This is a genomic window from Sneathiella sp. (assembly GCF_041689005.1).
GTDB lineage: Bacteria > Pseudomonadota > Alphaproteobacteria > Sneathiellales > Sneathiellaceae > Sneathiella.
In genome coordinates, this window is sequence record NZ_JBDNHC010000124.1 from 1 (window position 1) to 57671 (window position 57671).

At 56.6% G+C, this 57671-nt stretch carries 53 protein-coding genes, 1 pseudogene and 1 riboswitch (1 of these 55 running past the window's edge); of the genes and pseudogenes, 15 read left to right on the forward strand and 39 right to left on the reverse strand.

From position 1 onward, the window contains the following. Nucleotides 1-193 (forward strand): annotated as a pseudogene (locus ACESNI_RS13790) (hypothetical protein); the annotation flags it as partial. Nucleotides 194-307: 114 nt separating this feature from the next. Here the strand turns inward: ACESNI_RS13790 and ACESNI_RS13795 are convergent. After that, nucleotides 308-634, reverse strand: a complete 327-nt coding sequence (locus ACESNI_RS13795) for a hypothetical protein (protein WP_373087825.1) — start codon at nucleotides 632-634, stop codon at nucleotides 308-310. 75 nt (nucleotides 635-709) lie between these two features. Between ACESNI_RS13795 and ACESNI_RS13800 the strand changes: the two genes are divergently transcribed. Continuing rightward, nucleotides 710-2131 carry a right-handed parallel beta-helix repeat-containing protein gene (locus ACESNI_RS13800; protein WP_373087827.1) on the forward strand — a complete coding sequence of 474 codons (1422 nt, stop codon included), beginning with the start codon at nucleotides 710-712 and terminating at the stop codon, nucleotides 2129-2131. Between the two features lie 195 nt (nucleotides 2132-2326). On the opposite strand, the gene ACESNI_RS13805 is transcribed toward ACESNI_RS13800, so the two are convergent. From ACESNI_RS13805 to ACESNI_RS13850, 10 genes are all read right to left on the reverse strand, one after another. Then, complete coding sequence (locus tag ACESNI_RS13805) at nucleotides 2327-3001, reverse strand: class I SAM-dependent methyltransferase (RefSeq protein WP_373087830.1); 675 nt, start codon at nucleotides 2999-3001, stop codon at nucleotides 2327-2329. After that, the gene (locus tag ACESNI_RS13810) at nucleotides 2994-4364 is read right to left on the reverse strand and encodes a hypothetical protein (RefSeq protein WP_373087832.1); all 1371 of its coding nucleotides are present in this window, start codon (nucleotides 4362-4364) and stop codon (nucleotides 2994-2996) included. The genes ACESNI_RS13805 and ACESNI_RS13810 overlap by 8 nt, the downstream gene beginning before the upstream one ends. Continuing rightward, nucleotides 4364-5422 carry a Coenzyme F420 hydrogenase/dehydrogenase, beta subunit C-terminal domain gene (locus ACESNI_RS13815; protein WP_373087835.1) on the reverse strand — a complete coding sequence of 353 codons (1059 nt, stop codon included), beginning with the start codon at nucleotides 5420-5422 and terminating at the stop codon, nucleotides 4364-4366. Before ACESNI_RS13815 ends, ACESNI_RS13810 begins: the two co-directional genes overlap by 1 nt. 262 nt (nucleotides 5423-5684) lie before the next feature. Further along, nucleotides 5685-6431 carry a CatB-related O-acetyltransferase gene (locus ACESNI_RS13820; RefSeq protein ID WP_373087837.1) on the reverse strand — a complete coding sequence of 249 codons (747 nt, stop codon included), beginning with the start codon at nucleotides 6429-6431 and terminating at the stop codon, nucleotides 5685-5687. A 30-nt stretch (nucleotides 6432-6461) separates the two neighbouring features. Continuing rightward, nucleotides 6462-7901: an oligosaccharide flippase family protein gene (locus ACESNI_RS13825; RefSeq protein WP_373087839.1), complete on the reverse strand. Its 1440-nt coding sequence runs from the start codon at nucleotides 7899-7901 to the stop codon at nucleotides 6462-6464. Nucleotides 7902-7927: 26 nt separating this feature from the next. Next, a complete protein-coding gene (locus tag ACESNI_RS13830; RefSeq protein WP_373087842.1) occupies nucleotides 7928-9241 on the reverse strand; it encodes a polysaccharide pyruvyl transferase family protein in 1314 nt (437 codons plus the stop codon). A 37-nt stretch (nucleotides 9242-9278) separates the two neighbouring features. After that, nucleotides 9279-10820: a VPLPA-CTERM-specific exosortase XrtD gene (gene xrtD / locus ACESNI_RS13835; RefSeq protein WP_373087844.1), complete on the reverse strand. Its 1542-nt coding sequence runs from the start codon at nucleotides 10818-10820 to the stop codon at nucleotides 9279-9281. A gap of 84 nt (nucleotides 10821-10904) precedes the next feature. Beyond that, nucleotides 10905-11726 (reverse strand): CpsD/CapB family tyrosine-protein kinase, encoded by an 822-nt coding sequence (locus tag ACESNI_RS13840; protein WP_373087846.1) that lies wholly within the window; start codon nucleotides 11724-11726, stop codon nucleotides 10905-10907. Nucleotides 11727-11735: 9 nt separating this feature from the next. After that, a complete protein-coding gene (locus ACESNI_RS13845; RefSeq protein ID WP_373087849.1) occupies nucleotides 11736-13385 on the reverse strand; it encodes a lipopolysaccharide biosynthesis protein in 1650 nt (549 codons plus the stop codon). Nucleotides 13386-13717: 332 nt separating this feature from the next. Next, a complete protein-coding gene (locus ACESNI_RS13850; protein WP_373087851.1) occupies nucleotides 13718-15172 on the reverse strand; it encodes an undecaprenyl-phosphate glucose phosphotransferase in 1455 nt (484 codons plus the stop codon). Between the two features lie 186 nt (nucleotides 15173-15358). Between ACESNI_RS13850 and ACESNI_RS13855 the strand changes: the two genes are divergently transcribed. Continuing rightward, complete coding sequence (locus ACESNI_RS13855) at nucleotides 15359-15727, forward strand: VanZ family protein (protein WP_373087853.1); 369 nt, start codon at nucleotides 15359-15361, stop codon at nucleotides 15725-15727. Between the two features lie 3 nt (nucleotides 15728-15730). Here the strand turns inward: ACESNI_RS13855 and ACESNI_RS13860 are convergent, their stop codons facing one another. Then, the gene (locus ACESNI_RS13860; RefSeq protein ID WP_373087856.1) at nucleotides 15731-16273 is read right to left on the reverse strand and encodes a hypothetical protein; all 543 of its coding nucleotides are present in this window, start codon (nucleotides 16271-16273) and stop codon (nucleotides 15731-15733) included. Between the two features lie 23 nt (nucleotides 16274-16296). Further along, nucleotides 16297-17256, reverse strand: coding sequence for a tRNA dihydrouridine synthase (locus tag ACESNI_RS13865; protein ID WP_373087948.1), 960 nt, complete (start codon nucleotides 17254-17256; stop codon nucleotides 16297-16299). A gap of 124 nt (nucleotides 17257-17380) precedes the next feature. Here ACESNI_RS13865 and ACESNI_RS13870 point away from each other — a divergent pair, with 124 nt between their 5' ends. Continuing rightward, on the forward strand, nucleotides 17381-18874 hold the full coding sequence (locus ACESNI_RS13870; protein WP_373087858.1) for an AMP nucleosidase: 1494 nt from the start codon (nucleotides 17381-17383) through the stop codon (nucleotides 18872-18874). A gap of 3 nt (nucleotides 18875-18877) precedes the next feature. Here the strand turns inward: ACESNI_RS13870 and ACESNI_RS13875 are convergent, their stop codons facing one another. The 15 genes from ACESNI_RS13875 to ACESNI_RS13945 form a co-directional block, all read right to left on the reverse strand. Further along, nucleotides 18878-19759, reverse strand: coding sequence for an alpha/beta fold hydrolase (locus tag ACESNI_RS13875; RefSeq protein WP_373087860.1), 882 nt, complete (start codon nucleotides 19757-19759; stop codon nucleotides 18878-18880). A gap of 77 nt (nucleotides 19760-19836) precedes the next feature. Then, nucleotides 19837-20157 (reverse strand): thioredoxin TrxA, encoded by a 321-nt coding sequence (trxA, locus tag ACESNI_RS13880; RefSeq protein WP_373087862.1) that lies wholly within the window; start codon nucleotides 20155-20157, stop codon nucleotides 19837-19839. Between the two features lie 105 nt (nucleotides 20158-20262). After that, a complete protein-coding gene (gene addA, locus ACESNI_RS13885; protein ID WP_373087864.1) occupies nucleotides 20263-23652 on the reverse strand; it encodes a double-strand break repair helicase AddA in 3390 nt (1129 codons plus the stop codon). Beyond that, on the reverse strand, nucleotides 23649-26687 hold the full coding sequence (gene addB, locus ACESNI_RS13890) for a double-strand break repair protein AddB (RefSeq protein ID WP_373087866.1): 3039 nt from the start codon (nucleotides 26685-26687) through the stop codon (nucleotides 23649-23651). Before addB ends, addA begins: the two co-directional genes overlap by 4 nt. After that, nucleotides 26624-27352 (reverse strand): nucleotidyltransferase family protein, encoded by a 729-nt coding sequence (locus ACESNI_RS13895; RefSeq protein WP_373087868.1) that lies wholly within the window; start codon nucleotides 27350-27352, stop codon nucleotides 26624-26626. The genes addB and ACESNI_RS13895 overlap by 64 nt, the downstream gene beginning before the upstream one ends. Continuing rightward, the gene (locus ACESNI_RS13900) at nucleotides 27349-28308 is read right to left on the reverse strand and encodes an aminoglycoside phosphotransferase family protein (RefSeq protein WP_373087870.1); all 960 of its coding nucleotides are present in this window, start codon (nucleotides 28306-28308) and stop codon (nucleotides 27349-27351) included. Before ACESNI_RS13900 ends, ACESNI_RS13895 begins: the two co-directional genes overlap by 4 nt. Further along, complete coding sequence (gene tsaE, locus ACESNI_RS13905; RefSeq protein ID WP_373087872.1) at nucleotides 28301-28792, reverse strand: tRNA (adenosine(37)-N6)-threonylcarbamoyltransferase complex ATPase subunit type 1 TsaE; 492 nt, start codon at nucleotides 28790-28792, stop codon at nucleotides 28301-28303. Before tsaE ends, ACESNI_RS13900 begins: the two co-directional genes overlap by 8 nt. An 8-nt stretch (nucleotides 28793-28800) precedes the next feature. Further along, on the reverse strand, nucleotides 28801-30912 hold the full coding sequence (locus ACESNI_RS13910; protein WP_373087874.1) for an ATP-binding protein: 2112 nt from the start codon (nucleotides 30910-30912) through the stop codon (nucleotides 28801-28803). A gap of 158 nt (nucleotides 30913-31070) precedes the next feature. Further along, on the reverse strand, nucleotides 31071-32366 hold the full coding sequence (gene ahcY, locus ACESNI_RS13915; protein ID WP_373087876.1) for an adenosylhomocysteinase: 1296 nt from the start codon (nucleotides 32364-32366) through the stop codon (nucleotides 31071-31073). 158 nt (nucleotides 32367-32524) lie between these two features. Then, a complete protein-coding gene (locus tag ACESNI_RS13920) occupies nucleotides 32525-32797 on the reverse strand; it encodes an HPr family phosphocarrier protein (RefSeq protein ID WP_373087878.1) in 273 nt (90 codons plus the stop codon). Nucleotides 32798-32829: 32 nt separating this feature from the next. Then, nucleotides 32830-33234 carry a PTS sugar transporter subunit IIA gene (locus tag ACESNI_RS13925; RefSeq protein ID WP_373087880.1) on the reverse strand — a complete coding sequence of 135 codons (405 nt, stop codon included), beginning with the start codon at nucleotides 33232-33234 and terminating at the stop codon, nucleotides 32830-32832. A 37-nt stretch (nucleotides 33235-33271) separates the two neighbouring features. Beyond that, nucleotides 33272-34159: an RNase adapter RapZ gene (rapZ, locus tag ACESNI_RS13930; RefSeq protein ID WP_373087882.1), complete on the reverse strand. Its 888-nt coding sequence runs from the start codon at nucleotides 34157-34159 to the stop codon at nucleotides 33272-33274. Between the two features lies 1 nt (nucleotide 34160). Continuing rightward, entirely contained in the window at nucleotides 34161-34592 is a 432-nt protein-coding gene (locus ACESNI_RS13935; RefSeq protein WP_373087884.1) for an HPr kinase/phosphorylase, read from the reverse strand. Nucleotides 34593-34630: 38 nt separating this feature from the next. Then, nucleotides 34631-36298, reverse strand: coding sequence for a sensor histidine kinase (locus ACESNI_RS13940; RefSeq protein ID WP_373087886.1), 1668 nt, complete (start codon nucleotides 36296-36298; stop codon nucleotides 34631-34633). Nucleotides 36299-36318: 20 nt separating this feature from the next. Further along, nucleotides 36319-37017, reverse strand: a complete 699-nt coding sequence (locus ACESNI_RS13945; RefSeq protein ID WP_373087888.1) for a response regulator transcription factor — start codon at nucleotides 37015-37017, stop codon at nucleotides 36319-36321. 206 nt (nucleotides 37018-37223) lie between these two features. On the opposite strand from ACESNI_RS13945, the gene ACESNI_RS13950 reads away from it, so the two are divergent. After that, nucleotides 37224-37943 carry a HugZ family protein gene (locus tag ACESNI_RS13950; protein WP_373087890.1) on the forward strand — a complete coding sequence of 240 codons (720 nt, stop codon included), beginning with the start codon at nucleotides 37224-37226 and terminating at the stop codon, nucleotides 37941-37943. 181 nt (nucleotides 37944-38124) lie between these two features. Beyond that, a complete protein-coding gene (locus ACESNI_RS13955; RefSeq protein WP_373087892.1) occupies nucleotides 38125-39738 on the forward strand; it encodes a phosphoenolpyruvate carboxykinase in 1614 nt (537 codons plus the stop codon). Between the two features lie 75 nt (nucleotides 39739-39813). Here the strand turns inward: ACESNI_RS13955 and ACESNI_RS13960 are convergent, their stop codons facing one another. Then, entirely contained in the window at nucleotides 39814-40740 is a 927-nt protein-coding gene (locus ACESNI_RS13960; RefSeq protein ID WP_373087894.1) for a branched-chain amino acid ABC transporter permease, read from the reverse strand. Between the two features lie 73 nt (nucleotides 40741-40813). Here ACESNI_RS13960 and ACESNI_RS13965 point away from each other — a divergent pair, with 73 nt between their 5' ends. Next, nucleotides 40814-41320, forward strand: coding sequence for a hypothetical protein (locus tag ACESNI_RS13965; RefSeq protein ID WP_373087897.1), 507 nt, complete (start codon nucleotides 40814-40816; stop codon nucleotides 41318-41320). 104 nt (nucleotides 41321-41424) lie between these two features. After that, nucleotides 41425-42363 (forward strand): AEC family transporter, encoded by a 939-nt coding sequence (locus ACESNI_RS13970; protein ID WP_373087899.1) that lies wholly within the window; start codon nucleotides 41425-41427, stop codon nucleotides 42361-42363. Here the strand turns inward: ACESNI_RS13970 and ACESNI_RS13975 are convergent. From ACESNI_RS13975 to ubiE, 7 genes are all read right to left on the reverse strand, one after another. After that, nucleotides 42345-43148, reverse strand: a complete 804-nt coding sequence (locus ACESNI_RS13975) for a ThiF family adenylyltransferase (RefSeq protein WP_373087901.1) — start codon at nucleotides 43146-43148, stop codon at nucleotides 42345-42347. The two genes, ACESNI_RS13970 and ACESNI_RS13975, sit on opposite strands and share 19 nt — an antisense overlap. A gap of 6 nt (nucleotides 43149-43154) precedes the next feature. Continuing rightward, nucleotides 43155-44108, reverse strand: a complete 954-nt coding sequence (gene cysK / locus ACESNI_RS13980; protein WP_373087903.1) for a cysteine synthase A — start codon at nucleotides 44106-44108, stop codon at nucleotides 43155-43157. Between the two features lie 28 nt (nucleotides 44109-44136). Beyond that, nucleotides 44137-44586, reverse strand: a complete 450-nt coding sequence (locus tag ACESNI_RS13985) for an Rrf2 family transcriptional regulator (RefSeq protein ID WP_373087905.1) — start codon at nucleotides 44584-44586, stop codon at nucleotides 44137-44139. Nucleotides 44587-44588: 2 nt separating this feature from the next. Next, nucleotides 44589-45053, reverse strand: a complete 465-nt coding sequence (gene dut / locus ACESNI_RS13990) for a dUTP diphosphatase (RefSeq protein WP_373087907.1) — start codon at nucleotides 45051-45053, stop codon at nucleotides 44589-44591. After that, nucleotides 45050-46279, reverse strand: coding sequence for a bifunctional phosphopantothenoylcysteine decarboxylase/phosphopantothenate--cysteine ligase CoaBC (gene coaBC, locus ACESNI_RS13995; RefSeq protein ID WP_373087909.1), 1230 nt, complete (start codon nucleotides 46277-46279; stop codon nucleotides 45050-45052). Before coaBC ends, dut begins: the two co-directional genes overlap by 4 nt. 118 nt (nucleotides 46280-46397) lie before the next feature. Beyond that, nucleotides 46398-48011 carry a 2-polyprenylphenol 6-hydroxylase gene (gene ubiB, locus ACESNI_RS14000; RefSeq protein ID WP_373087912.1) on the reverse strand — a complete coding sequence of 538 codons (1614 nt, stop codon included), beginning with the start codon at nucleotides 48009-48011 and terminating at the stop codon, nucleotides 46398-46400. A 25-nt stretch (nucleotides 48012-48036) separates the two neighbouring features. Beyond that, entirely contained in the window at nucleotides 48037-48798 is a 762-nt protein-coding gene (gene ubiE, locus ACESNI_RS14005; RefSeq protein WP_373087915.1) for a bifunctional demethylmenaquinone methyltransferase/2-methoxy-6-polyprenyl-1,4-benzoquinol methylase UbiE, read from the reverse strand. A gap of 92 nt (nucleotides 48799-48890) precedes the next feature. On the opposite strand from ubiE, the gene mutM reads away from it, so the two are divergent. The 5 genes from mutM to dnaA all read left to right on the forward strand — a co-directional run bounded on the left by mutM (nucleotide 48891) and on the right by dnaA (nucleotide 53426). Beyond that, nucleotides 48891-49727, forward strand: coding sequence for a bifunctional DNA-formamidopyrimidine glycosylase/DNA-(apurinic or apyrimidinic site) lyase (gene mutM, locus ACESNI_RS14010; RefSeq protein WP_373087916.1), 837 nt, complete (start codon nucleotides 48891-48893; stop codon nucleotides 49725-49727). A gap of 136 nt (nucleotides 49728-49863) precedes the next feature. Beyond that, complete coding sequence (locus ACESNI_RS14015; protein WP_373087918.1) at nucleotides 49864-50640, forward strand: enoyl-CoA hydratase; 777 nt, start codon at nucleotides 49864-49866, stop codon at nucleotides 50638-50640. A gap of 154 nt (nucleotides 50641-50794) precedes the next feature. Next, nucleotides 50795-51061, forward strand: a complete 267-nt coding sequence (rpsT, locus tag ACESNI_RS14020; protein WP_373087921.1) for a 30S ribosomal protein S20 — start codon at nucleotides 50795-50797, stop codon at nucleotides 51059-51061. 493 nt (nucleotides 51062-51554) lie between these two features. Continuing rightward, nucleotides 51555-52001 carry a rhodanese-like domain-containing protein gene (locus tag ACESNI_RS14025; RefSeq protein WP_373087923.1) on the forward strand — a complete coding sequence of 149 codons (447 nt, stop codon included), beginning with the start codon at nucleotides 51555-51557 and terminating at the stop codon, nucleotides 51999-52001. A 3-nt stretch (nucleotides 52002-52004) separates the two neighbouring features. Further along, nucleotides 52005-53426, forward strand: coding sequence for a chromosomal replication initiator protein DnaA (gene dnaA / locus ACESNI_RS14030; protein WP_373087925.1), 1422 nt, complete (start codon nucleotides 52005-52007; stop codon nucleotides 53424-53426). Nucleotides 53427-53438: 12 nt separating this feature from the next. Here dnaA and ACESNI_RS14035 read toward each other — a convergent pair whose 3' ends face one another. The 3 genes from ACESNI_RS14035 to ACESNI_RS14045 are packed head-to-tail and all read right to left on the reverse strand — an operon-like array spanning nucleotide 53439 to nucleotide 54763. Next, entirely contained in the window at nucleotides 53439-53927 is a 489-nt protein-coding gene (locus tag ACESNI_RS14035; RefSeq protein WP_373087927.1) for a DUF1636 family protein, read from the reverse strand. Continuing rightward, the gene (locus ACESNI_RS14040) at nucleotides 53827-54579 is read right to left on the reverse strand and encodes a CbtA family protein (protein ID WP_373087930.1); all 753 of its coding nucleotides are present in this window, start codon (nucleotides 54577-54579) and stop codon (nucleotides 53827-53829) included. Before ACESNI_RS14040 ends, ACESNI_RS14035 begins: the two co-directional genes overlap by 101 nt. 10 nt (nucleotides 54580-54589) lie before the next feature. After that, a complete protein-coding gene (locus tag ACESNI_RS14045) occupies nucleotides 54590-54763 on the reverse strand; it encodes a CbtB domain-containing protein (RefSeq protein WP_373087933.1) in 174 nt (57 codons plus the stop codon). Between the two features lie 33 nt (nucleotides 54764-54796). Beyond that, nucleotides 54797-55009, reverse strand: a riboswitch (cobalamin riboswitch). Between the two features lie 228 nt (nucleotides 55010-55237). On the opposite strand from ACESNI_RS14045, the gene ACESNI_RS14050 reads away from it, so the two are divergent. Further along, nucleotides 55238-56662, forward strand: a complete 1425-nt coding sequence (locus ACESNI_RS14050; RefSeq protein ID WP_373087936.1) for an MFS transporter — start codon at nucleotides 55238-55240, stop codon at nucleotides 56660-56662. Between the two features lie 356 nt (nucleotides 56663-57018). Beyond that, nucleotides 57019-57671, forward strand: partial view of a DNA polymerase III subunit beta gene (gene dnaN / locus ACESNI_RS14055; RefSeq protein ID WP_373087939.1) — the 5' portion only. The gene runs 466 nt beyond the window's last position; the window shows 653 of its 1119 coding nt (coding positions 1-653); its start codon is at nucleotides 57019-57021; its stop codon lies beyond the right edge, outside the window.

Below are 57671 nucleotides of genomic sequence, written 5' to 3' on the forward strand. Positions count from 1 at the left end.
ACTCTGCGCAATCGAAAACACTGTCAAAAAGGGTGGATGGTCGATTTTCTATACACATGACGTCCAAAAAACGCCTTCCGAATGGGGAACAACGCCTGAATTACTGGAATATGCCGTTTCTAAGGCGCTTGAACTCGGATGTCATGTGCTTACCGTACGCAATGCGATTGGGGCGGTGGGGTTTCGACAATAGAATTATGAAACTCGAACAAATGACATATATACGGTAATACCGGCACGCCAAAAAGATTGAGGTTCTGATTTGCGAGTTAAAAACCACATATTTGTATCTCTCTTTTTTCTCTCGCTATTTCCCGGCATAGCCTTTGGGTCGGATATTTACATCGATTTTCAAACCGGTCAGGATTCGAATAACGGTATATCGAAAGAGGCGCCCTGGCAGCATGCCCCCGGGGACCCAAACGCGACAGATCGCGCTGGCGACTACAGTTTGCAACCAGGGGACACGGTTTATTTCAAGGGCGGCGTTGAATATCTTGGCAATATCGTTATTGCCGATGACGGCGCGCCCGGCAAACCCATAACCTATAACGGCAACGCCTGGGGTGAAAAACGGGCGACCATCAGCGGCGCCAAAGAATTGGACGTAGCCCTCGCGCCCTGCGCCTCCCAAAGGGCCTGCTACGATAATCCGAATTGGCAAAAGCTCTATATATCGAAACTGAAGGATCCAATCGATCCGCTCTCTGTGGTCTTTCTGGGGGAGGAACGCCTGTGGCTGGCGCGCGAACCGAACCAGCCCGATCCGTTCTGGTTTGACGATATCGCGCATTATTCAGTCATCGACGGCTTTGGTAAGGAACTAACATCAAGTTCACTTACAATTGGCAGTGATCTCAAGGATCTCCGCCCGGAAAACTGGTCAAGCGCATTGGTCGGCATTTGGATGAAACCCAATGTCGTATTAATGCGACCGGTCCAAAAAATCGACGGGGGCTCCGGGAAAATTTATTTCGAACCGGTTTCCAACAAACCCTACACTGACCGAGACTCCTATTTCGCTTTCTTCAACCGACCTTCAGATATTGATCAGCCGGGGGAATATGTAATTGATAACAATGCCCGGAACATTCTCTACTGGCCTAAAGATTCGGCCTTGATCAAACGAGAAAAACTCCATGTCAACCAACTGGCTGCTGGTTTTAATATCAATGGCAAAAGTAACATTACGATTACAGGCTTTAAGATAACCAACTATTTTGGCGGCTTAAAGGGATGGGCGGCCGGCGCCGGCGTCATCAATGTCAAGAAGAACACCCAGAACCTGGTTGTTCGGGATAATGTGATCAGCCACCTTAAATCCGCTGAAGGGGTGGGCGCGATCCAGCTTCATCATGTAGAAAATGCTGTCATTGAAAATAACACGATCGTGGAAAACGAGAAAAACTCGGGCATCCGGTTTGGGTATTCAAAGAATATTATAATCCGGAAAAATGTTATCAAGCGTATCGGGCGAACCGGTATCCGGCTGATAGAAACGGAAAATGTCGAAGTTTCCGGTAATTATCTAACTTCTATTCATGGTGGGCATGGCAACGGCATGTCCGTCTATTTGAAAAACAAGAATATACTCGTCGCGGATAACATTATTGAGGATGCGCCCAGCGCCTTTACCTATCATGGTTCCGGCAAACCGGGGGAAGCTGAAAACCTATGGATATTGAACAATATTTTTCTTGGCAGGGTGAATAGTTGGGGCAAGAATTTTTCCTCTGTGGTGATACTCCACAACCTTTTCCTAGCTCCCGAGGAGCGTAAAAAAGCGCTTCAAATTCCGGGCCGAGAATCCAATACGGTGGTTAAAAACAATATAATTGATGGGTTTTCTTCAAAGCCCATGTATCGTGATTGGGAAGTGTCCAACAATCTTTACACATCCCTTAGCTGGACTCAGTCCTCTAAATATCACTGGAGCATGGAAGAGGGCGGCGAAGTTGACGACGATATTGCCGACGAAATTTTCCAGTTTGTAAAAAGTAAACATGCCGTTGATAGACCGAATGGGGAGAATATTTCCGCGTACCTGCCGACTAATTTGTTCAAAACTTATGATTTCAGTTATTGGTCACAGAACAGGCCTGTCGGTCCCAGCCTCATTCCCGCAAAATAATTAAATATACAGTGCTTGTGCCCTGCTTAGTTTTTCCTCACAGCGGGACCGGCCAAGGCAGCGTTAATATCGCTGCTTTTCTAACTCGGTTGGTTCGGAATAGGTCGAGTTTTCCAGCACGAGCGAATAAATATTTACCAACAGCCTTGGTCAGGATTATTCAGCTGACGGCAGCCTGAAGTACAGATTAATGGCTCAAGACGGATCAGAAAAACCGTCATAGGCAACGATGGATTTCACCAACCCGAAAAATGGCTCATCCCAAATTTGCGATTTCGGAAATAATTCCTTCATTTCAGATCGCGTCATAAGCCGGACCTCTTCCACCGCCAGCTTTGCGTCTTCCCGGTTAGTATAGGGACCGCGCCAGCCGCAACGGCGTTTTTGAATAAGACTGATGCACATTGCCAGCGGCATCCATTGCCATCCCGGAACATGAAAATGCGGCTCCATCGGGAACCAGAAATTGGGCGTCTGCACCCAATAGGCCTTGGCGACGCGCTGCACCTCCTCCGCCATCCGCCGCTGATTTTCGAACGTAAATAAATGCTCGATCACCGAATTGCTGAAGGCAATATCAAATTCCTGATCGCCAAATTCAGACAGATTGCAAGCATCTCCCTTAACAATTTTTATATTGTCAAAACCCGACTCGCCAGCCGCTAGGTTGATGGCAACGACATCGACATCGCTTCGGCCGGCAAACCCCACCTGCTCCCAGAATTGCGCGGTTCCACCAATATCAATGATCTTTACCGGCTTGGGTATCTGGTCATACAGCTTCTTGAATATGTCGAAACGGCGGCGTCGCATTTTGTTGGAAAACGAATTTGCCTTCGAAACGTCTGTCGCGGATCTTAAGTTAAACATTTTTACCAATTCCCACATTAGATGAATTATTTATCCGGACCGCCGTTTGGCTTGCTATAGGCGAATTTTCCAACTTCCTGGGGCGCCGGTTTGTAGCTTCGCGCCAGGAAACGGCAGCGCTAGTTAAAACACCTAACAAGATATTTCCGAGCAAGAGGGGTGGGCCAAATAGTCCGACGGACATACTCGAAATGTCCAGTGCAATCAGCGATGAGACAAGGAAGAAAATCAACTTCCGCTGGATTGGATCTTGAGATTTTTTTCTCGCGTTTATTCCGAACCGAACTGCGTTCACATGAGAAAATATATACATCAGTGAGGCCGGTATGCCACCATTGACCGCAACGACTAGAAATTGGTTGACCAGATCGACATGGTTCCTGCCGTCAAGCAAGCTTCCCCAATATTGTATTGATTTGCTACCCACTCCCACTAGCCAATAGTCGCGCCATTGAGAAAAAGCAACTTCCAGCAGCTTTGTTCGGTACCAGGCCGTACTTGAATTCAGGGCTAGATAATCAATAAGATTATAAAAATGTCTATTCGATGCAATTTCAATGAAGATAGCGGCCACGGCCATGGAATACAGTGTCGGCTTGATAAGAGAGGGCCGCAAAATATACGCGTTACACACAATGAGGAATGCTACCGCGAGCCAAGGTCCGCTCGACATTGAGGAGAAGGCCCCAAGTGCCGCAAAAAAGGCTCCTAATGTGGCTGTCTTCTTTAGTCGCGGATCGGCCCGTAAGGACCAGGCTATCCCAGCAATGACCGCCATGGCCATGCCAAAGAAGATATGAACCGACGTACTCGCTTTTGCCCGCATTAACCCCAGACGAAACTCTAAATCCTTGGGAATCCAGACCCACCCTTTATATTTATCGAGCGCTTGGTAGGGGGAGTAAGCTGTTATGGCTTCCGACCAACCCATGACACACATGAAGACAGCAATGGCAAACAACGGGAAGGCGAGTGCCTTCAAATCCGCCCTTGAAAGGATAGCAAGCCGGGCGACAAAATACATGAGAACCGTATCGAACCCCTGTCCAATCATGCGTGTGATTTGCGCCGATTCTGACCCCGCAACTATCGACGCGAACATTGTCCATATCCAGAGTAAAAGGACAAGCCAGTCAACAGAGCAAAAATTCATCCGCCGGTTTCGTCCCAGCATTATAAAGCGGGCCAGCATTAAAAGGGCGACAAGACGCGGGGCCGACATTTCGGCCGGCCCCATCGGAATGCGGAGGTACTCCGGCCATATCATCATTGAGACGATTAATATACCTAGGGCTCTCCCTGGGCTTGAAATAAAGGCAAGTATTCCACAGATAGCCGCGACAAATAGAGTGACGGCAACCATCAGTCCTGACGATCCTCTAAGTGGGCCGTTCTTTTTATATCGATCCGTTTATTCAGCCGCTTTTTAAATACTCTCACGATAGTTCCAATTATTGATTGTCGTTTTTCCGTCCAAGTAAGCTCATCCCGCCAAAAACGGAAAAAGGTAAACCCGACATATTTTGGCACAGCGGCACCGAACAATCTGAGGATAATCAACCGTGGCCAGATATTTCCCCTGGACCCTAACAGGTTCGGCTGGGATTTCGGAAGCAGCGTCGTATCTCTTTTTTCAAGAATGAGAAAACCGGATTTTTCAGCTTCGAGTATAAAATCCCGGCCCTTTTCTGTTCTGGCGACAATTAGCGATTTCCCGGGCTCCCCTTCTTCCACGTCACGGTACCATGGGTCGCCGACAGAAATATCCGCAAATTCGCCCGTATGATCAGGACATATATAACACCGCCATTGACGATATTTTTGCAAGAATCCCCACGACTCCGCATAAGTCATCTCAGTGGATTCATCCTCACCAGCCGCCGTTGAATACTGAACCGTCCACATGCCCGGCCAACCATTGCCACGGTATCGAACGCTATGAACTGTCGACGGATCCTGCACCCCCGCCTTTTTAAGTAATTCAAGCGTTCCTTTTGTCGATGGCGTACCGGCACAGAAAAAGGCGATCGTCAGGCCAATTTTCCGGGCAAGCTCCGAATTACTTTTCATGGCTTTTCTCACAGCCGCAACATCACAGGGCTTACCAATAAAAGTAATCGGCTGCTTTTCGTCCATTACAAGCTCTAGACCATCGCAGGGACTGGCAGGGGCATAACGCGAACCAGTAGCAGAAATTAGCTCGTCTCTCGTCTTGCTTAAAACGGTTTCATTCAGATAGGGGACATCTTTACGCGCATTCGTGTGCAGAACTCCGCTGAACCCTTTTTTCGCAAGCGTAAAATCAGCAAGTGCCGTTGCAGCTCCGCCACTTGAGCCGCTTTTTCGAATAGATGGATCGCACGCATACCCCTCCCAAACCTCAATGACGGGGCCCCATCCGGCCATAAGTTCTTTTTTCAAATAGGATGCATTCCTATCAAAATCGTGAGTGAGGTTAGCCCCGGGACAGGACTTGAGGGCCACCCCCGTTTCACTAGCCGGATCCTCACGCAGAAACGGGCGGCTCCCAAGCGCGGGCGCATCGTCGATTTCGAACCTGTCCGGCTCCAAAAATCCGCAAATGCCGCAGCCCGTACATAATTGGCGTTCGGCAACGTCCATGATGGATTTCAACTCACTACTCATAAATATTCCTGTTTAACAATCGTTACCCGGGTTATTTTCACGAACCGACGGTATCTCTGGTGCAAGTCTCGAGTTTTCTCGTAAAAGGTAACAATTCATCCAGCGTGAGAGGACTGACAAGGAGGTCGCCTGCCTCCATTAATTCTGGCAAGCTTAACTCCCACCAATTCGATTTACGAACCAGATCCTCTATTTCCGGCGTAAACCGCTTTCTTATCATCTTCGCAGGATTCCCAGCATTAATGGAAAAATCTTCGATATCTCTGGAAACGACAGAGTTTGCCCCGATGATGGCCCCATCGCCAATACGTTTACAGCCTGGTAAAATCGTCGTCCGGCTTCCAATCCAAACATCATTTCCGATGGTAAGCGGATTATCCTCATCGGCGGGTATAGTATCCTCATCAACGATACCCAGATATCTGTTATAAAAAAACGGGTGCTGCGTTAGTGTCGATCCGGGGTGGTTTCTTCGAAAAATATTAAGCTCGCTGCCAAAGGAGCAATAGGAGCCCACGGTTGTTCCCCGCGGCATTTCGCCAACGTCAAGACAGGGACCATAACTATAACGACCAACCTTCACATCATGATAAGTAGCTAGTATCTCACGCAAGGTTTGGGAGAAAAAACGTCCTCCTTCACAGCGGCTGCATAAGGCAATACATACCCGTCGAAGTCTCTCAACTCTATAGGCTGAATGAATTTGACGCGAAAAGCGGCATTTTGAACTGCGAGTTTTAGCCTGCGCCAGTTCAAGTTTTTCGAGCGTGAAGACATTGTCCATATTATTCTATTCAAAGACCCGCTTCTTACATTACACAGGTATTTTTGATTGCCCTTTGTTTGTTTTCTTTAGCCACGTCAACAGGTCCGTTGCAAATGCCATAGATATTGCCAGGGCGCAAATACCTGCGATTATCGACCCGGCAATTTCAAAAGCCGGATTTTTCCCAGTCACAAAATTCAGCGCAAGAACCATTGTTGAAGCGGCAATCAAAAGAGAGATTACAATGGATTTGTAAATGAACAATAAATTTATCCCAAGTTTAACACGCAGAAGAATAAAAATAGAAATAACGGATAACGTTTCTCCAATGATGCCACTCAGGATAATTCCGAAGATCCCCCAACCCTGCCAGACCGCGATCAATGCTAATACCAGCGCCGTACTCCTGACCATATTCGCGTATAATGGCAACTTCGTCTGGCCACAGGAAATCGCGACAATCACGGGACCTGATTTTACCGTCCTAATACCTTGCACTAACGCCAGCCACCCGACGATTAACGTCGCTTCAGCATACTGATGTCCAAAAAGCAGCAACAGAAGAGCCGGTCCCGCAAGCGCAAGCCCCACATACAAAAGAACCCCTAACAGGAGACAGGCCTTCATGGTCGCTATGGCGCCAAATTGAAACTTGTCCGGAATGAGTTGATCCGCGGAAAGCATCGGCATGAAAAATGACTGACACATACTCGCAAGAACCATTGATGGAAAAAGCGTGAGCGTAAAGGCAGCACTGAACCAGCCAAGTTCTTCCATACTGAAAGCTGCGCCCACAATTGCCCGGTCCGCCTGAAAGACGCCAAACAAAAGAAACCCGTTAATCATTAACGGCCAGCCAAAAGAAAATATATGGCGCAACACGGCCATATCCCATGCCCAACGATATTTCCGGCTCGCCGTCAGGAACGAAATTATGACATTTGCAATTACCTGAATGGTTATCAGCCAGAGCATTACCCTGTAATCTTTGAAATAGATTGCAAGCGGGGCTGCCAGTAGCATCGTCAGCAGTTGGGCTCCGTTCTCGGTCAGGACGGACGGAGCAAACCGCATTTCTCGCTGGGCTCTTGCGGTGTCCATATGAACAAATCCGCGAATAAATGGTAAAATGGCCAGCCATTGGAAGGCGCCAACCACTTCCGGTAATTCAAAAAGATTTGCCACGGGCCCGGCAATAGCGAACAGGATGAGAGAAAGAAGTGCGCCCCGAAGCACATTAAACGCCTGCACTGTCGCTTGCAACCGGGGCTCATTCCCTTCGGGAGATTGCACTATCAGGCGGTCAACACCAAGAACGCTTGTCATTTCTATGAAGGCCATCGTGATCCCGAAAGTCGCGGCAATACCGAAATCTTCCACACTGATGAGCCGGGCTATTATGATATTGCGGGCGAACGTGCTAAGTGCCCCGGTTGCGCCGCCAATCGAAAGAAGAAGGCCGCTTTTTAAGTGATGTCTATAAGACACGGTACTTCGCCTTCTAGTTCTCTGGTTTAAATGTTTGCAGTAACACTCAAAATGCGACCTGCGATTGCTGTCATCTGATGATCAACCTGGTCTTCCAAATGGGGAAGCGCCTTTTTGAGTGAGTTTTTTATATCTTCTCGTCTCATAAATGACGCTTTCAGCCGTTCAACGGTTTCCGCCGTATCAAGAATTCTGGGGTCGACAACCTCCTCGACCTGACCACAGGTATCGAACACCCCTTTGGTCTTGTCGCTGTAGGCAATTGCCGAGGCCGCAACGCCGGTTGACAGCGCAGCAATGGCTGAATGCATTCTCGTGCCGCAAAACCAGTCCATTTGTGAAATCAGCCATTTGGTCTGGTTTTGATCCAGTGTATTCGGGGAAATATGGAACCGGTCCCTGAATTCCGGCGCAATCTTTTCCGCCACCATCTCGGAGGCACCTGAATCGGATTCAAAGCTTTCCGAAGTGCTCATCACATGGGGGATGATCACCAGGGTCGAGTTGGTGGAGGCCAGCAACCAGTTGCAGAATTCCTGAACCACTTCCCGGTAATCCGCCTTAAATCGATATTGAGATTTGGCTGCTGCCGGATCATTATAAATAAGTCCGCTGACGTTGAACCCGACTATCGGGGATCCATTTTTTTCCTGCGCCAGCAGGGCATTCAGTTCCGGTCCAAGCAAGTCTTTGGCACTTCTCATGCCAAGCGCAAAAGCAAAATCAACGCCACTTCGGTGTTTGTGCTCGTCAAAATCGTCGCCGAGCATGCCTCTAAGAATTTCGTAGCTGTGCGGATCCCGCGCCCAAGCCATGTCCGCGCCTTTGGCCGCCTTTACGGCCAGCCGCCGCAATTTCGGGCTGTTATAGGGGCCATATGTCTGCGGCAGCAAAATTAACGGAATTTGACGCCGCAATGTGATTAGCTTGGGACGAACGACACTCAAGAACCGTTTTACGCCATAAATATCGCTGAAGCTATCCCCTCCCGAGATATCGAGCACAACATCGCATTTGTCGAGTTCCCGGACCACGGAATTCAGGTAGCGCCCATAGGAGTTAAAACGCGAGGCCAGTGCAATAGTCGTAATATTTTCTGGCAGATAATAGCGATGGCCGGCACGCATGCCGACCTGATCAACTTCGATACAGGCGGTTTCCGTGAATTCATAGGAAACCTGGCGTTTGCCGATACCGTTGTCGAAAACGCAGAACCGCGCATCAGGCAACAGCTTACTCATGCCTTCAATCGTCGATGAGAACAGGGCCGAAACGCCCATATTGGTCGTGTCCGGAGCGGCACCAAACAACCCGATGGTGAGAGCATTTTTTTTTGTCATGCGGCTTTTGCTTATCAATCAATCTTAAGTTAAAAACTTAATTAGGGACATATTCAGGCAATATTTTAAAGAGGTCCGCCGAGAATTTTGCCAGCTTTTTGTCTGCCAGAACCTCAGACATGGTCGACCGGATCGGCATCGACAGACGCACCAGAGCCCCGTCTGTCCGCGCCGACGTCAGACCACCCCACAGCAGGTTGAACTTGGCCTTATATTCATTGGCAATATATTTACCGCGTTGCTGGAACCAGTAATACACGAGGAGCTTATCTTCGCCATGAGTGACCAGAACACGGTTGACTGGAACCTGTTGGGTCCCATTTTTCAGCGTAATTTCCGTCAAGCTTTCAATTTCCCAGCCCCCTGACGGGATGCATACGCGCGGCGAATGCGGCGTATTTCCCGCCGACTGCTGCTCGTAATATCCGATAAACAATGTCACCGGCGGCAATCCGTCGGCGCGATAATGGCCGAGAAAATAATCGCTCATATTAAGAATAGTTTGCTCCACGCCCGGCAACACATCTTCCTCGGCAATCATGTTGTCGATTTTAAGCGGAAATGTCGTAAACGGCCGCCGATCGGGAATTTCCGGCTCGATCGAGCGTAAGGTGATAACGAGGGGAACCAGGATAATGCAGATAGCCGCCGCGCCCATAATCGGACCGAACGGTGTGCCCCTGGATGATTTTACGTTCTCATTTACCGAAACCTTGAGAACGCCGCCGCCGGCGGTGGCCTTTTCTTTCTTTGTCATGGTCAGGTAACAGATAATGAGCATCACCACGAAAGAAAACAGGAAGAACACCCAGCCCTCGAAAAGGTGAAAGAAGCCGTCGGAAACCTGGGTGTCACTCCATTCGGCGAAAGCGCCAGTGAGGAAAATCCGCACGCTGTTCATGATGACGGAAACGACCGCCGCCAGAACGACGAACAAGCCGCGCTTCCACAGCGGGATATCAAACAGCATCGCCGCCAGCACGCCGAGGCCGATCATCGGGTAAAGATAACGAAGGCCCGCGCAAGCCTCGACAACTGCCAGCTTGATGGTTCCCATGTCGATGATGTTACCGTCCTGGAAAACCGACAGGCCTACCGCGCGCAGCATGCTCACACTCATATCCGTCGATAAAAGTTGCAGTCCGTAAGTCAGGTTGGCGTTCAGAAATGCGGGTGGCGGAACAACGAATGGCAGCAACACAAGAGAGGGCAAGATATAGCGGCCATAAGTGAGACCCCCGAAAATCAGGAACAAACCCAGTATCATAAGGAATAGGCTTAGATGGCGAACATTCTCGATCCCCGCCTTAACGGCCAGCGCATAAACAAATCCGGCCAGCAGGCAACAGAACACCCCGAGCCAGTTTCCGCGGCTGTCGTTTGAGTCAAGAAGTGCCCGGCGCGCCCAGAGCAGGTACAGCGATACGGCAAGCATCAAAGGACCATGACTGAACTCTTCCATGTTCATCCAGTCGGCCCACAGGATTTCGCCGTCCGGAATGTAAAGAATGAGAATCGCGCCTAGCAAAATAGCCAGTAGTATTCTCGTCCAGCCAACCCGTTGTAACACTAAATCCATTTGCTCTAATCTCTTGTTGTCGGCACCGAAATCTAGGCCGAAAATATGCTTACATTATGTTCCCGGTTTTTACCTGTTCTTACTCTAGTAATAATAGGCCTTGGAAACTTCCTCCGACTTGTTCAGAACAACACCCAGCAGGTTCGCCGATTGAAGCTGCCGGCGGCATTCCTTGACATCGGCGGGCTTGGTTTCCCCGCTTGAGACGATCATCAACACACAATCAACCTGAGGGATAAAGGCGATCGCATCGTCCGTCGCCTTCAAGGGCGGTAAATCAAAAATACAAATTCGCTTTTCATAGCGATCCCGCAAATCAGAGACCAGCTTCTTGATTTTGCGCGACGTCAGGATTTCCGTAGATTTCTTGATCGGCCGATGGTTCGGTAAAACGACAAACCGCGGGACGCTGGGATTTACCAGGGCGTCCGCAAACTCGATCTTGTCGTCGAGATAATCGGCAAAGGTATTTTCATCAGGCAGACCGAGATAGTGAGCGACACGCGGACGCCGCAAGTCAAAATCCACCAACAAGGCCGTATAATCTGTCTGCTTGGCAATACTGACCGCCAGATTGATAGCAACAACCGTTTTCCCGCATTCCGGCGTCGGCGAGGTAATGGCCAGCGTCCGCCAGTTATTGGCCTCCATTTTCGCCAGAACCTGGGTTCTCAGGATATCAAAGCTGATCGAATTGGGATCCTCATTATCGAGTGTAATGATGCGGTTCTTTTCCAAATGCGCCGGATCAAGATCGACCACCCGCGTCTCGTTATAGACGATCGGCGACTCTACAATATCGATCTCGTCGACACCGGCCGGCATTTCCGGATCCCGCAACCGTGACACCGAGGCGCCTGACTGCTTTTCCTTGGCTCTGGCAATCGCTTCTTTGATACGTTCCACGTCGATCCCCTAGAATAATGTAACTATAAGTTTATTGATGGCGACCCAGCCCCGGTAAAACAGGGTGTCCAATGGCTGATACAGGAAATGAACGGCCGCAAGCATCATGATAATCACGACAATGGGTATGGCGATATACAGGTAAACCTTGTGGCGATGCTTCCCCGCTTCCGCCAGAGTATGAATATAGGGGATCGAGACAATCGGTGGATGCTTGAGTACGGCTTCAAGTTCCGATGCACTTCGAATTCGCCGGTCCAGAAGCTCGACCAGGAAAATACAGCCGACACCGAATGCCAGACCGGCCGCACCGCCGAGACCCAATATCTTCTTTCTGTTCGGGGATATGGGCTCCGTCGGAACGACGGGCGGTTCAAGCAGCACAAATCGTTCCGCCTTTTTCCCTTCTTCGAGATTCTGCGAAAGCTGCGCCTGCGCCTGCTTCGCTTCCATATTATTGAATTTTTCGAGCGCTTCCCTGTAGTTCCGATTGAGCACACTCAGGCCACGCTCAACCTGCGGAATTTCAATAATGATGGCTTCAAGCTCTTCCTGTTTCTTTTTGGCCGCGATAATCTGCTTGCGAGCCTCCGCCATCTTCTCGTCTGTGCCCCTGATCTGCAGTTGCAGCTTTTCGATCAACGGGTTGTAGGCCGGATCGGTGGACGATTTTCCTGACGCCGCCAGCGCCGCCGCATCCTCTTGTGCCTGTTGTTCTTCGAGCGCGGCGATACGCTTTTTCAATGAAATAATGTCGGGATGCGAATCTGTCAGCCGGGTCGAGGCATTGAGCAAGGCTTTCTTCAGGCTTTCGATATTTTGCTCAAGTTCGGTTTTTTGAACAGTGGAGCCGGCGACATTTCTGCCCGATCTTGCCGAGGTCAGTTCAATCTGGAGGTAGCGTTTTTCTTCCTCAAGCGAGCGAATGTCGCGATTAAGGTCCCGCTCTTCCAATTCTGCGCGTTCCAGCATTTTCAGCCGCAGATCGAGATGTTCCGGCAGGGCATCCCCGTGTTCCTGCTTATAAGCGGCAATCTTACCTTCGATTTCAGTGAGCTGCGCCTGCATTTTCTCCGTTTCATTATTCAGGAAAGCGGTGGTTTCAGAGGCTCGCGCCGTTCTGGTTCTCACATTCTCACTCAGAAACAGGGTGACAAGCTCATTCGCGACCTGAGAAGCGATCTGGGGGTTTTCATGCTCAAACCCCAGCGAAAAGGCGATTGTTGTCGTTCCCCGCCGACTGCTGCTACCTGAAACATCCGAGGTGATGACGTTGATGGATATCTGGCGTTGCATGCGCTGAATGAGTTCGGAGACGGGCAGCAATTTCCGATCCTCGCCAAAAACGTCATATTTATCGATGATTTGCAGCAGGTTTCGCCGCGTCATCACGCGTTGCTGGATTATTGTGATCCGCTGATTGGGGTCAGTCGTAACGGATGATTGAACCAGTTCCGTCGGGATCTGCTGCGTCTCAACGAGGATGGTGCCGACGGATTGATATTTCTGCGGTAAAATCAGGATTACCGCGACGCTTCCGATCAGGATAAGGATGAATGGAATGAGAAAAAACAGAAAGCGCCGCCTGGCCGCCGACACAATACGGCCAACATCAAACGACGACGCCTCATCTTCTTCAGGTAACGTGTAATCGGTCATTCTTACGCTCTAATTCATTCATCAACGGATTTAAAAACAAAATGTTACACAATTCAAATTCCGCAAACCGTCCATATGGTACAGTTTTGCGGCGATCCAAGTCACTTCCCAATATAATAGATCTTTTTACGCACAAAGGGTTAAGGAATGGTTGGTACATATACAAAGGGACAATATTGCGGCAAATTTTCCGTGCTTGAAAAACAGAAAGAACGACAAAATACATAATTTGGTGTTTAACATAGATTATCGAAATCAGAAACCGGGGAAAATTATACTTGTCCGGCCTGTTTGCGTCCACAAGGCCATACGAAATTTGACCTCCTGAGCCGTTAATACGCATTTTTATTAATGAAGCCAACAAACGCCGTCATCGCCAAAATCTGCAAATCAAAGAACAGCGACCAGTTCTCGACATAATAAGTGTCATAGTTTACCCGCGCTTCCATTTTTTCGAGCGTATCCGTCTCCCCCCGAAATCCTTTGACCTGCGCCCAACCCGTAATTCCCGGCTTAACCTTGTGGCGGGCAAAATATCCATCGATCAATTCTGAATATTCCTCGTTATGATCCACGGCATGCGGTCGCGGCCCGACGAGCGACATGCACCCGGAAACAACGTTGAAGAGTTGTGGCAGCTCATCGAGACTGGTACGGCGGATAAATTTGCCAACGCGGGTAATGCGCGGGTCATCCTTGGAGGCCTGAACCGTCACCGGCCGCTGTTTCCCATCATGATACATGGAGCGAAATTTATAAATCTCGAAGATCTGGTTGTTATAGCCATAACGTTTCTGCCGGAACAGGATCGGTCCCTTGCTTTCCAGACGGATCGCCAGCGCCACCAACAGCAACACCGGCGAAAAGGCCACGAGCAGCAAGCTGCCGAGAATACGATCCTCCAGCGCCTTGATGGCGATTTTAAAGCCGGACAGGGGCGAATCCACCACCTCAATCATCGGCACGCCGCCAAAATGATTGGGAGAGGGTTGGTAGGGGAAACGGAACCCGACGAGGTCGGAGACCAGATGGACATGCGCCGGCAGCTCGCGGAGGCGGCTGACGATCTCTATCTGGCGCTCATCCGCATTCCACGGCAGGGCGACAATGATATCGTCAACATGATTTGTGCGGACAAATTTGATCAGCGCGTCGATATTGCCGAGCAGCAGATGTCCCCCGACAGTCGGCCCGACACGTTCGATCCGGTCATCAAAAATGCCAACGATCTTGTTAATGGCGGGCTTTTCGTTGCTCAGTTGTTTGAGCAGGCGCTCCGTCTGCTTGCCGCCACCAAGGACAACGACATTGCGTGTGCAAATTCCCCGGCTTGCAAGATAGTTGATCACCAGGAAGCCGATCAGGCGATAGGACAGAATGACGATGAATGTTGCTGCGCCAAAACTATACATCCATACCCGCGAGAACTCGTTTGAGACCTTCAGCGAAAAGGCGACGGCCAGCAGCAGCATGAAGGTGGTCAGGCAGACTACTGCCAGCTTTGGGAAATTGGTCAGCGGCGCCAGGATCGTCGAGAACGAATAAATGCCAGCATACCGGCCGAGAAAAAAGAAGGTGATCCAGATAAAGCAGATGGCGAACAGGTAATTATCATGCAAACCCAGGCTTGTCCCGATGAGAAGGTGATAGCTCACGATCCCGACAAGCAGGATCAGGCAGGCGTCCAAAAAACTGAATATCGTCGATAACACGCGCGAGGATAAGGGATAACCTCCCTTGATACTCACTTGCTGGATATTCAAATTTCTGTCCGGGATCTTGTTCAAAAAATCTCTCCAAAAATGCCGGATTAAAAAGCGTCAAATATGCCGTGCGGGTCCATCCGGAAAAGACTTTGTTGCCGACATTCGAGGAAAATATTACAAATCGCACATCGCTTATGACAATTTACAATGTATTACGTTAAAATTTTATAAATCGATTACCTAATAATGGAACCTTATGGCAGCAAAATGTCCTTACAAAACATCCGAATAGCCTATTTCATCTGGGCCGCTGGAATGATCGCAGTGATCATCCTGTCCCTTATGCCGCCGGGCCAGAACCTTCCCCTGTCCCATTTCGCCTCGGATAAAATAAGGCATTTCATCTGCTATGCCCTCCTCGCGTTCGCTGCCTGTCAGGCGGGACGGGACTGGAAGCGGCGAATTCACATGTGCATTGTAACATTTTTTATCAGCGTCCTGATCGAATTCTTGCAACCATACACGGGCCGTGATTTCGAGGTCCTTGATATGCTTGCCAATTTGTCCGGCATCCTGACGGGCATAAGTATAACATTTATCCTGCTCCGCTGGCAGCAGGCTCACGCCCGTCCGTGACAATTATCTCAAACTTCGATCCCAAAGTTGCATATGTGCACCATATCGGTCTTCCCGCAGTTCCAGATAGGCCTGCTCAAGCTGCCAGGTCAGTGTGAGCGGTGCCGTCAGTTTATGTGGCGGTCCGTATTTTCCTTCAAAATCATCCACAAAACCAAGGTCCTGCAGCCGCTTGTCCGGATAGGTCGCAGATATTTTCCAGACCCTGTGGCCTGCGGTGGGCGACGTGTAATTCACCCGGTAGGTGACCCGATCCGCCGCATTTGCAGGCTGATAGACACAGATAAGCAGTAAAACCGGCGCGTTTACAGACTTTCCGTATCTGCTCTCTGCCGCGCAATTGCCAAGGCCGCCCCCGCCTTCGCCGCCTGTGGTGTCACCAAGTTGATACCCCGTCGACTTGTAGAGCGCCTGATGAAGCGGCACACCGGACGGCGGTGGTGGCGATGGGGCGGTGCAGCTTGCCAGGGCAAATGCGACAAGAACCGCAAGGACAGAAACCCTTACCCTCTCGGACCCCGCCCGTCTTAACCCCTCAACTCGCATTCACGCATTCCCCCGCGTTGCACTCAAGCCTCAACATACCCCAGCCGCTGTTCCACTTCACGGAGAATATCCGCCGGATCCTCCATTCGCCGGATGGAGGTGAACAGATCCGTTGATTCGCAATAGGTGCGTCCCAGAAGCTTAGTCCATTGTTTCAGACGCCCCGCCTGACGGCTTCCGCTAGCCATACTCTCGATTAAACGGTGATAGTCACCAATAAGTTTCAGAATTTTTGGCCAGTCGAACGCGGCATTGGCAGACGGGCTATTTTGCAGTGCGGCAATTTCGAGCGCCAGGCTTGGTCGGGCAATTACGCCGCGGCCGATCATCACATCGGCACAGCCGCTGATCTCGCGGCAGCTCAGGTAATCCGCCACCGTCCAGATCTCGCCATTCGCCACTACGGGGATCGACAGGGTCTCCGCGATCGGCCGCAGATACTCCCAATGCGCTGGCGGGCGATAGCCTTCCATCTTGGTGCGCGCATGAACCGTCAGCTTGGCGGCCCCGGCCTCGGCAATGGCGAGGGCATTTTCAAGCGCGCGGGACTTATCCGAAAAGCCGAGCCGGATTTTGGCGCTCACCGGAATGTCCGCTGGTACAGCACCGCGCACGGCGGCGACAATGTCATGCAGCCGTTCGGGCCATTGCAGCAGGGTCGCCCCCGCATCATGGCGGTTGACGGTTTTCGCCGGACAGCCGAAGTTGATATCAATACCAGGCGCGCCGAGACTGGCAACGAGGGCCGCGTTTTCCGCCATTACCTGTGCCTCCCCGCCCATAATCTGGACATGGACCGGGACCCCCGCCGCGGTTTTTCCTCCGGTTTTAAGCTCCGGGCAATATTGATGAAAGACCGAGGCCGGGAACAGGTGGCGGCTGACACGGACGAATTCCGACACGCAGAGGTCAAACCCGCCGATCCGGGTCAGCAGGTCGCGCATATAGACGTCGACAACCCCTTCCATGGGGGCGAGTGTCATGCTCGGCACTTTTTTCTTTCCCCTATTTGTCCTGACATATTTTAGTGGTAAATAGACAGCATATAAAAAGGATTAAAATATTTGAACTGTCATAGGGGCAGTTCGCAGCAAAAGGAAGCCGCAAATGAATGAATTTCTGTCCGCCACGGACCAGAACCACGGAAACGTTACGCTGTTACAGGAATTCAACGACGCGGCAGGCGCCTTCGAGTATCTCAAATCCCTCTACGACGAAAATATCGCCAAGGTGAAAAACCGCTTTGCCGCCTTTGAAAAAGGCGACAAGTCCAGCCCTGCCGATACAGCCTATTATCCCTATGTCGGCCTGACGGTCGAGTCCAGCGATATTAACCTGAACACGCGCCGTGCCTATGGCAATCTCGATGCGGCCGGAACCTTTGGCACCACGCTGACACAGCCCGACCTTTTTGAAAGCTACTACAAGGAGCAGATCGAGCTCATTCTCAAGAATCACCGCCGCTCGGTCTCTGTCGGACTGAGCGACAAGCCGATGCCGCTGCCGTTTGTGATCGAATCCGCGTCTGCCGACGTGACCGCCGATGACATGCGGGCCCTGCAGAATATATTCTTCATGCCCGAACTTGCCAATATCAACGACAGCATCGCCAACGGCACATTTGTCCCGAGCGGGGCGGAGCCGCGGCCGCTTTCCCTGTTTACGGCGGCACGGGTCGATTATTCACTACTCCGGCTTTCGCATTATACCGGCACGACGCCGGAGCATTTCCAGCGCTTCGTGCTGTTCACCAACTATCAGCGCTATGTCGACGAGTTCATCGATTACAGCAAGGACCAGGTGCTCAATGGCGATGAATACCAGGCTTTTGTCGAGCCGGGCAATGTCATCACCACCAACGGCAAGCTGACGGGCGGCCCGGCTTCGGGGCTAGCGCCCTCGCATCTGCCGCAGATGCCCGCGTATCACCTGGTGCATGAGAAGCATATGGGCATCACTCTCGTCAATATCGGCGTCGGCCCGTCAAATGCCAAGACGATCACCGATCATATCGCCGTGCTCAGGCCGCATTGCTGGCTTATGGTCGGTCATTGCGGCGGCCTGAGACGGACCCAGCGCCTCGGTGATTTCGTCCTTGCCCATGCCTATGTCCGCGAGGATCATGTACTGGACGGGGATATCCATCCCTCGGTTCCGCTGCCCGCCATCGCTGAAATCCAGGTCGCCCTGACTGAGGCCGTGGCCCGCTCGGCGGATATTTCAACCGAGGCGGCGGCACTTAAGGAGCATTTCCGTACCGGTACCGTCTATACGACCGATGATCGCGACTGGGAATTGCGCCACAAGGAACTGGCCGTCCGCTTTAACCAGACGCGGGCCATTGCCGTCGACATGGAATCGGCGACCATCGCCGCCAACGGTTTCCGCTTCCGCGTGCCCTATGGCACCCTGCTCTGTGTCTCTGACAAGCCGATCCATGGCGAGATTAAGCTGCCCGGCATGGCCAATAAATTCTATGAGGGGCGAACTGCCAAGCATCTGCATATCGGCATTGATACCCTTCGACACCTCCGCAAAAGCGGCGTCGAGAGCCTGCATTCGCGCAAACTTCGCAGTTTTGACGAACCGGCTTTCCGCTAACCGTCAGCGGGTGGCGTCAAGATGCGTGAGGATCAGACCTGCCAGATGGTCGCACAGCGCTGGCGACAAATCGTGTCCCATGCCGTCGACCAACTCAAAGCGGGCGGACGGAATAAGCTCCGCCGTCTCCTCTCCGGCTTCCGGCGGGACCAGCAGGTCATCCTCGCCATGAATAACCAACGTCGGGGCGGTGATGCCCTCCAGACCCAACCGGCGTACATTTGATGCCTGCACGGCGGTATATTGCCGCATATAGCCAGCCGGACAGTAACAGCGCGCGACACAGGCGCGGATATGCGCCGTTAGCGCCTCCCGGTCCCAGCGGAACCCGGGACTGCCGATCACGTCATTGACCTCCAGACCGAAGGCGACCACGGCCTCCATATCCTGGCTGGCCGGCGCAGACATCAGCACCGTGTTTGCCGCGGGGGGCGGCAGGTACCGGTCACTGCTGGAGGAACTTATCGAAGTCAGCGACAGAACCCGGTCGCCATGAAAAATCGCCATCAATTGGCCGATCATGCCGCCCATGGACATGCCGACAATATGCGCGGCTTCGATTGAAAGGCCTTCCATCAATCCGGCAACGTCGTCGGCCATATCGTGTAAATCATAGGGGAGTGCGGGAACCTCCCCGGCGGCGAGCTGCTTCAAAATGGCACGAAGATCAGGAACGCCCTTATCGTCCAGCTTCTGCGACAGGCCAATATCGCGGTTGTCGAACCGGACCACATAATACCCCGCCGCGGCCAGCCGCTCACAAAACGGGACCGGCCAGTCGACAAGCTGCAAGCCGAGCCCGGTGATCAGGACAACCGCCGGATCGGTGGCATCGCCAAAGGTTTCATATTCAAGGGACAGCCCGTTACTAATCAGGTTTGCCATAAGTGATTTCTCTTGAGTGCGGGTCACAAAAAAGCGGACCAAAAAGGCCCGCTTCCCTGTAACAGATTACATTTTATCTAGCTCGCTGACTTGATCCAGTCCTCGATCGCGCTTTTTGGCGAGGCGCCAACCTTGGTCGCGGCAATTTCCCCGTCCTTGAACAGCATCAGGGTCGGAATACCACGCACACCATATTTCGTCGGTGTATTCTGATTCTCGTCAATATTGATCTTGGCGATCTTCAACGACCCGTTCATTTCCTGGGATATTTCGTCAAGTGCCGGTGCAATCTGCTTGCACGGACCGCACCATTCGGCCCAGAAATCGACCAGAACAAGGCCAGAGGCATCTAATACATCGTCCTTGAAGGAACTGTCGGTGACTTTCGTAGTGGTCATAATATCCTCATTTTCAGGCTAAACTCTTAAAGTTGTCCACGCCCATTTCGCGCCCTTACTTATCTATAATTACGTATCCGCATCGAAAACGTCAAGAGACGGTGATCACATTCCCGGGGCGGGCAGCGGCATCAAATGCGGTCCGTCAGTCCAGAGAAGGGCGCATTTTATAGGTTTTCCGGGATACATTTCGGTCAGCGCCTGCCGATATATAGCCATCTGGCGCAGATAAATTTTTGGCACTCCCGCAATATCCCGAGGCGACGGACGGTTGGTTTTATAGTCAATCACCAGAATTTCATCGGCGCCCACCAGCAGTCGATCGATCTGTCCCGAGATCACCTGATCGCCAAAAACGCCGGTAATCGGCACCTCCGCAAGGCTGTCCGGCCCAAAAATGGCAGAAAACTGCGGATCGACAAGGACAGCGAGGGTCTCAGTGAGGATGGCGTCACGACGCTCTGCATCCAATCCATGCACCGGCCGGGACAGCCAGGTACTTGCCACCCGTTCGCGATCCTCCGGCGCGACGCCGGGCAAAGTTTCCAGCAGGCGATGGATCAGCAGGCCGCGGTGGAAGCGCCGCCCGTCATCGCCGCCAAGCGGGGACTGCACCGCCGGTTCCTCTTCTTCGCGGGACGGGGCGAGCGGGCGCGGTGGGGTCGGCTCATCCGGAGCCATATGCTGGATCCAATCCGGCATCGGCGCCGGGCGTGCCGTCTCAATCTCGGGTTCGGGCCGGACAGTCGCGGGCGTGCCGGAGGACCAGCGCCGAGCCACCTCGCCCCAGGGCAACGCCACTTCCTCAACCCCGTCGCCAAAGGCCGGATCGATCAGTTCGTACCAGCTATCCGCCGCGCGTTTCTTCTTTCCCTCCCAGCCGCAGATATAGAGCCGGTCCTCGGCCCGGGTCAGCGCCACATAGAGCAGCCGTTTCTTCTCCTCCATCTGGCGCGCGCGGGCAATGCTACGGGCCTCTGCGGTGAGCAATTCATCATTCGCCGTCCGCACCGGCCAGAGTGGTAGCGGGGTCTCATCGCCAGTCCAGAACAGGCCGGTCGGCGCCCGCGAGGTCTGGCAGGTATCTGGCAGGAAGATAATCGGCGCCTGCAGTCCTTTCGACCCATGAACGGTCAGGACGCGCACCTCATCCCGCCCCTGCTCCATATCGCGCTTGACCACGGCCGCTCCGGCCTCAATCCAGTGCAGGAAGGCCTGCAGCGAGGTTGCTTCGGTCCGCTGGTAATTCAGCGCCAGTGACAAAAATTCCTCAATCGGGTCGGCGGCTTCCTGCCCGAGACGAGAGAGCAGCTTTTCGCGGCCCCGGAGACGGCCCAGAATATCGGCAAAAAACTCGTAAACCGGCACATAATCGGCGCGGCCCAGCAACTCGCGCAGGAAATCAAGCCCGGCCGTGAACACCGGCAGCCCGGTTTTAGTGTCGCGCAGCGCCCGCCACAGGCTGTCTTTGCGCCCATAGGCCAGCTCGAAAAGCTGGTTATCATCACAGCCGACAAACGGGCTTTTCAGCACCACCGCGAGATTGAGGTCGTCTTCAGGCAACAGCACGAACTTGGCGAGCGCCAGCAAATCCATCACCGCCAGCTGTTCGGTGAGCACCATACGGTCGGTCCCGGCAACCGGAATGTCCGCGAGCTTCAACGCCCGCACGATATGGCTGAAAAAGGCGTTGCGGCTCTGGACGAGGATCATGATATCGCGGGGCGCAATCCGCCGCCCCTGAGCCTTCAGACGTTCACCGCTGTCGAGCCAATGGCGGATCTGCAGGGCGATGTTCTTGGCCAATTGCGCCTCCGGTTTGGCATCGAGACTCTGTGCGAGCGGGACCTCCCACGGATCGGTGACAGCAACATCCGGCGGTTTCACGACTGGCCAGATTTCAACGAGCCCCGCTTCACCTGCGCGCCGGACCAGATGCCGAACTGTTCCCCCCGCCGCTGTCAGCCCTTTTCGCGCTGCCTCACCCTCGAAAATCCGATCAACGAGGTCGAGCACCGCGCCGGTCGAGCGGAAAGACAAATCGAGCGGGACATTCCGCCAGCCCTTCTCCGCCGCCTCTGCCCGGCCCTCAAACGTCTGGCGCATGACATCGAAAACGGTGGGATCAGCGCCCTGAAAGGAATAGATCGACTGCTTTTCATCGCCGACGACGAACAGCGTCCGTTCCAGCTCGACCGCGCCCAGTCCGGTAAAAAACTCCTCGGCGAGGGCCGCAATCACCTGCCATTGCGCGGCACTCGTATCCTGCGCCTCATCGACGAGGATATGCTCGATCCCGCCATCGAGTTTATACATCACCCAGGGCGCGGCATCCTCGGCGGTCAGTAAGTCCCGCGTCTTGAAGATCAGGTCGTCATAATCAAGTTTGCCGCGACGGGCCTTTTCCCTCTCATAGCCCATCATGAGCGCGACACCCAGCCGGAGCAGCGCCGATGTCGCCGCCAGCACCCGGACCTTTTTCACCTGTTCCTGAACGAATTGAAGCCGCGCCGCCTCCGCCGCCATGATCTCAAGAATATCAGGGCAGGCGTCCACCGTCTTCTGGGTGGCAAATGACTTGCGAAACTCTCCCTTGTCCGTGAAAAAGGCCTTAAAATAGATCGGGAAATGAATGAGGCGGCTGTCCGGACCCTCCAGCCAGGGAATCATTTTTTCCGCCATGCGGCTGTCCTGAGGGCTCCCTGCGGCAAGGAACCCCGCGGCCCGGCGGAGGGCCGCGCCCTCGAATGCGCTCTCCGCCGCCGCGCGCGTTAAGAGGCGTTCCTCGGTTTCCGTGGGGTCGATATCGATTTTCGATGCTAGCGCCGCGCTTATGCCGTCCGCACCGCCATGGTCCTGCACCAGCGCCGCAAGCTGGCTGCGCTGTTGGCCGAGCCCGCGAATGAGGGTGGCAAAATCACCTTCGTTGACCTTTTCGCTGACCAGTTGCAGCGCCTCTGCGAGGGTTCCGTTCTCGGGGCGCTGGCTCGCGAGCAGCAGGTCGTTGCGGGCCATTTCCATGATCTCGTCGGCGGTGCGTTCGTCCATAACCTCGAAATTGGGCGACAGCCCCGCCTCCAGCGGAAACCGCCCGAGCACGGATTCGCAGAAGGAATGGATGGTCTGGATTTTAAGCCCGCCCGGCGCGTCAAGAACGCTGGCGAACAGCCGCCGCGCCCGTAGTCTTTCCGCCGCCTCGGGCGTGCGCCCAATTAGTTCGGTCAGGCTCTCCTCAAGGTCCGCGTCACTCATCACCGCCCAGCCGCCGAGCATGCCGTTCAGCCGGTTGGCCATTTCCGCCGCCGCCGCCTTGGTAAAGGTGATACAGAGAATTTTTTCAGGCCGCGTGCCTGCCAGCATCAGCCGCAGGCTGCGCTCGACCAGAACCCGCGTCTTGCCGGACCCCGCCGAGGCCGACACCCAGACCGAGCGCGCCGGGTCCGCCGCTGCCTTCTGGCGGGCAATACCGTCCTCGACCAGTGTCTCCAGACTCATTCCGTATCCTCCGCCGTCGACCATTCCTTGATCCGCGCCAGATGCTCATAGTCATTGAACCGGTCCGGCAGGTCCGGGCGCGGACGACTCAAATAGGCGGTTGCCTGACGATCAAACTGGGCGATTAGCCGCTGCAACCCCTCATAGGCTTCCTCCGCCAGATCTTGCGGCAGCTTTTTGCTGCCTGCGGAGCGGAAAACGCCAGGCGGATCACCGCCGCTCAGGCGGACATAGGCGAGTTCACCGACCGGCGCGCGCTCAATGCCCGGAAAACCACCACGGGCAATCATTGCCGCCTCCAGCGCCAGTTGCGGGGTCATCCCCGTCTCGACCTCACTCACCGACGGCGGCGCCCCGGTCTTGTAATCCAGCACCGAAAGCTGGCCATCCGCCAGTTGCCGGTCGATGCGGTCAGCGGTACCGCTCAGCGTGAAATCCGCATGCGGGCCGGGAATCGCGATCTCGCCCCGGACCTCGACGGCGACGGTTTTAAAATGCTCCCGGCGCCTGCCCTCGAAGTCGATGAACCAGTCCGCGATCCGCTCGAACCGGGGCCACCAGAAGGCCCAGACGGCGGGATAGGACAGCACATCGCCGAACGCCTCGCGCCCGAACGCCAGCAGGTGATCGCGGGCGTCCGGCGGCATCGCGTCCGGAAAGCGGGTAACGAACTGTTCCAGCGCCGCATGGATAAAGGTGCCCTTGTCGGCCGCGCCGGGGTCCATGGCGATCGCATCAAGCGGACGCAGTTTCAGGATTTGCTCGGCAAAGATCGAATAGGGATCCTTCATCCATTTTTCAATCCGGGTCACAGAGAGCCGCCGGGGCCGCGCCGCCACCGGCGGGGTTGGACGCGGCGCAAGGCAGGAGCTGTATTCCGCGGGCTGATCGAGCAAGCGCTGCCAGACAAGCAGCGGCGCGGGTTTTTCCGCCGCCAGTTTCAGGTCGAATTTACCGAGCAGGGTTTCGAGGCGCAGCAGCCAGCGCGAGGGAACCGTCGGCGTGCCGTCGATTTTCTCCGGTCTTGTCAGGACGACATCAGCGGCACAAAAAGCCTGCTGAAAATCATGAGCAGAGAGGCCGATCCGCTGCTCGGGCAGCGGCAGCCGGAATTTTTCGCGCATTGGGCGGCTCATCCACGGATCACTGCCCGCATCCGGCGGCCAGCTCCCTTCGTTCAGCCCGCCCATGACGACAAGATCGGCGCGACCAAGACGGCCCTCAATCGGGCCCCAGATCTGCAATCGCGGATGCTGGCCGTAGCGCGGCCGGACCATGCGGCCCGTCATCAGGGTGTCAAGAAGTTCGGGCCAGGCGGCGGGGCTCATGTCCGTCATGACATCGGCGGCGCGCAGTAATTCCGAGATAAAGGTCGCCGCCGCCTCGCCAAAGGCCCCAGCCCAGAGTGCCGACGCATCCGCCTCGGCTGGGGTTGAGAGGAATTCGGCAAAGCGGATGAATTCTGTCAGGAAATTACGGAAATCCACGGTGTTCGTTTGCGCCAGCGTCGTCAGTGGTACCGCCCGCAGGGCCAGCGCCGTGAACCAGTTTTTCACTTCAGCCGGTACCGTAGAGGCGGCCAGCGCGCGCTCAATCCCGTTAAGCCCGGCGGCGGGCCGGGGACCCCGCAAAATTGCCAGTTCCAGTGCCCGGACATGGCGGCGAAATGTCTCCGCTGTGCCGCCGCCCGTCGCCAACGGATGCTTGAAGGCCGCCAGCAGGGAAACCGGTGCCGCCTCATCGGCGATCATCCGCGCGAGCAAGCGCAGGAACACCCCCGGCGGCGACTGGTCAAGGCTGGTGCCGGCGCTATCATCGACAGCGACGCCCCAGCGCCGAAGCTCGGCACTCACCCGGCGCGATAAATCCCGGTCGGGCGTGATCAGCACCGCCGTTTTACGCTCGGTTTCCAACGCCTCCCTCAGCAGCAGCGCGATAACCTGCGCCTCGCTTTGCTGATCGGGGCAATCGACGCGGCGAATTCCCGCAAGCGCGTCGGCCGGGGGCGGTGTCACCTGCTGCCAGTGATCGGTGGTGGCGGCGGGTCGCAGGGCTTCCGCAAGGAAGGCGGCGCGGGCGTCCGGGCAGGACCGCGCCGCCTCATCCACAAGGTCGGCCACATCCTCGCGGTCAATTTTAAGCCGTCCAAGCAACAGCGCGAGGCCATGCTGGGCATGGGCAGGATCAGTTGTCACCGCCTGCCAGCCCGCCACCTCCAGATGGCGGTCAAGACCGGGCAGGATAACGCAGCCATTCGGAAGAGCGGCGACACAGGCCAGCAGGTCCGCCGTCGCCGGGATCGAGCCTGTCGATCCGACTGCATACACCGGGCCCTTGGGCGGAGCAGCTTGCCAATGCTCGACCTGCGCGCGCAGCAGCAAATCACGGCGCAACGCGGCATCAATGCTGCCCTCCTCCGTCAGGATGGCGGGCCAGCTTTCGCTGAGGATTTTCAGGAACTCAAGCGTGATCTGCCAATGGGTTGCATATTCGGACGGCACCAGATCCTTCAGGTCGGCGAGATCGAGCCCTTCCGTCTGAACCTGATCGAGTAACCGGGCGAGCGCCGCCGCGAGGCCCGCCGCCTCGGCGAGGCCACCGGTGCCCCCTCGTGCCTGAACCAGCCGCGTGAGCAGCAATTGCCGGCGCAGGGGATCGATGGCGGGCGGCAGGCCGAGAACCGTCGCCGCCGCTCCGCCGACACCGGGCTCCCCGTCGAGGAGCAGCTCGTCCTCCTCAACATCGCCAATGGAGCGAAGGCGCGGCAGCATCAACGGCCGCCCCTCCGTCTGGCGCAGGAATGCGTTTTGCAGGCTGCGAGCGGCGCGGCGGGTCGTCGTCAGGACCGTCACCTCACTTAAGCCCTTCAGGCTGGCGCCATGGCGCCGCAGTAACTCGGCGGCCAGAACATCAACAAAGGAATATTCCGGCGGAATATTGAGGACATTGGGAATTCTGGGCGCGGCGCCGGTCACGATCCGCCTATGATCCGGTCCGCCGTGGCCAGCGCCGCCGCTGTTCCCACATGCAGCCATTGGCCGTCATGACGCAGACCGACCAGCCGCCCGTTCGCTGCCGCCTTGTCATAGAGCAGATTCAGCGAAAACGGCCCCTCCGGTGTGCCCTCGAACAACGCCGGGTTCAGCAGTTGAACCCCGGTGAACAGATAGGGCGCGACCGAACGTTCATCGCGCCGCTCCGCGATGCCGCCGCGGTTCATGGTGAAATCCCCGCGCCCTTCATAGCTGATGGCCGACACCGTCGGGTGCAGCAGCAGCAGAGCATCCATTTCGTCCGGGTTCCAGCGATCATGCATGCGCGCAAGCGAGTTCATGCCTCTGTCGCGGACGATGACATCGGAATTGAGCACAAAGAACGGCGCGTCCCCCAGCAACGAGAGGGCCTTTTTCACACCGCCGCCGGTCTCCAGCAGACAGGCGCTTTCGTCGGAAATCGTGATGGCAAGATCAGTAACGGCCTTGACATGCGTCTCGATCTGCGATCCAAGATAATGGGTATTGACGACGGCATTACGGATATCGGCCACGCGCAGTAAATCCAGGCAATAGTCAAGCAGCGCCTTACCCGCAACCTTGACCAGTGGTTTCGGGGTGGTCTCGGTCAGCGGGCGCAAACGTGTGCCGAGCCCGGCGGCAAGGACCATCGCCCGCATTTGGGAAAGCTCCGGCAGTCCGGTCATGAGTTTCCCTCGCCAACGGAGACGGCCAGCCAGTTCTTAAGCGCGGCAAGCGTCGGATGGGTCAGGTTACGTGCCAGATGTGCCCGCATGCGCGGCATCAGGTCAAGATAGGCTGTCTTGCCATCCTGCTTGGCGAGACGGGTGAAGATGCCCATGATGCGAAGTGCCCGATGCGCCCCCAGAATGGCATAGGATGTCAGAAAATCCGTCTCGTCGAGGCCGGTCTTCTCAAGATAGTAATGGATCATATCATCGGTATCCGCATGGACATCCCGTCGCGCATCCTGCAACAGCGAGACAAGATCATAGGCCGCCGGGCCACGTAATGCATCCTGAAAATCGAGAAGGCCGAGCGACCGCAGCCCCTCCCGGTCTTTAAGATACAACAGATTATCCGAGTGAAAATCGCGCAGCAGCATCACCTCCGGCCCGACGCGAATATCGGGCAGTAATTCCTCCCAAATCTCCTGGTAAAACCGCTCCGCCTCCGCGCTTAAATGGACCCCCGTCTTCGCGGGCACGTACCAGTCGAGAAACATCCTGTTCTGGTCTCTCAGGTAATCGTCGGAAAAATGTGGCAGCGAGGATGGCGGTGCCTGACGGGAAAAATCAATAAGCAAATTAACGGCGAGCCGATAAAGCGGCTCCTCCGGCTCCCCCGACGCCATCAAATCTGAAAACAGCCCATCGCCCAGATCCTCAAGCAATAGAAATCCCTTCTCGAGATCCTCCGCATAGATTTCCGGCGGGCTGTAGCCCCGGGTTGCAAGTTCCCGGGCAACGGCAACGAACCGGCCGACATCCTCCGGCGGTGGCGCGTCCATCAGAATGCGGGATCTGTCCCCGTCCGTCACCCGCTCATAGCGGCGCGCCGAGGCATCCCCGGCAAGCAGCATCCGCGAGGCTCCGGCAAGACCGTTCGCTTCCAGAAACAGGGATCGGTCGCGTTCACGCATTGGCATTCTCCGCAAGCGCGGCGAGCCGTTGCTGCCAGCGCTCATTTCCAAAAAATTTAAAGCGCCGTCCCTCGCCTTCCGGTGTCAGAGGCTCAATCTCGATCCGGAGATGATCCGGCGGCAGATAGCGGCCGAGCCGTTCCGGCCATTCAATCAGCGACACCTCGCCCGCAAAGGCATCCTCGATATCAAGTTCAAAGGCATCTTCGGGCTCCGCAAGCCGGTACAGATCATAATGATAGAGCGCAAACCCGTCCGTCTCATAGGTGAGAAGCAGGTTGTAGGTTGGACTTGGAACATCTGTATCCAATCCCAGCAGCGCCCCGATGACACCGCGGGCAAAGGCGGTTTTGCCCGCGCCGAGCGTGCCCTTGAGGGCCACCACATCCCCGGCGGCGAGGGTGCCCGCAAAAGTCGCGGCAAGGCGGCTCGTGTCCTCAAGAGTGGCGCAGGTTTGCTGAAAGATCAACGGCGGCTGGGTCATGGTGCAGCTCAGGATATTTTTGACATGAGCGGCGCGGCGTCGATCGACAGCGGCAGGTAGCAGGAGACGGACGTGCCGATATTCTCCGTCGAGGTCAACTTGACATGGCCGCCATGCAGCTCGACAAAACTCTTGACCAGCGACAGGCCGAGCCCGGCCCCGGCATTCTGCCGCGTCGTATCCCCCTTCGAGAAGCGCTCGAAGATCTGGTCGAGCTGGTCTTCCGGAATGCCCTTGCCATTGTCATTGACGGTAATTTCATAGCCGTCATCGGATTTACGGGCGGAAAGCTTGATTTTGCCCTTCGCCGGGGTGAATTTGATGGCATTGCTGAAAAGGTTGAATATCACCTGCTTGATCCGCCGCTCATCGACGAGAACGAGACCGAGGTCGTCACCGATATCGGTTTCAATATTCAAATGCCGTTTCTTCGCCCGCTCCTGTATCATCGCAACGACATTGGTGAGCGCCGCGCCGAGATCGACCGGCTCCTTGTCAAGTTCCATCTGCCCGGTCTGAATATTGGCCATGTCGAGAATATCGTTGATCAGCAACAGCAAATGGTCGGAACTGTCGAGAATGCCCTGCCCATACTCAACCTGCTTCGGGTTGAGCTTACCGAAAAATTCCTTCACCAGAATTTCGGCAAAACCGATGATGGTATTAAGCGGCGTCCGGAGTTCATGGCTGACGCTCGCCACAAACTCGGTTTTCATCTTGTCGGCGGCTTCCAGCGCCTCGTTGCGTTCGCGCAGCACCCGGCGCACCTGCAGCTCATGGGTGATATCGATATAGGTAAACAGGACATTGCCGTCGGGAAGCGGGACACGATTGAAATCGATGATCGCGCCGCCCGGCAGGTCGAGCCGCCCGCTGGCCGCGTCGCGGCGGGTGACATTGGCGATCCGTTTCTCGCGCTGTTCCGCCGTCCAGTTAAGCTCATGCCTCTCGGCGTGGAAATCAAGAATTTGCGATATATGGATATCTTCCTGCAAAACCCCCTCATCAAGACCAAATATTGCGCAATATGGCGCGTTATAGAGCTTTAATCTTGCATCTGAACCGAAAACCGCGACCCCTTCATAGAGATTGTCGAGCGTCGCGCGCTGGACGGCAATCTGGGTGTTCCGTGCCCGCTCCAGCACCACCTTGTCGGTGACATCCTCGAACAGGAACAACAGGCCACCGAATGGATGCGGTGTGATAACCATGCGCAGGACGGTTTCATCGGGAAGCTGCACCAGTTCCTCGCGTATATCGATGACATTGGTGAACAGCGCCCGGCGCTTCGCCTTATAGGCCGAGAAATCCGCCTGCTCAGGCAACCGGCGAAGCTCCCTCTGTTTGTCGAGGACCTCACTGATCGTTGGCTTGTCATAGAGGAAGTCGTCGCTGAGCCGCCATAGTTTGGCGTAGGTCTGGTTGAAAAATTCAAGCCGCTGGTCCGGGCCGTAAATGGCGATTGCCGTGGCGATATTCTCAAGAACGTCGGCATGGCCCTCGATATGCCGTTTCAGTTCGGCGGACAATTCCTCTTCCGTCGTCATATCAAGGGCAAACCCCGCCAGTTCGTTATCGAACTCCAGCGGCGTCTCGACAACGTTGAAGCTCAGGCGGTCACCGCCAACGATATAGCGCCGGGCCTCCATTTGCGTGGCGCCCGTCACTCGCGCCCGCGTCGCCAGCTTGCGCGCCTGATCCGGATCCCGGCTGGCCGCCAGTTCCGGGACTTTTCCGTCACCCTCGCCATACCCAACGATTTGCTCGTATTTTTTATTCTGCCAGATAATTTCCGAATTCTGGTCGCGGCGCCAGATGGCGAAGGGCGAGGCGTTCAGCAGCTCGACGAAACCATCCCGCTCGGCGCGGGCCGTGGCCAGCGTGGATTTCAGCGACAGAACCTCGGCCTGAAGGCGGCCCTGCTGTTCCTTCATGCTGTCGACGGCCTCTTCAAAGTCCTGAAGGCGTTCGGCATCGGCATCGCTCTGCGCAAACAGCGCCAGCGCCTTCTTGCGCATGACGATGAGGGCCATCACAAGCCCGATGACAAGCAGCGACATCAGCCAGATAAATGTCAGTTCCGTCGTCGTATACTGGGTTGTGAGAACGCTCGGATCCATGGGCCTTTTTGTGTCTGTCCTACCATGTTGGTGTTTGTGTGCGAGGTGTCATCGCCCGAAGACGACAATCCCGGCCAGAGAATAGGAAAAAAAAGCCCGGAGGGATAGTCCCCCCGGACAATTCTATGTATCTGTCGTTGTTTTTGCGATCCGGCGGTCTAGTAGCGATAGTGATCCGGCTTGTACGGACCGGCCTGCGGAACGCTGATATATTTCGCCTGGGCGTCGGTCAGTGTCGTCAGCCGGGCCCCGAGTTTTGCTAGATGCAGCGTCGCCACTTTTTCATCGAGATGCTTGGGCAACACATAGACCTGGTTTTTGTAGGTGTCGTGGCTTTCCCACAGCTCGATCTGCGCCAGCACCTGATTGGTGAAAGACGCGCTCATCACAAAGCTTGGATGGCCGGTGGCACAGCCAAGATTGACCAGCCGTCCCTCGGCCAGCAGGATCAGGCGCTTGCCATCCGGGAATTCAACCTCATCCACCTGCGGCTTGACATTATGCCAGGCGTAATTGCGGAGGGCATTAATCTGGATTTCACTGTCGAAATGACCGATGTTGCAGACGATCGCCCGGTCCTTCATCTGGCGCATATGGTCAAGGGTGATCACATCGATATTGCCGGTGGTGGTGACGAAAATATCGCCAGAGGCCGCCGCCTCGTCGAGGGTCACGACTTCATAGCCTTCCATCGCCGCCTGCAGCGCGCAGATCGGGTCGATTTCCGTGACCAGCACGCGCGCGCCCTGACTGCGGAGTGAGGCGGACGAGCCCTTGCCAACATCGCCATAACCACAGACAACCGCGACCTTGCCGGCAATCATCACGTCGGTTGCGCGTTTGATGCCGTCAACAAGACTTTCGCGGCAGCCGTAAAGATTGTCGAATTTCGATTTGGTGACCGAATCATTGACATTGATCGCCGGCACTTTCAGCGTGCCAGCCTTGGCCATTTCGTAAAGGCGGTGAACGCCGGTGGTTGTTTCCTCGGACAGGCCGAGCACATCGGTCATCAGTTCCGGATAATCATCATGCATCACCTGTGTGAGATCACCGCCGTCATCAAGGATGAGGTTGGGGCGCCAGCCGTCCGGGCCGATAATTGTCTGGACGATGCACCACATGGCCTCTTCCTCGGTTTCCCCTTTCCAGGCGAAGACGGGAACGCCGGTGGCAGCAATCGCTGCGGCGGCCTGATCCTGTGTCGAGAAAATATTGCAAGATGACCAGCGGACTTCCGCGCCAAGCGCCGTCAGGGTCTCGATCAGGACGGCGGTCTGGATGGTCATATGCAGGCAGCCGGCAATGCGGGCCCCGGTAAGCGGCTTGCTCTTCCCGAATTCCTCGCGCAGCGCCATCAACCCCGGCATTTCGGTTTCCGCGATTTTGATTTCCTTGCGGCCCCAGTCTGCGAGCGCCATATCCGCAACTTTAAAGTCGTCAGTTTTTGTCATTTTCCATACTTTCACAATCAAGGTACAGGTCAAGCGGAACACCGAAAACAGGTAACAGGCAGGCCGCAGTTGCCGATTGTATAACAATCTTGTTCAACAATATCAAGAATTATATAAAGAAATGTTTATATCATTATAGGGTTTGATTTAGGGCGTGGTTAGCTTTCTCCGAATTTGCCGTCCACCAGTTCGGTCAGCGCCACCAGCGCCGCCTCGGCCTCCGGGCCGGATACGTCGAGGGAAATCGTGCTTCCGGTTGAGGCCGCCAGCATCATCAGGCCCATGATCGAACTGCCCGAGACCACGTTCTCCCCCTTGGTGACGCGAATATCAGCCTTGAATTTCTCAGCACATTTGACGAATTTAGCCGCGGCGCGGGCATGCAGGCCGCGGGCGTTGCCGATAACGAGGTCGCGCTTCATCTCAGACATCGCCGCCGGCCGGACGTAACGACTTCCGCATGTCAGGATTTATCGGCCAGCAGATGGGAGGCGACATTGATATATTTGCGTCCCGATTCCTGTGCCGCGGCGACCGCATGTTCCATGTTATCCTCCCCGCGCAGGCTGGCGAGCTTGATCAGCATCGGCAGGTTAATGCCGGCGATGACCTCGACATTCGCCTTTTCCATGACCGAGATCGCGAGATTTGAGGGGGTGCCGCCGAACATGTCGGTGAGCAGGATAACCCCGGCCCCGGTTTCAACCTCCGCGACGGCGGCGAGGATATCCTGGCGCCGCTGCTCCATATCGTCATCCGGACCGATGGAGATGGCACGCACCTGGGTTTGCGGACCAACCACATGCTCCGTCGCGTTGACGAATTCCTCGGCCAGACGGCCGTGAGTCACCAGTACCATTCCAATCATTTTGTCTTGCCCCTTCTGTGAAATGGCTTTTCTATATCTACTGCCGCCCTTTTATTGGCAGATCCCGATGGGCCAGATTAGCAAAATAACCGGATTTTGCCACAAGGTCATGGATTTTTTCCGCAATGCACACAGAACGGTGGCGACCACCTGTACACCCAAAGGCAATTGTAAGATAGGACTTTCCTTCCTCGGCATAGCGCGGCAGCAACAATGACAGGAGGGCGGAAAGCTGTTCCATGAACGCTGCGAACGCCGGGTCGCGGGCAATGAAGTCGATCACCGCCGCGTCTTCACCGGTTTTATCGGCGAGCGACGGCTCATAGAACGGGTTGCGGAGGAAGCGGACATCGAACATCAGGTCCGCCTCGCGCGGGACCCCGTATTTATAGGAAAAGGACATCACCGAGACCGACAGCCGCGACGCCTGCTGCAGGCTGAAATGCCCGCTGAGAATGCGTTTCAGCTCTGGCAGGGACAGGTTGGTGCTGTCAATCCGGAGGTCGGCAACCTCGCGAAGGCTTGAAAGCTGCTGGATTTCCTGACGAATGCCATCGCCAACGGGTCTGTCCGCGGCCAGCGGATGGCGCCGCCGGGTCTCGGTGAAGCGCCGTTGCAGCACCGCCTCGTCACAATCCAAGAACAACAGCCGGACCTTGTCATGCTCGATCTCGCGTAAAGTCCGGATCAGCTCCAGAATGACGTCGGTGGAGAAGCCACGGGTGCGAAAATCAACGCCGAGCGCCAAATTGAGCCCCCCCGCCTCACCCGACTGGCGGACCATGGATTGCAGCAGCGCGAGCGGGACATTATCGGCAATTTCCCAGCCCATATCCTCGAACTGGCGCAGCGCCGTGCTTTTTCCCGCGCCGGACAGCCCCGACACGATGACCACCTGGTTCGCCGGTTTTTCTGTCTCCGTCATGTTATTCATATCCTGTCCGTAACGGATTTTGCAGGGCCGCGAGCCGGACGATTGCCGCCGCCGACGCCATGAACGGATCAAGCTGGCGGCGCGGCACAAACAGCCCCTCGAATTCAGCGGGTGTCGCGTCCGGCATTCGCGCGATCTCATTATAGGGCATCAGGTCAAACACCAGATTGAGCGGGATATCGCTCACATGGGGCAGTCGCATCAGGCCAAGCCCTCGCACTTCCAGCCGCCCGGCGATTTCCTGAGGGGGCGCGAGCAGGAACCGGCCGCCGATTTTGTGAAGTTCCGTATAGTCATCTGCAATTAACATGGCCCCGCCGTCAATCAGGCGCAAGGCCAGATCTGACTTTCCCGCGCCGGAGGTCCCGCAGAGCAGGATGCCCCGGCCCTCAATTGCGATGGAGCTACCATGGATTTTCATCATTGCCCGACTCTGGCGTAAACCGGCGCCGGGTCAAGGGCCTATTTTGGCAATTCGATGGAAAATTTCGCCCCGATCACCCTGCCCGCGCTGTCAATCCGGTTGCGGGCCGAAATCTTGCCGCCATGGGCCTCGACGATCAGCCGGGAAATGCTGAGCCCAAGCCCGCTATGGCGCCCGAATCCTTCAGCTTTCGGCCGTTCCGTGTAAAAGCGGTTGAAAATATCCTCAAGCTTGTTTTCAGGCACGCCCGGCCCCTCGTCCTCGACACTCATGATAACGGATTTATCGCTGAGGGCGAGGCGCAGCATCACCCGGCCGCCCTCCGGGGAAAACGAGATCGCGTTATCGACGAGATTGCGCAGGACCTGGCTTATCCGGCCCGGCAATCCATTGACCATCACCTGTTCCTTGGGAACGATGACCTCGAAGGTAACGTCAGTAAACATGCGCGTCGTCTGGTAGGCATCAACGGTGCCGTCGATGAGTTTCTTGAGATCGACCACTTCGTTCTCGGCCCGGGACAGTTCCGCATCGAGGCGACTGGCCGCCGAAATATCAGTGATCAAGCGGTCAAGCCGTTTGACATCGCTGGCGATCACTGCCCGCAGTTTCTCGCGGTTTTTCTCGTCCGTCACCCGCTCGAACGCCTGTACGGCGGTGCCGAGAGAGGTCAACGGATTCTTGAGTTCATGGGCGACATCCGCGGCAAAGGCCTCAATCGCATCCAGCCGGTCATAGAGCGCCATGGTCATCGCCCGGAAGGACCCGGCGAGATCGCCGATCTCATCCTTGCGATGGGAAAAATCAGGCACCACCACGCGGCGGCCAATGCCACGGCGAACCTTGTCGGCAGCCTCCGCCAGCATATGGATCGGCGCCGCGATCGTCCGCGCAAGAAACAGCGACAGCAGCAGGGTGATCACCAGCGTTACGGCAAAGACAATCAGCGTCGTTACCTGCGCCGAGCGGACGGCATCGTCGATACTGCTCCCACTTTCCGTCAGCAGCAACCCGCCCAGAATATGCTTGAACCCCTGAACCGGTACCGAAACCGACAGAATCAGTTCGCCGTTCTGGGTCTGGCGGGTCATGCGCGCGATATCGCCATTGATCGCCTCGCCGATTTCCTGGAAATCCTTGGCCGCCGGGATCGGGCTGGTGGGGAACAGCGGATAATCGTAATTCGTCGGAAACAGCCGTTCCCAGCCGTCGTAAAGCTCCTCGAAAAAGATCCTGACCGGACTCTTGACTTCCGGCGGCGGCAATTCCTCATAAACAATGTTGCGCCCGGCAGAAATCAGACGGCGGCTGTCGGCGATCAGTTTTCCATCGCGGTCAAACAATAGCGCCGGGGTGCTAGTGACGATGGAGAGGCGCCGCAAGACCCGCTTGATCGGCAGCGAATTAAGGGTCAGGTACTGGATCTTGCCATCAAGGGACACTTCCTGGAGCGCCGCCTCACCGAGGGCACCTGCGATCATCCGGCCATTGGTGGTCAGGGACTGGAATCGGGCCTCGATCAGGCCATCCCGGAACTGGTCCAGATACAGCACGCCGCCCGCCAGAAAGATCACCGAAAACAGGTTGATCGCCATGATCCGGCGACCGAGCGACGAAAACGGACTCCGCTTGACGACCTTGCGGCTTCTTTCAGGCTTTCTGACGGGAACGGATTTTCCCGGATACGGCTTGGGGTTGGCATTCATATGCGTGGAAGTGCTCCGGTCTATTTTTCCTTGAACCGATAGCCGACGCCATAAAGCGTTTCAATGGCGGAAAATTCCGGATCCGTTGCCTTTATCTTCTTGCGCAGCCGCTTGATATGGCTGTCAATGGTCCGGTCATCCACATAGATATTGTCATCATAGGCAGCGTCCATCAATTGATCGCGGCTTTTGACATGGCCCGGGCGAACCGCGAGCGCATGCAGCAGCATGAATTCGGTGACCGTCAGGGTGACCTCGCGGCTATCCCAGAAACAGGCATGGCGGACGCTGTCGAGTTTCAGCTTGCCGCGAACCAGCGTTTCCTCGCTGCCCTCGGCATCGTCATCCTTGTTGGTACTGTGGCGGCGCAGGACGGTCCTGATCCGCTCGACCAGCAGACGTTGCGAGAAGGGCTTTCGGATATAGTCATCGGCGCCCATCTTGAGGCCGAGAAATTCGTCGATCTCATCATCCTTGGAGGTCAGGAAGATCACCGGCACAGCGCTCGTCCGCCTGAGCCGGTTCAACAGCTCCATGCCATCCATGCGCGGCATCTTGATGTCGAGGACCGCGAGGTCCGGCGGATTTTCAGCGAACGCCGCCAGAGCCTCCTCGCCATCGCTAAAGCAATTAACTACGAATCCCTCTGATTCCAGAAGAATTGATACGGTCGTCAGAATATTTTGGTCATCATCGACCAAGGCTACTTTCGTCGCCATGTCTGTTATCCCCAGATTCATTTCAATTCCTTATTGTATGGTCTGACAGATTAGATTGCCATTACATTTCGCCAAAATAAGGCAAGAGCATGTCCGGGGCCCTTTTGGCCGGTGCAATTATCGAGAAAATGCAGATTTTGTGCCGTATTTGCCCGGATTGCGCTATTTCTCTTTTGCTTTCGCCAGAAATATCGCAAAAGGGATTTATGACAGAAACAGGCAGAAACGAGTCCGACCCGAAAGGCCTTACGGTGCGTGAACTCCTGCGCAATGCCACCACCGCTGGGCTGGCGACGGTGGACGTGGACAGCGGGCATCCCCATACCTCGCTGGTGCTGATGGCGACCGATACAGCGGGGGCGCCGCTGCTGCTCCTCTCCGACCTTGCCGTGCACAGCAAAAACCTCGCCCAACGGCGCACCGTTTCCCTGCTTATCTCCGCCCCGGCCGGAGCGCGTGATCCGTTGACCACGGCACGCGTGAGCCTTTCGGGCGAGCTTACCCTCATCAATGACGACGATATAAGGACGCGCTACCTCAGGCGCTATCCCTCAGCCCGTGATTTTGTCGCGTTCGCCGATTTTCACTTCTATCGCCTGCACCTCACAGAGGCCTATCTCGTCGCCGGGTTTGGCGCCATTGACCGCCTCCGACCAGATGAATTTCTTCTGTCGCCTGAACAGTCTCTTGATGCGGCCACGGAAACCGACATTATCGATCATATGAACGCCGACCACGCCGACGCCATCCAACTGCTTGGGAACAAGACCCTGCCCGCGCTGTATGACATGTCGGCCATTGACGCCAACGGCTGCGATCTTCGCTCCGGCTGGGATTTTACGCGGATTCTCTTCGAAGTGCCGGTGACCACTGCCGAAACCGCACGAAAAGAACTCGTCCGGCTGGTCAAACGCGCAAGAAATTAACCTTGATGTCAATTTATTTGGTCAAAAGGGAATAAAATTGCTAGTAAAATGAAACAAACATAAAAAAAACGGGAATAAATTGCCCTTTTTTAGCACTGCTATATTGCCCGCGCATCACAGGCGGCATATCTTGTTGATCAACGTCGGCCTCTAAGGGCCTATTTTTTTAAAAAAGCGGAGAATGAATGTGGAGCAACTAGGACCCCGGAGAAGCAAGTATGGGCTGGACAAGAACGGGCTTGGCAATGTTGGCAAGGCTTATTGGAATCTGTCGGCCCCTGCCCTATACCGGGAAGCCCTGGTTCGCGGCGAGGCATCCCTCGCCGCCGGCGGACCGCTGGTTGCCATCACCGGCCAGCATACTGGCCGTTCCGCCAACGACAAGTTTATCGTGAAAGATCCCGGCAGCGAGAAGAATATCTGGTGGGGCAAGGTCAACAAACCGTTCGAGGACAGCAAGTTTGCCGCCCTGCACAAGAAAATGCGCGCCTATCTTGAGGGCCGCGAGGTCTTTGTGCAGGATTGCTTTGCCGGCGCTGACGTCGATCACCGGCTGGCAGTCCGGGTTGTGACTGAATGCGCCTGGCATAACCTGTTTGCCCGCAATATGTTCCTGCAGCCGACGGCAGAGGAACTTGAGAATTTTACACCGGAATTCACCATTCTCCAGATTCCCTCGTTCGAGGCCGACCCCAAGGTCGACGGCACCCGCTCCGAGGTTTTCGTTCTTGCGAATTTTGCCGAGAAACTGGTGATCATCGGTGGCACCTCCTACGCCGGTGAGATCAAGAAATCGGTATTTTCAATTTTAAACTACCTGCTCCCGGAAAAGGGCATCCTGCCCATGCATTGCTCTGTCAATGTCAGTGAGGAAGGCAACTCGACGGTCTTTTTCGGCCTGTCAGGTACCGGCAAAACCACACTTTCCGCCGATGCCAGCAAGATGCTGATTGGTGATGACGAGCATGGCTGGTCTGACGATGGCCTGTTCAACTTCGAAGGTGGCTGCTACGCCAAGGTGATCAACTTGTCCAAAGAAGCAGAGCCGGAAATCTTTGAGACCACCCGACGCTTCGGCACCGTGCTTGAAAATGTGGTGATGGATGAGCATAGCGGCGAGCTCGACCTCGATGACAACCGCTACACGGAGAATACCCGCGCCTCCTATCCCATCGATTTCATCCCCAACGCGTCGGAAACCGGGGTTACGGGCAACCCGACCAATGTGTTGATGCTGACGGCCGATGCCTTCGGCGTTTTACCGCCGATCTCGAAACTGACACCGGAACAGGCGATGTACCACTTCCTGTCTGGCTACACGGCGAAACTCGCCGGCACGGAAAAAGGTCTCGGCAATGAGCCGCAGGCAACCTTCTCCACCTGCTTCGGTGCGCCCTTCATGCCCCGGCACCCGGCGGTCTATGCCAAGCTGCTGGGGGAGAAAATTGCCCGTAACGGGGTGAATTGTTGGCTCGTCAATACCGGCTGGACCGGCGGCGAATATGGCACCGGCCATCGCATGCCAATCGCCCATACGCGCGCGCTCGTCAATGCCGCCCTTAACGGTGCACTCGCCAAGGCCGACACCGAGAAGGACCCGTTCTTCGGACTGGCTATCCCGACCTCTTGCGTTGGCGTCCCATCGGAGATTCTCAATCCCCGCAATACCTGGGCTGACAAGGATGCCTATGACGCGAAAGCCAAGGATCTCGTTGGCCGTTTCATCGAGAATTTTGAGCAGTTCACCGATTATGTCGAGGATGATGTGCTGCAATCCGCCCCAAAAATCGCATAAATATGGCGTTAATTTAGCATAATTGCAAAAATCCGGCCGTTAATTTCGATTTTCGGCCGGTTTTTTATGATATGCCTATCGTGCCCGCAACCCTTCCGGCCGCAGCACCAGCACCAGCGTGAGAACGCAGAACGCCGCGACATCACGATACTCGAGAGCGAGAAAGGCGGACCAGAAGGTTTCGAACAGGCCGAGCGCGATGGCGGCAAGAAGCCCGCCGGTGAGCGACCGCAGCCCGCCGATCACCGCCACAAACATGGTTTTCAGGCCGATAATCGTTCCCATGACAAAGCTGGCGCTACCATACAAGAGCGCGATCAGGGTCCCCGCCAACGCCGCGCTCGCGCTGGCCAAAACGAAGGAGCCAGCGAGGATCAGCGGGATATTCGCGCCGCAGAGTGCCGCCATTGTTAAATCCTCCGAACAGGCGCGCCAGTAAACGCCAAAGGAATGCCATTTCATCAGCAATATCAGGGCCGCGACCACGGCAAAGGCAATTGCCACCACGGTAATCTGCATCGCCGTCACCTGCACTGGAAAGACATCGGAGGACAGCAGGCGGATTGGGTCAGCAAACAACGGTGTCAGCCATTTCTCCTTCGAGGCGTTAATCAGGCGCATGGTTTCTTCAAGGATGATGGCAAGGGCAATCGTGGCGATCAGCATGGCCCGGCTGCGCTGGGTGATCAGCGGCTGGATGACAACCCGATAGAGGCCGAAACCAAGCGCGGCGGTGTTTGCGAGGGCGATGCCCGCGCCCGCAATCACGACAACGACCAACGGCCAATTCACCAGGCCCAGCAACAGGGTAATCATCATGATCGTCACATAGGCGCTCCACATGGCGATGGCGCCAAAGGCAAGGTTTATGCGATTCGTGACGCCGTAGAGCAGAACGAAGGCGGAGGTCAGCAGGGCATAGATCGAGATGATCTGAACGGCGTTTAGAAACTGCTGAAAAATATAGGGAAGCGACACCAACTCCAAGTCCTTCTCGCGCATTGGACAACCAGCGGGGCGAAGCGTATCATATCCACGAATAATATTGAGCGCGAAATTTACGGAGGTTTCGGTGATGAGGAGGGTGACGGTCGCCAGCTTGCTGATGATGGTGTTCCTGCTCGGCGGGTGCGGCGACGAGACGGATAAGCCCTATCTGGAGTTTGTCGGCGGCGGCTTCATTTTCAACTATCGTATCGGCGAGGCCTTCTACGGGTTCGTTGCCAAGCCTCTCCGCGATATTCCCGAGGGGACCGAGATTGTCGCTGAGTTCGAGGATCCGGCCGGCGGGCCGCCGCTGAAGATCAAGCAACCCGCGAAACCGCATATGCTGCAATATATGTTCCGCACACCGGGGGTGAAAGGCATCGTCAAGGACCGGCCCTATACAGTGACCGTTCGCCTTGTCACAGCCGGGGAATCAACGCCGCTTGCCGTCTATACCAAGCAATACAGCTCCAATATCAACCAGTCGGACGTGCCGGATACGGCGCTGACCATCGGCCCCGGCTATCATCCCAATCCGGCGTTGTTTGATGCCAAAAGCAATTCGTTCATCATACCAAAATACGGAAAAAACTAAATCCAGCGCGGTTTATGCTGGCCAATCCAGCTATATTCCGTCACAAATCGGGCGTACCGCCCTCACCCGTTCCCGCCAACCCCCGGATTTAAGGAAATCAGCAGATGTGGACGATATCGCTTTCTGTGCTGCCGATTTTCCTGCTGCTGGTCTGCGGCAACCTACTGCGCCGGAACGGCTTTCCGGGCGGTGATTTCTGGCATAACGCCGACCGTGTCGTCTATTGGGTTTTGTTCCCGGCGCTGCTGTTTTACAACACGACAACGGCCCCCTTCAATGACGCGATTGTCGGAATCTATGCGGCGGCGCTTATCGGCGGGTTGGTGGTCACCGGACTGGTTTCGCTCGCCCTTGTCTGGTTGTTTAAAATCCCGGACCCGATTGGCGGATCGATCTTTCAGGGCGCCAGCCGTCATAACACCTTCATTGCCTTCGCCGTTGCCAATTACATGTTCGGCGATCAAGGTCTGCTGCTGGCGGCGGTCGCAACCGCCGTTCTCGTGCCGCCAACAAATCTTGTCTGTGTTTCCGTGCTTGTCGGGTTCCGGGGGGCATCGGGTACAATGTCGCTGAAACGGCGGCTGGGTCGTGAGATCATACGCAACCCGCTGCTCATGGCGATTGGCGCCGGGGCGATCCTCAATTTCACCGGCATCGGCCCGATCCCGGTCATCAATGACTTTGCCGGAATCCTGGCGAAAGCCGCCCTACCCGTCGCCCTGCTCTCGGTCGGCGCCGGGCTTCGGATCAAGTCCATTCACACCGGCGCGCTGTATGTGACCATCTCGACGCTGTGCAAATTACTGGTGTTCCCCGCTGTCATCGCGGCAACCGTTGTTTTCTTTGGGCTTCACGGAATGGCGGCGATGGTCCTGATTATTTACGGCACGGTGCCGACGGCGAGTTCCGGTTATGCGCTGGCCAAGCTACTCGGCGCCGACGCCGAGGTCATGGCCGGGATCATCACGGTCCAGACCCTGCTCGCCATGATTACCCTGCCCCTGTCCCTCACCCTCGCCGCGCATTATTTCATGACGCCCTGATGGGCAGACAACCCGGTCAGGGTCGGGTTTTCGCCGCAGAGCGGGCAGCCGGGCTCGCGATGGACCTTGATGGTGCGCACCTCCGCCGACAGAGCGTCATACAGCAGTAACCGGCCCGAAAGCCCCGCGCCGATGCCAAGTAATTCTTTCAGGACTTCCACCCCCTGCATCGATCCGATCACACCGGCCAATGCGCCGAGAACCCCGGCCTCGCCGCAGGTCTGGGCGACATCGGCGGGCGGCGGCGTCGGGAACAGGCAGCGATAGCAGGGATTGTCGCCCGCTTCATGGGCCTTGAAGGTACTGATCTGGCCGTCAAACTGCAGGATTGCCCCCGAAACCAGCGGCTTCTTGAGAAAATAGCAGGCGTCATTGAGCAGAAAGCGGGTCTGGAAATTATCGGTACCGTCGGCGACAAGGTCATATTGCCCGATAATGTCGGCGGCATTTTCCGCCGTCAGCCGCTGGTCATGCGGGATAACGGTCACGTCGGGATTGATCCGGGCGATCGCCGCCGCCGCACTCTCTACTTTCGGCCGGCCAATATCCGCCGTGCCATGGGCAATCTGGCGTTGGAGGTTCGAGAGATCGACACGGTCGTCATCGATCACGCCGAGAGTACCGACCCCCGCCGCCGCAAGATACAGCAACAGCGGCGAGCCGAGGCCACCTGCCCCGACAACCAGCACTTTTGACCTCAGCAGCCGCTGCTGGCCGCTGCCGCCAACCTCGCGCAGGATGATATGGCGGGCGTAACGGTCAAGCTGGTCGTCGGTAAGCGCCATGCGCCCTCAAAGTCCGTCAAACAGAGCCGTCGTCAGGTATCTTTCAGCGAAGGACGGGATAATAACAACAATCGTCTTCCCTTTCATCTCCGCCCGGTCGGCGATCTCCAGCGCAGCGGCAACCGCCGCACCTGACGAAATCCCGACGGGAATCCCTTCTTCGCGGGCAATCTGGCGGGCGGTTTCAAAGGCGGTCTCATTGCCGATGGTCAAGACCTCGTCAATCAGGCTCTCATCGAGGTTTTTCGGCGAAAATCCAGCGCCGATCCCCTGAATTTTATGAGGGCCCGGCTGACCGCCCGACAGGACCGGGCTGTCTTCGGGCTCAACCGCGACAATGCGGATATCCTTGTTATGTTTTTTCAGGACCGCGCCGACCCCGGTCAGCGTCCCGCCCGTGCCGACACCCATGACGACAACATCGACCTTGCCGCCGGTATCGGCGAGAATTTCCTCCGCCGTGGTGACGCGGTGAACCGCCGGGTTAGCGGGATTTTCAAACTGCTGCGGAATGACCGCGTCGCCATGCTCGGCTTTCAGCTCCTCCGCCCGGGCAAGCGCCCCGTTCATGCCTTTGGCCGCCTCGGTCAGCTCAAGCGTCGCGCCCAGCAGTTTCAACATCTTGCGCCGTTCAATCGACATGCTGTCCGCCATCACCAGTATGAGCTTATAGCCCTTGGCGGCGCAGACGAAGGCGAGGCCAATGCCGGTATTGCCCGATGTTGCCTCGATAATCACGGTGTCCTGCTTGATCAGGCCCGCCTCCTCCATCGCCTCGATCATCGAGGCGGCAATACGGTCCTTGACCGAGGCCAGCGGGTTGAAAAACTCAAGCTTGAGCAGGATGTCGGCGCCGCTCTTGCTGTTCTTGCCGATGCGGTGCGTCCGGACGAGCGGCGTGGCGCCAATGGTGTCGATGATAGAGTCGTAAACTCGGCCACGGGGGGGATTTTTAAACATTTTTTGATCCAATCATTTTTGTTATTCGTCAGATTTCGAAAGTCACGCCGGCCTGCGGTGCATCTTCCTCGCAATTATCATTAGCGCGTCGACAGAGATCCTCAAGTGTCACCGAATCCAGTTTCTCCAGAAGTGCGGCTTGCGCATCGTCCCATAGCGGGCCGACCACATTCTGGCCTATATCGGAGGTAAATATTTCGTCGTCGGCCTCAACATCGGCGGCATTGATGACGCGGATAACGTCGCCCGCGGTAATCCGCCGCCGCTCGCGCGCCAGACGATAGCCGCCGCGCGGGCCGCGCACCCCTTTGAGAATGCCGCCATGGACAAGCTGCTGCATCACCTGTTCCAGATAGCGAAGCGGAATTCCCTGCCGCTGGGTAATTTCCTTGGATTGCACCGGGTTGGGGCGGGCATTGAAGGCGATATCGACGACCGCCTCCAGCGCGTACAGCATTTTTTTCGGTAGTTGTAGCATGACTAGACGCCCCCTCCCGCAACACCGGTAGAGCCAAACCCGCCCTCCCCGCGTGCGGTTTCATCCAACGCCTCGGTCTCGATCCAACTCGCCTGCAGGACGGGCGCAACCACCATCTGCGCAATGCGGTCACCGCGGCCGATAACAAAGGATTCCGCGCCGGTATTGAGCAGGATAACCCCGATCTCGCCGCGATAATCGGCATCAATAGTGCCGGGGCTGTTGGGCAGGGTAATGCCGTTTTTGAGGGCTAGGCCCGAGCGCGGCCGGATCTGCGCCTCATAGCCCGCGGGCAGGGCGATTTTCAGGCCGGTGGGCACCAGCGCCCGGTCGCCCGGCAAAATCTCCATCTCGTCCTCGATTGCAGCACGCAAATCCATGCCGGCGCTCTGATCGGTTTCATAGGCGGGCAGGGGAAGGTCGCGGCCATGGGGCAGGCGGGTGAGGGCAATTTTAAGAGTGTTCATGCGGGAACCCCGTGAAAATGATCAGAAATTCGGGCACCAAGCTTGTCGGCAACCTGTTCCTTGCTTTGGGGCGGCCAGTCCTCAACCTTGTCACCGGCGAGCAGGAACACCCGGTTCATATCGCCGCCGAAGGTGCAGGTGCCGGTGCTAACATCATTGGCGACGATCCAGTCACAGCCCTTTTTGGCGAGCTTGGCCTGACCGTTCTTAACGATCTGCTCGGTCTCGGCGGCAAAGCCAATCACCAAATTCGGTCGTTTGACCTTATGCTGGCTGACTGTCGCCAGAATATCCGGGTTTTCCGCCAGCGTAAGTGAGGGCAAGGCGCCCGCCTGCTTCTTGATCTTCTGCGCGGACAGCGTTTCAACCCGCCAATCGGCAACGGCGGCGCAGAAAATCGCCACATCCACGGGCAGCACCAACTCGCAAGCCGCCATCATGTCGCTGGCCGTCATTACATCACGGCGCGTGACGCCGGGCGGGGCGGGAAGGCGGGTCGGGCCGGAGACAAGGATCACCTCGGCGCCGAGTTTCGCGAGCGCCCCGGCGATGGCATAGCCCTGTTTACCCGACGAGTGATTGGCAATATAGCGGACCGGGTCAATCGGCTCATGGGTCGGGCCAGCAGTCACCAGAACCCGGCGGCCGGCAAGCGGTTTCGTTGCAGTGCCATCAAAAAAGTCGGAAATCCGGGCGAGAATCGCCTCCGGTTCCGCCATCCGGCCAGGTCCGTATTCGCCGCAGGCCATATCGCCCTCATCCGGGCCGACCGTCAGGATGCCATCGCGCTCAAGCTGGGCAAGGTTCCGCTGCGTTGCCGGGTGCTGCCACATGCGGACATTCATGGCGGGCGCGATCAACACCGGCTTATCGGTGGCGAGCAGGGCGGTAGTGGCAAGGTCGGTCGACAGACCTGCCGCCATTTTGGCCATAAGGTCGGCAGTGGCCGGGGCGACAACGACAAGATCGGCGCTGCGCGAGAGCTGGATATGGCCCATTTCCGCCTCATCGGTGAGGGAAAACAGATCACTATAGACCGTCTCACCGCTTAAAGAAGAGACCGACAGCGGCGTCACGAACTCCGCTGCCGCGCGGGTCAGGATACAACGGCAGCGAATACCCGCCTTGGAAAGCAGCCGGATCAATTCCAGTGACTTATAGGCCGCGATACCGCCGCCGATAATCAGCAGCACCGATCGCTGCGGGTTATTTTCACCAGTTGCCACCCAAATCCCCTATTTTACTGAAACTTTATGTGAATAAACTAATAACCCCATCCATTTTGCGCAAGTGAAAGTTAACAAGAAATGCCGATTTTCCGATAGTGGGACGCGGGCAGGCGTGTTAGCTGGCCAGCATCAGCAGGTAGGCGGCCAGACCCCCAACGACAATTCCGCCAATCAGGTACCCTGCGCGGTTGCGGCGTCTTGCGCCGCGCTCCTCAATACCGTCGGTGCGGTCTTCTGCCACTTTTTCCAGCGTCTCCAGGTCCTTCAGGAGTTTGTCGGCCCGGGTGACGATGGTCGGCAATTTGCGCATCAGCTTGATCCCGTCCTTGAGGATTTCCGCAACTTGCGCCTCCGGACCCATATTCTCGCGCATCCAGTCCTCGACGGTCGGTTTCGCCACCTCCCAGAAATTGATCTTCGCATGGAGGCTTTGCGCGACCCCCTCCGCCGTGACCATGGTTTTCTGCAACAAAAGCAGTTGCGGCTGGGTTTCCATCTCGAAGGTTTCGGTGATCTGAAACAGCTGAACGAGCAGGCGGGCAATAGATATCTCGCTGACCGGCCGACCGAGGATAGGCTCACCGATTGACCGGCAGGCCTGGGCAAAACTATCGAGGGACTTGTGCGGCGGCACATACCCCGCCTCAAAATGAACCTCGGCGGCGCGCCGGTAATCGCCGATCAGGAAGGCATAGAGCATTTCGGCCATGAACAGGCGGGTTTCCCGGCTCATCCGGCCCATGATGCCAAAATCAACGGCGACAAGGCGCCCGTCGTCAGTCACAAACAGGTTGCCATGATGCATATCCGCATGGAAGAAGCCATCGCGCAGCACCTGATGCAGGAAAACGCGAATAACGATACCCGCAAGGGCGTCAAGGTCGTGCCCGGCGGCAATCAGTTCGTCCTTCTTCGAGATTGCAATCCCTTCAATGCGGCTCTGGGTGATGACCCGGCGCCCGGTCCGCTGCCAGTCAATCTCAGGCACATCGAATTCCGGATCGTCGGTGAAGTTCTCAGCCATTTCAGAGGCGGCCGCGGCCTCAAGCCGGAGATCCATCTCCAGTTCCACCGAATCGGCCATCGTCTCGACGACCTTTGTCGGACGCAGACGACGAAAATGCGGCTGATAGCGCTCGGCGAGGCCCGCAAGCCAGAAAAACAGCTGCAAGTCCGTCTCGAACGCCTTTTCGATCCCGGGACGAAGGATCTTGACCGCAACTTTGCGCAAACTTGGCGCGGTCGCGTCCGGATCGTCCTCGGTCGGGGCCGGGACCCAGTCGCGCACGATCGCAAAATGCACCTGGGCGATGGAGGCGGCGGCGATCGGCACCGGGTCAAACTCGACGTATAATTCCTCCAGCGAGGCACCGAGCTCCTGCTCTATGGTTTTACGTGCCTGTTCGAACGGGAAGGGCGGTATCCTGTCGCGCAGGTTGCCGAGGTCGAGCACAAGTTCCTCGCCGAGAAGATCGGCCCGGACCGACATCGCCTGCCCGAGCTTGATAAAGCTGGGGCCGAGTTCCTGTAGCGCATTTGCAAGCCGCTCCCCATCGCGCAAGCCCGCCGTCCGCCGGGTGCCGAGCGCGAATATCGGCAGCAGCTTACGTCCGAGAAGAATGAAAAACGGCAGCCGATCAAACTTGTCGAGGAAAAACAGGGCGTCATGACGCGCCAGCGTGCGGGCGATAAACAGAAGTCGCAGAAAATTATTGAAAATCCGGATCACAGGCAATTGCTCCTTGGGCTCCGACCTAAAGCCGCCAGCCGGAATGCAGGGCGGCAATCCCCCCGGAAAGCCGACGGTACTTGACCTGATGAAACCTGGCCGTGCGTAGCATGTCGGCGAAAGTGTCGGCGTCCGGAAACTGGCGAATGCTTTCCACCAGATATTCATAGGACGGCCTGTCTTTCGCAACAATCCCGCCGATCCGCGGCAGCAGCTGGAACGAGTAGAAATCATAGAACTGTTTTAGGACCGGAACCTCAACTTTACTGAACTCAAGGCAGAGGAAGCGTCCGCCCGGCTTGAGCACGCGCCTTGCCTCGCGAAGGGCAAGCGGAATATCGGTTACGTTGCGGATGCCGAAGGCAATGGTATAGGCATCGACAGACTTGTCGGCGAGCGGCAGGTTTTGCGCATCCCCATTGACCCAGTCGAGCCCGCTGAGGCGGTTCTGGTCGATGGCGCGATCCTGACCGACGCTGAGCATAGCATGATTGATATCGAGGACCGACACCCGTCCGTCGCCCTTGACCCGGTCGAGAAACCGAAAGGCGATATCGCCGGTGCCACCCGCGACATCGAGGAGATGCTGGCCGGGACGCGGCATCAGCCAGTCGATCATCGCCGTCTTCCACAGCCGATGGACGCCGCCGCTCATCAGGTCATTCATCAGGTCGTAGTTTTCGGCGACGCTGTCGAAAACGCCGCGCACCAGTCCGGCCTTTTCGCTGGCCGGGACCTCACGAAACCCGAAGTGGGTGCTGTCCGATGATGTGTCTGAAGCTGCCATGGCAATGCCCGCGCCTTAAGGTGATATACAAGATGGTATGTGGTTCAAATAACAGCATAGCGCAAGCGGCATTTTAACGCTACTGTCGCGCCATGCCGGAATTACCAGAAGTCGAAACCGTTTGCCGCGGCCTTGAACAGGCCCTTGTCGGCGACCGCTTCAGCAGGGTCACCCTGCGCCGCGAGAACCTGCGCTTCCCCTTTGCCGAGGGGTTCGCCGAAACGCTGACGGGCAGGGCGGTCGAACGCATTCAGCGGCGGGCGAAATATATCCTGATGACGCTGGAGGGCGGGGTGGTGATGATCGGTCATCTTGGTATGTCGGGGAGCTTTCGCATCGAGCCCGCGCCGGTGCAGGGGGCCGAGTTCGACAAACATGACCATATCATCTTCGAGACCGCCGCCGGCCTGCGCGTGCGCTATCATGATCCGCGCCGCTTCGGGTTCATGCTGCTGACGACGACGGCATTGCTTGACCAGCATCCGCAATTGATCGGGATCGGCCCGGAACCGCTTGGCAACAGCTTTAACGGACCGGCGCTGGCGGCGCGGCTCGCGGGCCGGAAATCGCCGATCAAAGCGGCGCTGCTCGACCAGAAAGTCGTCGCTGGTGTCGGAAATATATATGCCTGTGAGGCCCTGTTTCGCAGCAGAATTTCGCCTAAACGGGTGAGCGACAGCATCCGGGGAGTGCGGGCCGACAGGTTGGCCGTCGCCATCCGGCAGGTGCTGGAAGAGGCGATTCTTTCGGGTGGCTCGACGCTTCGCAATTACAGCCAGACCAGCGGTGAGCTCGGTTATTTCCAGCATCGCTTCCTTGTTTATGACAAGGAAGGCGCGCCCTGCCCGACGGAGGGTTGCGGTGGGCTGGTGCAGCGCCTGGTCCAGTCCGGCCGCTCAACCTTTTATTGCCCGAAATGCCAGCGATAACATGAAATTCGACGGCGGCCCCCTATATTTCCTATATCGCTGGACAAAAATGTTTTGGCGAGGATAATGACCGGGAAATCACCCCGGAGGGTCCCCTCAAAGAGACCTCAAGACACGTAACGAACAGGATATTTTCATGGCCTATAATAACATTATCACCGATATAAAAGGGGCGGTCGGCGTCATTCGCCTTGATCGCCCGAAAGCGCTCAATGCGCTCTGCGCCGAGTTGTTCGAGGAGCTGGCCGCCGCGCTTGATATCTTCGAGGCTGACGAAAATATCGGCGCCATCGTCATCACCGGATCGGACAAGGCCTTCGCCGCCGGCGCGGATATTCTCGAAATGCAGTCCAAAACCTATATGGATGTCTATCTGGAGAATTTCCTGACGGGGGCGGCCGAGCGGGTCTCGACCTGCCGCAAGCCGGTGATCGCCGCGGTCGCCGGATATGCCCTTGGCGGCGGCTGCGAGCTTGCCATGATGTGCGATTTCATTCTTGCCGCCGACAACGCCCAGTTCGGCCAGCCGGAAATCAAGCTCGGCACCATTCCGGGCATGGGGGGCACCCAGCGCCTGACACGCTTCGTCGGCAAGTCGAAAGCCATGGAGATGTGCCTGACCGGGCGCATGATGGGCGCCGAGGAAGCCGAGCGTGCGGGCCTCGTCAGCCGGATTATTCCGCTCGACGACCTGATGGACGAGGCCGTCAAGGTTGCCAGCGACATCGCGAAGCTGTCGCAGCCCATGGTGATGATGTGTAAAGAGAGCGTGAAAAAATCCTACGAGACCACAATGCGCGAGGGAATCATGTTCGAGAGGCGGGTTTTTCACTCAACCTTCTCGACCGAGGACCAGAAGGAAGGCATGTCAGCCTTTGCCGAAAAGCGCACGCCGGAGTTCAAAAATCGCTGAGGACAGCCTCAAACAAGCTGAAATGCCGTTCTGGCAGGGAAAATTCCCGTATTTTATGAAATTTGGCCGTTAATCTATATTCTTCTGTTGACGGCAGATTTCTCGCTAGTTATAACCCGGCTTCCGAATTTCGAAGCTAAAAGACAGGATTGTCATGGCGCATCATAAATCTGCATTCAAGCGTATCCGGCAGACAGACGTCCGGACCGAGCGTAACCGGGCCCGTCGCAGCCGTATCCGTACCTTCGTGAAAAAGGTCGAGCTGGCCGTGACCGAAGGGGATCAGGCCAAGGCCAATGAGGCTTTGCGTGTCGCCCAGTCCGAACTGACCCGCGGCGTGACCAAGGGCGTGTATAAAAAGAACACGGCCTCCCGCAAAATCTCCCGCCTCAACGCGCAAGTGAAGTCGCTTTCCGCGTAAGCTGACAGCGACAGAGAATCAAGCCGCGCCCGTCATCGGAGCGCGGCTTTTTTTATGCGGTTTTGCGTCATCATCTTCCGGGTATCCGGCCCGTATAGACTGGCGATTTCACCAGTTAAAAGCGCGGCAAAGGAACCCCTTACCATATCTTGTAGGTCAAGAATTTGTTTGATCAATTTGGTAAATTATTTTCACAAAAGCTACCTGCACTCTCTTGCGCGGCGCTGCCGGATGGGACTAGTCTGCGTCGCCTGAGAGCAAGCGATAATCCACACTGATGGCCCCGAGATGAATGGTGGGACGGTTTTTCCCCGGTCAAGAACTGCGGTCAACGACGAACCGGTTTCCCGAAACGGGGCCGATCGTCAGCAAAATTGGGTTACAGGATTTCGCCCCGCTTTCACGGCAAGACCGGTGGCAACCGCCGGGTATCTGCCCGCCAGTAGTTTAAAATGCACATAATTTATTGCGGTGACATAAAGGAAAATTGTGAATGACGAACGGGGCGCAGTCTGGCACGGGGGGCACCTATGCCGGAGATATTACGGTTCAGGAAACCTGGGAAACGCTAAAAAAGGATCCTGATGCAATCTTGGTTGATGTACGGACGAATGCTGAATGGGCCTATGTTGGCCTACCTGATTTGAGCCCGCTCGGAAAAAAGGTCTATCCGATCTCCTGGGTCCTCTTTCCCGATATGTCGCGAAACACGAATTTCATTGATGATGTCGCTGCCAGCCAGCCCAACCGGGACGCGCCGATTTTCTTTCTGTGCCGTTCCGGAGTCCGCTCCATCGCGGCGGCGGAGGCGGCAACCCAGGCTGGCTATAAAAACAGCTATAATGTGCTCGACGGTTTCGAAGGAAGCCCTGATCAGGACGGCCACCGCGGCAGGCTTGGCGGATGGAAGGCTGCCGATCTGAACTGGAAACAGGGCTAATCCATGAAACATCAGGAAGCGCAGCGAATGGACATGACGGGCAATCAGGATAATTGGGGACGAGTACGGGAGCGATTACGGGCCGAATATGGCGATGCAACCTATAATTCCTGGCTCAAGAATATCGAACTGGACAAGATTGATAACGGCCATGTCAACATGACCCTGCCTACCCGGTTCCTGCGCGACTGGGTAATCAATAATTACGCCAACCGAATCCGCCAGATCTGGTGCTCCGAGGACGACAATGTCCAGTCCATCGATATTCATGTCAAACCGGCGACAACCGGGAATATGGAAGCCCGGACGCGAAAGCCGCCGACCCTTGGCCTTGGCGAGATTATCGAGACTTTTGAGCCCGCGCCGCGCAATGCCCTTCGCGCCGATCAGACCCCCAGTTTGATGGCGCCGCTCGATCCGCGCTTCACTTTCGATAATTTTGTCGTTGGCAAGTCGAACGAACTTGCCCATGCCGCCGCGCGCCGGGTCAGCGATGCCCGCGATACCGTGCCGTTCAACCCGCTTTACCTTTATGGTGGCGTCGGGCTTGGTAAAACTCATCTGATGCATGCCATCGGCCATGCCATCGCCGTCAACTGCCCGAACAAGAAGGTGCTGTATCTGTCGGCGGAAAAATTCATGTATCGCTTCATTCGTGCGCTCCGCTTCAAGGACACGATGAATTTCAAGGACCAGTTCCGCTCCGTCGATGTGCTGATGATCGACGATGTGCAGTTCATTGCCGGCAAGGAAAGCACGCAGGAGGAATTCTTCCATACCTTCAACGCCCTCGTCGACCAGAACCATCAGATCATCATTTCCGGTGACCGCTCGCCGACCGACCTTGAAGGCATGGAGGAGCGGATGCGCTCCCGCCTCGGCTGGGGGCTGGTTGCCGATATCCACCCGACCGATTACGAACTCCGCCTTGGCATCCTGCAATCGAAGGTCGAGCAGGCGAAAATCAATATTGACCAGCGCATCCTCGAATTTCTTGCCCACCGGATCACCTCCAACGTGCGCGAGCTGGAGGGGGCGCTGAACCGGGTGCTGGCCTATTCCGACCTGGTCGGGCGGGCGGTGACACTGGAAAGCACACAGGAAGTGCTGCGCGACCTTCTCCGCGCCAATGACCGGCGCATCACCATCGAGGAAATCCAGAAACAGGTGGCGGAGCATTTTAACATCCGCATGTCCGACATGCATTCCGCCCGTCGTGCCCGCGCCGTGGCCCGGCCGCGCCAGGTGGCGATGTATCTGGCCAAGCAACTGACGTCGCGTTCGCTCCCGGAAATCGGCCGGAAATTCGGCGGTCGCGATCATACCACCGTCATGCATGCGGTGCGCAAGATTGACGAGCTCTGCGCCGCCGACCAGTCGCTTTCAGAAGATATCGAGCTGTTACGCCGGATGCTGGAGGGCTGATGCCCGGTCCGGCTATGTGTCCGCAGTCTGTGGCAGGGGCGGCACCCGCGCGATCACGCCAGCCCTAAAAAATGGCGGACGGTCTTTCATGGCCGGGATGCCATGGACAGAAGCGCCGATAGCCGCCGCCACGGCGATAACATCGTCAGCATCCCCATTCCCGGCAGCGCCTGCCGCACTGGCCCCGCCGACCACATAGGTCCATTTCTCAGGCGTGGCGAAGGCGACGACCACAGCATTCTCACAGACCGCAAGACAGTCCACCGCCTGCACCTCAATATCCGGATTGTTTGTTGTCCGCGCAGCAAGCTCAATCCATAGCCGTTGACCCCCGGTTTGCGCCGAGGGCCCCGGTATGTCAGCCTCTCCGCAGCTTGTGCAGACGAAAACGGTTACCGCGCTAGAGATCGGCCTGCCGCTCCCCGCGCTGCCACATGAAGCCGACGGAGATTCCCGCCAGCACCCAGAGGATGGCGTGCAGCACCAGCGAACTCGCGGCAAAATTCGCCGCCAGTTCGGACGGCACCGCGCTTGTCAACAGCGCCGGATGCGGCGCGCCAATGAGATGCGGCACCGCCATCAGCACCACACCGATGCAAATGGCAAGAGCGGAGGAGATGCGCAGGATCATCCACAAGCCGCCCGCGGTTAAAACCGCCGTCGTTATCCACCAGATCTGGCGCGAGATCAGCCCGGCAGAGGCGGCGCCCGGCAGTTCCGGCCCCAGCCCAAGCGCCGGCGCGAGCCCGGTTGCGGCAAATCCGGCGAGCCCCCAGAGCAGTCCGGTCCGGGGCGAGATTTTATCACCGGCAAGAAACATTGCGGCAAGCAGCATAAAAGCATAGCCGATCGTGGTGATGATCGTCGCGACCGAGGTATAGAGGGTCCGCTCCAGGCCGTCATTCGGCGCCCAGTTTGCGTCGGCACCGGCTTCGGGCGCCGCGCTATGGGCAAGAATAAATCCGGCCGGAATGATCTGGCCCCCGAGATGGTTTTCACCGCCGCTTAACGCGGCGTGACCGGCAGGGTCCGCATGCTCATAAGCCTCGGCATGAAGGATGAGGGGGGTTGTGGTGACATACTGGATGGCCGCCGTCGGCACACCAGCAAGCAATCCGGCCATCAGGCCGGCCCATAAAAACCGCAGAAGCATGATCTATTCCTTAATGGCAGGGAAAGGATAGCGCATGCCGGGAATCATGGGCAGCATTATGCAAGGTCGTCGAATGGGCAAATCCGGTCAGAAAGACCAGGCCCGCCCCGATCAGGAAGACGAAAACCGCCAAGGTGCGGGCATTGGTCTGTGTGCTGATCTGGCTTGTCGAAGTTGAAATCATTTCTCTCTCCTTGAACCGCGCCTTCGGCGGCCGCGTGGACATAAAACGACCGGCAGGTCTCCTGGCTTACGGGTCACCGCTTCCGTTCTCCTTCCCAGCAATCAAGGCCAGTGGATAATGAACAGTCGCTCTCCGTTTACAGTCGCGAGGCGGCCATGGCTTTGGATTTCACCGAAATCCGCACCAAGTTCCCTTTTCATATTTCCGTGCAAACGCCCGCAAATAACCGGTAATCTGTTTAACGGAATTTACTATACGCCAACAATTTCTATTTTACGAAGAAAATTAGCACCCACCTGAAAAATGTGCTTTTCCGAAAGCAACGGAAAATAAAGGGGGCGCAACAGGCGGACTCAACGCGATGTTAAACGCTGCGCTGTAAGGGCAGGCTGTCGGGAAATCATCCATATCGGCCGGTCCCTAACTGCTATATACAGGTTCCGGTACCCAAAAACGCAATAACGGTGATCCCCTGTGACTACGTCCCCTGATACCGAGACCGAGGCCGTCCGCTGGAGCGAGATCCTCAACCGTAAATACGGCATGGCGCTGGCGCTGGTCTGCCTCGGGATCTGGCTGCATGCCGCTGACAGCCTGCTGGTGGCGACCATGATCCCGGCAATTGTCGGCGACCTTGGCGGCGCCGAGCTGATTTCCTGGACTGTGGCGCTTTACGGTATCGGCTCGATCGTGGCCGGTGCCTCCAGCGGATTGCTCGTGCTCAGATACGGGCTGAAGCGGCCGATGACCCTCGCCGCGATCCTGTTTACCGTCGGCTGCGTTATCAGCGCCATGGCGCCCCATATGTGGGTTGTCCTGATCGGGCGGCTGTTTCAGGGTCTTGGCGGCGGCGGCCTGCTGGCGCTCTCCTTCGTTGCCGTCGGTACATTGTTTCCCCGGCGGCTGACCGGGCGGGCCATGGGCGCCATCGGCTCGCTCTGGGGGGTTTCTGCGTTCATGGGACCGCTGGTCGGCGGATTGTTCGTGGAATATGCAAGCTGGCGCGGCGGGTTCTGGTTTTTCGCCGGGCAGGCGGTGTTGATGGTGGTCTGGATACAGTTTGCGTTGCGCAACCATGCCCGTCCGCCGCAGGAGGAAGGGGAAACACGCGGCGCCTTTCCGATCTGGCGGCTTGCCTGGCTGTCCGCCGGCGTGTTTTTCATCGCCTACGGCGGGATTGATATTTCCCCGCTCCGGACGGGTGCCTATGTCGTCATCGGCCTGCTCGCCCTGCTCATGTTTCTCCGCCTTGACGGCGCAAAACATGATAACCGCCTGTTACCGCACCGCCCGTTCAGTCTTGCCAGCCCGCTCGGCGCCGCGCTCACCCTCGTCCTCTGTTTTTCAACGACGATGGCCGCCATAACCGTCTATGGGCCCTACCTGATCACCCTCCTGCATGCCGCCCCGGCGCTGGTCGGCGGCTATGTGATGGCCTGTCTGTCCATCTGCTGGGCATTTGCGGCGTTTTTCGTCTCCGGCGTACCCGAGCGATTGGACGGGCGGATGATCCTGATCGGCATGATCGTGGTTACCCTCAGCCTGTTCGCCTATGCCTACAGCTTGCCCAACGGCCCGATCTGGCTGATCGCGCTTGCCGCCGCGATGCAGGGCAGCGGCTTCGGCATGGCCTGGACCTTTATTCTGCGTCGCGCCATCCGCCTCGCGCCGGAACATGAAACCGAAAGGGTCGCCAGCGCCATCCCGACGGTGCAGCGGCTCGGCTTCGCCATCGGCGCCGCCTATGTTGGCATTATCGCCAACGCCACCGGGTTGGGCGGGCAGCCAACCCTGGAGACCTTGCGCATTATTGCACTGATCCTTCCGCTTGCCTGCCTGCCTGCCGCCGCCGTCGGCCTGACGGCGACGGTCCGCTTCATTTCGGCAAAGGCGAAGTGAAATCCGGGCCGCAATACGCCGCCGCCGGGGCCGCGTTTGCCAGCCCGGCCGAGTGGCCCCCCGGCAGCCCTCACACGTCCCCGCCAAGCCCCTGATTTTACTAGGCTATTCTGGCCCGCTTTCGCGCTGGCCCCGGGTGCGAAAAGTTTAGCTATTTGACCGCCGGTCTGCTATAGTGGCTCAAATATTCGGGATGGCGTGCGGGCGCGGGGCAAAATCCGATTCAGGTTTATGAATCAATTTCTTAACCATCCGCCATTTTCGCCATAACGGGAGAAAAATATTGAAACCGACCGCCTTTATCGGGCATGATAAGGGTCCTTTTTGAGTTACGTCTTTTTAGCCTGATTGAGCCAATGAAACTAACAATTGAACGCACCGCTTTGCTGACGTCCCTGAATCATGTGCAAAGCGTGGTCGAGCGCCGCAATACCATCCCCATTCTCGCCAATGTCCTGTTCGACGCCCGCGACGGGTATCTGGGACTGACGGCGACGGATCTGGACATCGCCATCAATGACAAGGTGGCGGCAACGATCAGCACTGAAGGCGCCATTACCGCGCCCGCCCATCTGGTCTATGATATTATCCGCAAACTGCCTGAGGGCAGTCAGGTGGAACTCGACTATAAATCTGCGGAAGGGCGGCTTTTCCTGCGCTGCGGACAGTCCGAATTCAAGCTCGCCGCGTTGCCGCAGGATGATTTCCCGGTGATGGAGACAAGCGCGCTACCACATAATTTCTCGCTGCATGCCAGCATTCTGAAACGGCTGATCGACAAGACCCGCTTTGCCATCTCGACCGAGGAAACCCGCTATTACCTCAACGGGATCTATTTTCATGTCGCCGAGTCCGGGGGCGTGCAGGTCCTGCGCGCCGTCGCCACCGACGGTCACCGCCTCGCCCGTGTCGAAACGCCGATGCCCGCCGATGCCGACGGGATGCCTGGTGTCATCATTCCACGCAAGGCGATCAATGAAATTCGCAAGCTGCTGGACGAACGCGACGG

Bases quoted from the DNA above. Each gene is read 5' to 3' on its own strand.
- ACESNI_RS13805 (WP_373087830.1), bottom strand. From the start codon at position 3,001: ATGTTTAACTTAAGATCCGCGACAGACGTTTCGAAGGCAAATTCGTTT.
- ACESNI_RS13810 (WP_373087832.1), bottom strand. From the start codon at position 4,364: ATGGTTGCCGTCACTCTATTTGTCGCGGCTATCTGTGGAATACTTGCC.
- ACESNI_RS13820 (WP_373087837.1), bottom strand. From the start codon at position 6,431: ATGGACAATGTCTTCACGCTCGAAAAACTTGAACTGGCGCAGGCTAAA.
- ACESNI_RS13830 (WP_373087842.1), bottom strand. From the start codon at position 9,241: ATGACAAAAAAAAATGCTCTCACCATCGGGTTGTTTGGTGCCGCTCCG.
- xrtD (WP_373087844.1), bottom strand. From the start codon at position 10,820: ATGGATTTAGTGTTACAACGGGTTGGCTGGACGAGAATACTACTGGCT.
- ACESNI_RS13845 (WP_373087849.1), bottom strand. From the start codon at position 13,385: ATGACCGATTACACGTTACCTGAAGAAGATGAGGCGTCGTCGTTTGAT.
- ACESNI_RS13855 (WP_373087853.1), top strand. From the start codon at position 15,359: ATGTCCTTACAAAACATCCGAATAGCCTATTTCATCTGGGCCGCTGGA.
- ACESNI_RS13860 (WP_373087856.1), bottom strand. From the start codon at position 16,273: ATGCGAGTTGAGGGGTTAAGACGGGCGGGGTCCGAGAGGGTAAGGGTT.
- ACESNI_RS13865 (WP_373087948.1), bottom strand. From the start codon at position 17,256: ATGACACTCGCCCCCATGGAAGGGGTTGTCGACGTCTATATGCGCGAC.
- ACESNI_RS13870 (WP_373087858.1), top strand. From the start codon at position 17,381: ATGAATGAATTTCTGTCCGCCACGGACCAGAACCACGGAAACGTTACG.
- ACESNI_RS13875 (WP_373087860.1), bottom strand. From the start codon at position 19,759: ATGGCAAACCTGATTAGTAACGGGCTGTCCCTTGAATATGAAACCTTT.
- trxA (WP_373087862.1), bottom strand. From the start codon at position 20,157: ATGACCACTACGAAAGTCACCGACAGTTCCTTCAAGGACGATGTATTA.
- addA (WP_373087864.1), bottom strand. From the start codon at position 23,652: ATGAGTCTGGAGACACTGGTCGAGGACGGTATTGCCCGCCAGAAGGCA.
- addB (WP_373087866.1), bottom strand. From the start codon at position 26,687: ATGGCTGCATGTGGGAACAGCGGCGGCGCTGGCCACGGCGGACCGGAT.
- ACESNI_RS13895 (WP_373087868.1), bottom strand. From the start codon at position 27,352: ATGACCGGACTGCCGGAGCTTTCCCAAATGCGGGCGATGGTCCTTGCC.
- ACESNI_RS13900 (WP_373087870.1), bottom strand. From the start codon at position 28,308: ATGCGTGAACGCGACCGATCCCTGTTTCTGGAAGCGAACGGTCTTGCC.
- tsaE (WP_373087872.1), bottom strand. From the start codon at position 28,792: ATGACCCAGCCGCCGTTGATCTTTCAGCAAACCTGCGCCACTCTTGAG.
- ACESNI_RS13910 (WP_373087874.1), bottom strand. From the start codon at position 30,912: ATGGATCCGAGCGTTCTCACAACCCAGTATACGACGACGGAACTGACA.
- ahcY (WP_373087876.1), bottom strand. From the start codon at position 32,366: ATGACAAAAACTGACGACTTTAAAGTTGCGGATATGGCGCTCGCAGAC.
- ACESNI_RS13920 (WP_373087878.1), bottom strand. From the start codon at position 32,797: ATGTCTGAGATGAAGCGCGACCTCGTTATCGGCAACGCCCGCGGCCTG.
- ACESNI_RS13925 (WP_373087880.1), bottom strand. From the start codon at position 33,234: ATGATTGGAATGGTACTGGTGACTCACGGCCGTCTGGCCGAGGAATTC.
- rapZ (WP_373087882.1), bottom strand. From the start codon at position 34,159: ATGACGGAGACAGAAAAACCGGCGAACCAGGTGGTCATCGTGTCGGGG.
- ACESNI_RS13935 (WP_373087884.1), bottom strand. From the start codon at position 34,592: ATGATGAAAATCCATGGTAGCTCCATCGCAATTGAGGGCCGGGGCATC.
- ACESNI_RS13940 (WP_373087886.1), bottom strand. From the start codon at position 36,298: ATGAATGCCAACCCCAAGCCGTATCCGGGAAAATCCGTTCCCGTCAGA.
- ACESNI_RS13945 (WP_373087888.1), bottom strand. From the start codon at position 37,017: ATGGCGACGAAAGTAGCCTTGGTCGATGATGACCAAAATATTCTGACG.
- ACESNI_RS13950 (WP_373087890.1), top strand. From the start codon at position 37,224: ATGACAGAAACAGGCAGAAACGAGTCCGACCCGAAAGGCCTTACGGTG.
- ACESNI_RS13955 (WP_373087892.1), top strand. From the start codon at position 38,125: ATGAATGTGGAGCAACTAGGACCCCGGAGAAGCAAGTATGGGCTGGAC.
- ACESNI_RS13960 (WP_373087894.1), bottom strand. From the start codon at position 40,740: ATGCGCGAGAAGGACTTGGAGTTGGTGTCGCTTCCCTATATTTTTCAG.
- ACESNI_RS13965 (WP_373087897.1), top strand. From the start codon at position 40,814: ATGAGGAGGGTGACGGTCGCCAGCTTGCTGATGATGGTGTTCCTGCTC.
- ACESNI_RS13970 (WP_373087899.1), top strand. From the start codon at position 41,425: ATGTGGACGATATCGCTTTCTGTGCTGCCGATTTTCCTGCTGCTGGTC.
- ACESNI_RS13975 (WP_373087901.1), bottom strand. From the start codon at position 43,148: ATGGCGCTTACCGACGACCAGCTTGACCGTTACGCCCGCCATATCATC.
- cysK (WP_373087903.1), bottom strand. From the start codon at position 44,108: ATGTTTAAAAATCCCCCCCGTGGCCGAGTTTACGACTCTATCATCGAC.
- ACESNI_RS13985 (WP_373087905.1), bottom strand. From the start codon at position 44,586: ATGCTACAACTACCGAAAAAAATGCTGTACGCGCTGGAGGCGGTCGTC.
- dut (WP_373087907.1), bottom strand. From the start codon at position 45,053: ATGAACACTCTTAAAATTGCCCTCACCCGCCTGCCCCATGGCCGCGAC.
- ubiE (WP_373087915.1), bottom strand. From the start codon at position 48,798: ATGGCAGCTTCAGACACATCATCGGACAGCACCCACTTCGGGTTTCGT.
- mutM (WP_373087916.1), top strand. From the start codon at position 48,891: ATGCCGGAATTACCAGAAGTCGAAACCGTTTGCCGCGGCCTTGAACAG.
- ACESNI_RS14015 (WP_373087918.1), top strand. From the start codon at position 49,864: ATGGCCTATAATAACATTATCACCGATATAAAAGGGGCGGTCGGCGTC.
- rpsT (WP_373087921.1), top strand. From the start codon at position 50,795: ATGGCGCATCATAAATCTGCATTCAAGCGTATCCGGCAGACAGACGTC.
- ACESNI_RS14025 (WP_373087923.1), top strand. From the start codon at position 51,555: ATGACGAACGGGGCGCAGTCTGGCACGGGGGGCACCTATGCCGGAGAT.
- dnaA (WP_373087925.1), top strand. From the start codon at position 52,005: ATGAAACATCAGGAAGCGCAGCGAATGGACATGACGGGCAATCAGGAT.
- ACESNI_RS14040 (WP_373087930.1), bottom strand. From the start codon at position 54,579: ATGCTTCTGCGGTTTTTATGGGCCGGCCTGATGGCCGGATTGCTTGCT.
- ACESNI_RS14045 (WP_373087933.1), bottom strand. From the start codon at position 54,763: ATGATTTCAACTTCGACAAGCCAGATCAGCACACAGACCAATGCCCGC.